The organism is Bifidobacterium sp. ESL0825, assembly GCF_052606465.1.
The window spans coordinates 2,016,003-2,073,673 of sequence record NZ_CP199589.1 but is presented as its reverse complement, the minus strand read 5'-3'; the positions used below and the strand labels follow the sequence as shown (position 1 = coordinate 2,073,673).

At 59.3% G+C, this 57,671-nt stretch carries 46 protein-coding genes and 2 tRNA genes (2 of these 48 cut by a window edge); 8 read left to right on the top strand and 40 right to left on the bottom strand.

Features of this window, described 5'->3' with window-relative positions; translation table 11 throughout:
• The 11 genes from ACUIAG_RS08745 to ACUIAG_RS08695 all read right to left on the bottom strand — a co-directional run.
• On the bottom strand, positions 1 to 163 hold the 5' end (the start) of the coding sequence (locus tag ACUIAG_RS08745; RefSeq protein WP_101431997.1) for a Crp/Fnr family transcriptional regulator. Its footprint begins 557 nt before the window's first position; 163 of the gene's 720 nt are visible here — the first part of the coding sequence; its start codon is at positions 161 to 163; its stop codon lies off the left edge, out of view.
• A 123-nt stretch (positions 164 to 286) separates the two neighbouring features.
• Positions 287 to 1,513 carry a lipoate--protein ligase family protein gene (locus ACUIAG_RS08740; protein WP_445339698.1) on the bottom strand — a complete coding sequence of 409 codons (1,227 nt, stop codon included), beginning with the start codon at positions 1,511 to 1,513 and terminating at the stop codon, positions 287 to 289.
• Complete coding sequence (locus ACUIAG_RS08735; RefSeq protein WP_445339697.1) at positions 1,495 to 2,469, bottom strand: NINE protein; 975 nt, start codon at positions 2,467 to 2,469, stop codon at positions 1,495 to 1,497. The genes ACUIAG_RS08740 and ACUIAG_RS08735 overlap by 19 nt, the downstream gene beginning before the upstream one ends.
• 30 nt (positions 2,470 to 2,499) lie before the next feature.
• On the bottom strand, positions 2,500 to 3,543 hold the full coding sequence (locus ACUIAG_RS08730) for a 3-isopropylmalate dehydrogenase (protein WP_045923997.1): 1,044 nt from the start codon (positions 3,541 to 3,543) through the stop codon (positions 2,500 to 2,502).
• A gap of 66 nt (positions 3,544 to 3,609) precedes the next feature.
• The gene (locus tag ACUIAG_RS08725; protein ID WP_445339696.1) at positions 3,610 to 6,033 is read right to left on the bottom strand and encodes a S9 family peptidase; all 2,424 of its coding nucleotides are present in this window, start codon (positions 6,031 to 6,033) and stop codon (positions 3,610 to 3,612) included.
• Positions 6,034 to 6,040: 7 nt separating this feature from the next.
• A complete protein-coding gene (locus ACUIAG_RS08720; protein WP_198189593.1) occupies positions 6,041 to 7,231 on the bottom strand; it encodes an App1 family protein in 1,191 nt (396 codons plus the stop codon).
• 10 nt (positions 7,232 to 7,241) lie between these two features.
• Entirely contained in the window at positions 7,242 to 7,655 is a 414-nt protein-coding gene (gene gcvH / locus ACUIAG_RS08715; RefSeq protein WP_024627451.1) for a glycine cleavage system protein GcvH, read from the bottom strand.
• A gap of 39 nt (positions 7,656 to 7,694) precedes the next feature.
• The gene (locus ACUIAG_RS08710; protein WP_445339695.1) at positions 7,695 to 9,293 is read right to left on the bottom strand and encodes a L,D-transpeptidase family protein; all 1,599 of its coding nucleotides are present in this window, start codon (positions 9,291 to 9,293) and stop codon (positions 7,695 to 7,697) included.
• Positions 9,294 to 9,380: 87 nt separating this feature from the next.
• Positions 9,381 to 10,418 carry an NAD(+) diphosphatase gene (nudC, locus tag ACUIAG_RS08705; RefSeq protein ID WP_445339694.1) on the bottom strand — a complete coding sequence of 346 codons (1,038 nt, stop codon included), beginning with the start codon at positions 10,416 to 10,418 and terminating at the stop codon, positions 9,381 to 9,383.
• Positions 10,415 to 11,272, bottom strand: a complete 858-nt coding sequence (locus tag ACUIAG_RS08700) for an alpha/beta fold hydrolase (RefSeq protein WP_445339693.1) — start codon at positions 11,270 to 11,272, stop codon at positions 10,415 to 10,417. Before ACUIAG_RS08700 ends, nudC begins: the two co-directional genes overlap by 4 nt.
• 23 nt (positions 11,273 to 11,295) lie before the next feature.
• A complete protein-coding gene (locus ACUIAG_RS08695) occupies positions 11,296 to 11,925 on the bottom strand; it encodes a DUF4916 domain-containing protein (protein WP_445340401.1) in 630 nt (209 codons plus the stop codon).
• A 171-nt stretch (positions 11,926 to 12,096) separates the two neighbouring features.
• Here ACUIAG_RS08695 and trxA point away from each other — a divergent pair, with 171 nt between their 5' ends.
• The 3 genes from trxA to ACUIAG_RS08680 all read left to right on the top strand — a co-directional run bounded on the left by trxA (position 12,097) and on the right by ACUIAG_RS08680 (position 17,708).
• Positions 12,097 to 12,441, top strand: a complete 345-nt coding sequence (gene trxA / locus ACUIAG_RS08690; protein WP_045923993.1) for a thioredoxin — start codon at positions 12,097 to 12,099, stop codon at positions 12,439 to 12,441.
• Between the two features lie 173 nt (positions 12,442 to 12,614).
• Positions 12,615 to 13,598 (top strand): G5 domain-containing protein, encoded by a 984-nt coding sequence (locus ACUIAG_RS08685; RefSeq protein ID WP_445339692.1) that lies wholly within the window; start codon positions 12,615 to 12,617, stop codon positions 13,596 to 13,598.
• A 267-nt stretch (positions 13,599 to 13,865) separates the two neighbouring features.
• Positions 13,866 to 17,708, top strand: a complete 3,843-nt coding sequence (locus ACUIAG_RS08680) for an RCC1 domain-containing protein (RefSeq protein ID WP_445339691.1) — start codon at positions 13,866 to 13,868, stop codon at positions 17,706 to 17,708.
• A 191-nt stretch (positions 17,709 to 17,899) separates the two neighbouring features.
• Here ACUIAG_RS08680 and ACUIAG_RS08675 read toward each other — a convergent pair whose 3' ends face one another.
• Positions 17,900 to 19,300, bottom strand: coding sequence for an NCS2 family permease (locus ACUIAG_RS08675; protein WP_445339690.1), 1,401 nt, complete (start codon positions 19,298 to 19,300; stop codon positions 17,900 to 17,902).
• 216 nt (positions 19,301 to 19,516) lie between these two features.
• On the opposite strand from ACUIAG_RS08675, the gene ACUIAG_RS08670 reads away from it, so the two are divergent.
• A complete protein-coding gene (locus ACUIAG_RS08670; protein ID WP_445339689.1) occupies positions 19,517 to 20,626 on the top strand; it encodes a HindVP family restriction endonuclease in 1,110 nt (369 codons plus the stop codon).
• Between the two features lies 1 nt (position 20,627).
• Here ACUIAG_RS08670 and ACUIAG_RS08665 read toward each other — a convergent pair whose 3' ends face one another.
• Entirely contained in the window at positions 20,628 to 21,812 is a 1,185-nt protein-coding gene (locus ACUIAG_RS08665) for a DNA cytosine methyltransferase (protein WP_445339688.1), read from the bottom strand.
• A gap of 309 nt (positions 21,813 to 22,121) precedes the next feature.
• On the opposite strand from ACUIAG_RS08665, the gene ACUIAG_RS08660 reads away from it, so the two are divergent.
• Complete coding sequence (locus tag ACUIAG_RS08660) at positions 22,122 to 22,343, top strand: hypothetical protein (RefSeq protein ID WP_445339687.1); 222 nt, start codon at positions 22,122 to 22,124, stop codon at positions 22,341 to 22,343.
• Here the strand turns inward: ACUIAG_RS08660 and ACUIAG_RS08655 are convergent.
• The 5 genes from ACUIAG_RS08655 to ACUIAG_RS08635 all read right to left on the bottom strand — a co-directional run bounded on the left by ACUIAG_RS08655 (position 22,340) and on the right by ACUIAG_RS08635 (position 27,281).
• Complete coding sequence (locus ACUIAG_RS08655; protein ID WP_445339686.1) at positions 22,340 to 23,326, bottom strand: AEC family transporter; 987 nt, start codon at positions 23,324 to 23,326, stop codon at positions 22,340 to 22,342. The genes ACUIAG_RS08660 and ACUIAG_RS08655 overlap by 4 nt on opposite strands.
• Positions 23,327 to 23,394: 68 nt before the next feature.
• Positions 23,395 to 24,174, bottom strand: coding sequence for a phosphate ABC transporter ATP-binding protein PstB (gene pstB / locus ACUIAG_RS08650; protein ID WP_045923987.1), 780 nt, complete (start codon positions 24,172 to 24,174; stop codon positions 23,395 to 23,397).
• Between the two features lie 31 nt (positions 24,175 to 24,205).
• The gene (gene pstA, locus ACUIAG_RS08645) at positions 24,206 to 25,186 is read right to left on the bottom strand and encodes a phosphate ABC transporter permease PstA (protein WP_313837469.1); all 981 of its coding nucleotides are present in this window, start codon (positions 25,184 to 25,186) and stop codon (positions 24,206 to 24,208) included.
• Entirely contained in the window at positions 25,183 to 26,136 is a 954-nt protein-coding gene (pstC, locus tag ACUIAG_RS08640; protein ID WP_445339685.1) for a phosphate ABC transporter permease subunit PstC, read from the bottom strand. The genes pstA and pstC overlap by 4 nt, the downstream gene beginning before the upstream one ends.
• Positions 26,133 to 27,281, bottom strand: coding sequence for a phosphate ABC transporter substrate-binding protein PstS (locus ACUIAG_RS08635; protein WP_306221770.1), 1,149 nt, complete (start codon positions 27,279 to 27,281; stop codon positions 26,133 to 26,135). Before ACUIAG_RS08635 ends, pstC begins: the two co-directional genes overlap by 4 nt.
• 330 nt (positions 27,282 to 27,611) lie before the next feature.
• On the opposite strand from ACUIAG_RS08635, the gene ACUIAG_RS08630 reads away from it, so the two are divergent.
• A complete protein-coding gene (locus ACUIAG_RS08630) occupies positions 27,612 to 29,183 on the top strand; it encodes an MDR family MFS transporter (RefSeq protein ID WP_445339684.1) in 1,572 nt (523 codons plus the stop codon).
• Here the strand turns inward: ACUIAG_RS08630 and ACUIAG_RS08625 are convergent, their stop codons facing one another.
• The 20 genes from ACUIAG_RS08625 to ACUIAG_RS08530 all read right to left on the bottom strand — a co-directional run bounded on the left by ACUIAG_RS08625 (position 29,184) and on the right by ACUIAG_RS08530 (position 55,235).
• Positions 29,184 to 30,242: a LacI family DNA-binding transcriptional regulator gene (locus tag ACUIAG_RS08625; RefSeq protein ID WP_045923982.1), complete on the bottom strand. Its 1,059-nt coding sequence runs from the start codon at positions 30,240 to 30,242 to the stop codon at positions 29,184 to 29,186.
• Between the two features lie 49 nt (positions 30,243 to 30,291).
• Positions 30,292 to 32,442: a beta-galactosidase gene (locus tag ACUIAG_RS08620; RefSeq protein WP_445339683.1), complete on the bottom strand. Its 2,151-nt coding sequence runs from the start codon at positions 32,440 to 32,442 to the stop codon at positions 30,292 to 30,294.
• Positions 32,443 to 32,467: 25 nt separating this feature from the next.
• Positions 32,468 to 33,436, bottom strand: coding sequence for a carbohydrate ABC transporter permease (locus ACUIAG_RS08615; RefSeq protein ID WP_445339682.1), 969 nt, complete (start codon positions 33,434 to 33,436; stop codon positions 32,468 to 32,470).
• Positions 33,433 to 34,395 carry a carbohydrate ABC transporter permease gene (locus ACUIAG_RS08610; RefSeq protein WP_445339681.1) on the bottom strand — a complete coding sequence of 321 codons (963 nt, stop codon included), beginning with the start codon at positions 34,393 to 34,395 and terminating at the stop codon, positions 33,433 to 33,435. Before ACUIAG_RS08610 ends, ACUIAG_RS08615 begins: the two co-directional genes overlap by 4 nt.
• A gap of 64 nt (positions 34,396 to 34,459) precedes the next feature.
• Positions 34,460 to 35,785: an ABC transporter substrate-binding protein gene (locus ACUIAG_RS08605; RefSeq protein WP_445339680.1), complete on the bottom strand. Its 1,326-nt coding sequence runs from the start codon at positions 35,783 to 35,785 to the stop codon at positions 34,460 to 34,462.
• A gap of 123 nt (positions 35,786 to 35,908) precedes the next feature.
• Positions 35,909 to 37,903, bottom strand: a complete 1,995-nt coding sequence (locus tag ACUIAG_RS08600) for a family 43 glycosylhydrolase (RefSeq protein WP_445339679.1) — start codon at positions 37,901 to 37,903, stop codon at positions 35,909 to 35,911.
• Positions 37,904 to 38,111: 208 nt separating this feature from the next.
• Entirely contained in the window at positions 38,112 to 38,909 is a 798-nt protein-coding gene (locus ACUIAG_RS08595; protein ID WP_445339678.1) for an HNH endonuclease family protein, read from the bottom strand.
• A 54-nt stretch (positions 38,910 to 38,963) separates the two neighbouring features.
• Positions 38,964 to 39,812 (bottom strand): aldo/keto reductase, encoded by an 849-nt coding sequence (locus tag ACUIAG_RS08590; protein WP_445339677.1) that lies wholly within the window; start codon positions 39,810 to 39,812, stop codon positions 38,964 to 38,966.
• Between the two features lie 128 nt (positions 39,813 to 39,940).
• Positions 39,941 to 41,443 carry a class C sortase gene (locus ACUIAG_RS08585; RefSeq protein ID WP_445339676.1) on the bottom strand — a complete coding sequence of 501 codons (1,503 nt, stop codon included), beginning with the start codon at positions 41,441 to 41,443 and terminating at the stop codon, positions 39,941 to 39,943.
• Positions 41,444 to 41,602: 159 nt separating this feature from the next.
• Complete coding sequence (locus ACUIAG_RS08580) at positions 41,603 to 42,430, bottom strand: hypothetical protein (protein WP_445339675.1); 828 nt, start codon at positions 42,428 to 42,430, stop codon at positions 41,603 to 41,605.
• Between the two features lie 190 nt (positions 42,431 to 42,620).
• Positions 42,621 to 44,633 carry a SpaH/EbpB family LPXTG-anchored major pilin gene (locus ACUIAG_RS08575; protein WP_445339674.1) on the bottom strand — a complete coding sequence of 671 codons (2,013 nt, stop codon included), beginning with the start codon at positions 44,631 to 44,633 and terminating at the stop codon, positions 42,621 to 42,623.
• A 243-nt stretch (positions 44,634 to 44,876) separates the two neighbouring features.
• Positions 44,877 to 46,391: an L-arabinose isomerase gene (gene araA / locus ACUIAG_RS08570; protein WP_445339673.1), complete on the bottom strand. Its 1,515-nt coding sequence runs from the start codon at positions 46,389 to 46,391 to the stop codon at positions 44,877 to 44,879.
• A gap of 28 nt (positions 46,392 to 46,419) precedes the next feature.
• The gene (locus ACUIAG_RS08565) at positions 46,420 to 47,112 is read right to left on the bottom strand and encodes an L-ribulose-5-phosphate 4-epimerase (protein WP_045923976.1); all 693 of its coding nucleotides are present in this window, start codon (positions 47,110 to 47,112) and stop codon (positions 46,420 to 46,422) included.
• Between the two features lie 65 nt (positions 47,113 to 47,177).
• Positions 47,178 to 48,791 (bottom strand): xylulokinase, encoded by a 1,614-nt coding sequence (locus ACUIAG_RS08560; RefSeq protein ID WP_445339672.1) that lies wholly within the window; start codon positions 48,789 to 48,791, stop codon positions 47,178 to 47,180.
• A gap of 102 nt (positions 48,792 to 48,893) precedes the next feature.
• Positions 48,894 to 50,015 (bottom strand): LacI family DNA-binding transcriptional regulator, encoded by a 1,122-nt coding sequence (locus ACUIAG_RS08555; RefSeq protein WP_445339671.1) that lies wholly within the window; start codon positions 50,013 to 50,015, stop codon positions 48,894 to 48,896.
• 49 nt (positions 50,016 to 50,064) lie between these two features.
• Entirely contained in the window at positions 50,065 to 50,772 is a 708-nt protein-coding gene (locus ACUIAG_RS08550; RefSeq protein WP_445339670.1) for a ribonuclease HII, read from the bottom strand.
• 7 nt (positions 50,773 to 50,779) lie between these two features.
• On the bottom strand, positions 50,780 to 51,544 hold the full coding sequence (gene lepB / locus ACUIAG_RS08545) for a signal peptidase I (protein ID WP_445339669.1): 765 nt from the start codon (positions 51,542 to 51,544) through the stop codon (positions 50,780 to 50,782).
• A 145-nt stretch (positions 51,545 to 51,689) separates the two neighbouring features.
• A complete protein-coding gene (gene rplS / locus ACUIAG_RS08540) occupies positions 51,690 to 52,061 on the bottom strand; it encodes a 50S ribosomal protein L19 (protein WP_024627419.1) in 372 nt (123 codons plus the stop codon).
• A gap of 222 nt (positions 52,062 to 52,283) precedes the next feature.
• Positions 52,284 to 53,981 carry a glucose-6-phosphate isomerase gene (gene pgi / locus ACUIAG_RS08535; RefSeq protein ID WP_445339668.1) on the bottom strand — a complete coding sequence of 566 codons (1,698 nt, stop codon included), beginning with the start codon at positions 53,979 to 53,981 and terminating at the stop codon, positions 52,284 to 52,286.
• A 129-nt stretch (positions 53,982 to 54,110) separates the two neighbouring features.
• Positions 54,111 to 55,235 (bottom strand): mannose-1-phosphate guanylyltransferase, encoded by a 1,125-nt coding sequence (locus tag ACUIAG_RS08530; RefSeq protein ID WP_445339667.1) that lies wholly within the window; start codon positions 55,233 to 55,235, stop codon positions 54,111 to 54,113.
• Between the two features lie 122 nt (positions 55,236 to 55,357).
• Here ACUIAG_RS08530 and ACUIAG_RS08525 point away from each other — a divergent pair.
• Both ACUIAG_RS08525 and ACUIAG_RS08520 read left to right on the top strand, forming a co-directional pair.
• A tRNA-Thr gene (locus tag ACUIAG_RS08525) sits at positions 55,358 to 55,430 on the top strand.
• A gap of 40 nt (positions 55,431 to 55,470) precedes the next feature.
• Positions 55,471 to 55,551 (top strand) — tRNA-Leu (locus ACUIAG_RS08520).
• A 52-nt stretch (positions 55,552 to 55,603) separates the two neighbouring features.
• Here the strand turns inward: ACUIAG_RS08520 and ACUIAG_RS08515 are convergent.
• Together ACUIAG_RS08515 and ACUIAG_RS08510 are read right to left on the bottom strand one after the other, a co-directional pair.
• Positions 55,604 to 56,500: a hypothetical protein gene (locus ACUIAG_RS08515; protein WP_445339666.1), complete on the bottom strand. Its 897-nt coding sequence runs from the start codon at positions 56,498 to 56,500 to the stop codon at positions 55,604 to 55,606.
• 306 nt (positions 56,501 to 56,806) lie between these two features.
• Positions 56,807 to 57,671, bottom strand: the 3' portion of a protein-coding gene (locus tag ACUIAG_RS08510) for a hypothetical protein (RefSeq protein WP_445339665.1). 470 nt of this gene lie beyond the right edge of the window; only the last 865 of its 1,335 coding nucleotides appear in the window; its start codon lies off the right edge, out of view; the stop codon is at positions 56,807 to 56,809.

Genomic DNA, 57,671 nt, shown 5'->3' with positions numbered 1-57,671 from the left:
CGGTGTCCCCCTGCCGGAAGACTGTGGACCCCTTGGCATAAGTGGACTCGTGCATGGTGTCCAAAAGCTGGTCGGCGTCCTGCCTGGGCACCTGTTTGAATAGGGCGGTCTGCCTGAGGGCGTTCCCGTCTTCGGGAATCTCGTTGGGCTTGTGAACCGCCATACTCCGCACTCCTTTTCGCCATGTCTGGCGGGTCTGCACCGACTCACGCATGGTTGATGACCTCACGCCGGGTTCGACGCGACTGAGCACGATTATACCCACACACATCAACCCCCTTGCCGGTCAGGCGATCTGGGCGGTCCACTCCCCACGGCCGTAGCGCTGCCGGGCCAGAGTGCGGGCCCGTTGCTCAACCCCGGGCGCAGGACTTGATATGCGTAGATCCGACACCAGGGAGGGCAGGGTGTCCAGAAGGGCATCGATCAAGGATCGACGGGACAGACTGGTCTGCCTGTCGATGGGGTCCACCCGGCTTCTGACCGAGGTCACGGCCTTGTCGTGGAATTTCGCCGGATCCACATTGAGCACCTGGGCCATCAGATCAGGATCCACTGAGTAGGAAAGCGTGGTGTGGTGGAGCAGTCCGCCCGGTCCGCGGGAGCCTGCTGGCAGCCTGCGCTGGGCGGCGCCCCCCATCTTGCCCCGCGGGGAGGCGATGTCATTCATGCCCTGCCATCCGGCCTGAATCCCCTGCATACGCAGACCGCGAACCAGCCAGTAGTCGCAGATCCGGTAGGAGTCAATCAGATCGGTCCCCTTGACGAAGTCCAGGGGCAGATAGAGCGAATAGGTGATGGCCCGGTCGGGCTGAATGACCATGGTGCCACCGCCGGTGCATCGGCGAACCAGGGTGAAGCCCAGACTCCGCGCCCGCTCCGCGTGGACCTCCTGGCTCAGGGACTGGAAGCGCCCCAGGATCACCGCCGGCGCCGACCAATCCCAAATGCGCAGGGTGGGCAGCAGCCGGCCTTGGGCTACGGCATCATTGAGAGCCTGATCCATGGCCATCTGCATGACCGGCTCCCGTGGGCGGTCCCTGATCAGATTCAGCTTCAGGCCGGACCAACGGCGGCGGCATTCGACCTCGTCCAGCTGCGACTGTTGAAAAGACGTCTGCTCGGGCTCCTCGTGCCTGTGGCTGACCAGGCCATCCGGCAGGGCGCGCTCCAGTGCGGTCACCAGCGTCCATGGGGACACGCCGACTATCCGTTGACCGTTCCCTTCTGCCATGACCTTGTCCAGCCTCTTCAGCGCCAGACCAGGATCCAAGGGCAGCGGGATACCACAAATTGCTGATTCCAGCCGGGATACCGGCCTATGATCCTCCTCGTCTTCACGGGAGGAGGTCGGGGCCGGCTCCGTAAAGAAGTCGCCGTCAATCTTGCAGGAAGTGATGACTGGACGGGAGTCTGTCCCCTGGCCCAAGGCCAGGGTTACGGCCGCAAGTTTACCGCCCATCTGCTTGCCGACGCCGCGCAGAAGGGCCGGATTCAATCCGTCAACTCCCACCCGCGAGCGTCACGATGCCAGAAGGAGTCGGTTGAGGATGACAGAATCAGGATACCTTCGATCAGCCCCCAGATTATGGCGATGGTCGGCCCGATGAAGAAGAAGAGGAACCCTATCAGGGTGAGCATGAGCTGAGCCACACCCCGGCCGGTTCTGCCCAGGTAGAAGTTGCCCACCCCGAAGCAGCCCAGAAAGATGCTGAGCAGTCCGGCTGCCAGCTTGCTGTGCGGAGTGGGTGATATTGGATAGGGACTCCTGCCGCTGGGCATAGCCCCGGGATACCCGCCCTGGGGCATGCCCGGGTAGGGCCAAGGCATAGGAGCCTGCGGCGGATACTGCCCGCCAGGATACTGATTGCCTGGATACTGTCCTGTTGGGTATCGATTGCCCGGGTACCCACTCGGTGGGTACTGGCCAGATGGGTACTGGCCGGGATAGCCCGGTCCCGGTTGATAGGGACTTGGAGGATTCTGGCCCCCAGGATACTGGCCACCGGAATACTGCCCAGCAGGATACTGCTGACCGGTCGGATACTGCTGACCAGCTGGATACCCGGCTGTCGGATACTGATTGGGCCGATAGGGCCCTGCCTGATACGCCCCAGGATATTGGTTGCCGTTCTGAGGGGCAAACGGGTATCCGGCATTGGCCCTCTGCCCTGTCGGATACCCGCCATAGGGATACTGACCGGTCTGATACGGACCGGTCTGATACGGATTCTGATTCCCTCCGCCAAAATCAGTGCCAGCGGGATAGCCCGAAGCCTGTTGCTGCCCGTCGACTGCATCTGGACCTGACTGGCCCGGCTGCGCTGATTTGGCAGCGGCATCTCCCCCGGCAGGCTCCTGTTGCTCGGGCGAAACCTGCGGGGACGGGGAGGGACCGAAGCCGGTATTCCCTGTCGGCATATCGCTGGACTGCCGGTCGTCCGGCTGGGGGGCATCATCCATAGTCATGCCCTCCAGTCTAGCCGCCATCCGGCCCGATCACAGACGGCTTAGGATATCCCTGCCGATCTGCTCCGTGCTCCGCTGGGTGGAGCCGGAGCGTTCGATGTCGTCCTCCACGGCCCGTTCGATGCTGGCCGCCTCATCCTCGAAGCCCAGATGATCCAGGAGCATCCCGGCCGAGAGGATGGCCGCCGTGGGGTTGGCGATCCCCTTGCCGGCGATGTCGGGGGCGGACCCGTGGATGGGCTCGAACATGGATGGGTAGGTGCCCGAGGCGTTGATGCAGCCGGAGGCCGAGTAGCCCACGCCTCCCACCACAGCCCCCGCTTCGTCCGTGAGGATGTCGCCGAAGAGGTTGTCGGTCACGATCACGTCGAAGCGGCTGGGTTCGGTCACCAGGAATATGGTGGAGGCGTCGATGTGCAGGTACTCGCGCTCCACATCGGGGTACTCCTGACCCACCTGGTCAACCAGCCGCTGCCACATGTCTCCCGCGTTGGTCAGCACGTTCTTCTTATGAACCAGAGTCAGGCGACGGCGACGCTTCATGGCCAGCTGGAAGGCGTAGCGGATGACCCGTTCCGCCCCGTAGGCCGTGTTGATGGAGACCTCGGTGGCCACCTCCTGAGGGGTGCCCCGGCGAATGGAGCCGCCGGCCCCGGCGTAGAGCCCCTCAGTGCCCTCACGCACGACCACGAAGTCGATGTCACCCGGATTGGCCAGGGGCGACACTACGCCCTTGTAGAGCTTGGATGGACGGAGGTTGACATACTGGTCCAGCTCGAAACGCATTTTGAGCAGCAGTCCCCGCTCCAGGATGCCGGCCTTGATCCGGGGGTCGCCGATGGCCCCTAGGAGGATGGCATCCTGCTGCTTGAGCCGATCCAGATCCTCGTCGGGCAGAACGGCTCCATCACGCAGGTAGCGCTCAGCGCCCAGGTCGAAGTCCTCATAGCGGATATCAGCTTTGCCTCGGGTCACCTTCTCCAGAACAGCCTGAGCCTGGGGAACGATCTCCTTGCCGATGCCGTCACCGGCAATGACCGCAATGTGATATGTTTTCTGCTTGCTATTTGTCATACCCCGAGCATAACGAGCCTGCCAAGGCCCTTTCCCGACCCCGACCGAATCCCGGACAGGTCAGGTTCAGCAGCTTTGAGGGACCATGATGGACAGACACCAGGCGTTCTCGAAGGCCAGCTCCTCCCACTGCCGGTAACGTCCGCTGATGCCTCCGTGGCCTGCCTGGACCTCGATCCTGATCAGCGCATCGGCCCCCACCTGCGGCTCCTGCAGCCTGGCCACCCACTTGAGCGGCTCCACGTAGAGCACCCGGGTGTCGTTCATGGATGTGGTCACCAGGATGGCAGGGAAGTGGTCGCTGCCGAAGAGCCGGCGCCGACAATCAGCATCGGGAACGTTCTCGTAGGGCGAGTAGGAGCGCATGTACCAGTAGACCTGCTGATCGTGCAGGGGGTCTCCCCACTCGTCCCATTCGGTCACGGTCAGCGGCAGGTCCGGGTCCAGAATGCTGGTCAGCGCGTCCACAAAGGGGACGTCCGCCTCGATGCCGGCATAGAGCTGAGGAGCCATGTTGGCCACGGCTCCCATCAACAGCCCGCCGGCCGACCCGCCGTTGGCCACCGTATGACGTGGATCCGCCCAGCCCTGGGCCTGCAGGGCGGCAGTCACGTCGATGAAGTCCAGGAAGGTGTTGACCTTGTGCAGCCGGCGGCCCTGCTCGTACCAAGCGCGGCCCATCTCCCCGCCGCCGCGCACATGGGGGACGGCGTAGAGCACGCCTCGGTCCAGCAGGCTGAGCCTGCCGGTGGAGAAGCCCGGGTCCTGGCTGATCTCGTAAGCTCCATATCCGGTGATGAACATGGGTGCAGACCTGTCCGGATCATGGTCCGGCCAGGGACGGCGCTCGGGATGGTCGGGGGCCTGGATGACCGTGTCATCGGGCCCGGTCCTTCCGCAGGCATCCAGCCCCGGATGCATCCCCCGCCGCCAGACCAGGGAGACCGGCACCAGAGCGCCATCCCTGACACGAATCAGAACCCGACGCTCGGCATAGCGCTCAGGCCGGAAACCACCCAGCACCCGGGCCCGCTTGAGCAATCGGTCCACACCCCGGACCGGATCCAGCTCCCGCAGCTCGGCCGGGGTCCCATAGCTGCCTCGGATGTAGCGCAGCCCTGGTGCCTGGTAGGAGGGATTGTCTGTGGGGCCGATGCTGTAGAGACGGTCAATGCCGTCCCTGGCCTGGTCGGGCAGGACCTCGCGGAAGCGCCAGGGCCGACCCGCCCGCAGATCTTCAAGTGCTTGGTCCTTGGCGATGACAGCCATATGAGGCAGGCTGTCGGCCCGGTAGGTCAGGACCACGAAGCTGCGGTGGATGCCCAACCCCTCGATGCCCAGCCCGCGAGCGCCTTGAAGAATGGCGGGATTGCCCGGGTCATGGTAGGGCTTTTCGGGCGGCTGGGAGGCCAGGTCTCCGGAGCGCTCGCAGCCGTAGGGGCTGCCCTGGGCCAGCCGCACCCCTTCTCCCAGGCGAAACGGCGGACGGTGGCTGCGCAGATCGATCAGATCCACCTCGAAGTTGGGGTTGTTGACATTGTGGTAGACCACAGCCATCGGCAGGTCCTCCCCTGCCGGACCGGCATCTTCGAACCGGGCCAGGCTGATGTCGTACTCGATCCCCTCCTTGCGGGGGATCAAGGGCACAAACTCTCCCTGCGGATCCTTCAGATCCAGCATGAGCACCTCGCTGGTGGTCTTGGACCCGGTGGCAATCAGCATGGCGGATTCGTCGTAGCTGAGGCCCAGGCCCACCCAGAAACGCTCGTCGCCCTCCTGGTAGACCAGGACATCCTGGTCGGCCGAAGTGCCCACCTTATGCCGCCAGACCGTGTCCGGACGCCAGGCCTTGTCCAGGCCGGTGTAGAAGACCCAGCGGCCGTCGGGGGTCAGCACTGCCCCGGAGGAGACCTGGTCGATCCGATCAGGCAGGTCTCGGCCGTCCGACAGATCCCGGATGCGCAGGTCGTATCGTTCGTTGCCCCTGGTGTCCAGTCCGTAGAGCATCCATCGACCGTCGGCGCTCAGATCCAGGCAACCTAAGGAGAAAAAGTCGTAGCCCTCCGCCTCGGCGTTGGCGTCGAAGATGACCTCCTCGCCCGGCATGGACCCGGGCGCCGATGAAGCCTGAACCGTTGGAGGATCCCAGTCATTCTGGCCGCGCACCGGCAGACGGCACTGCACCCCGTACTCCTGGCCCTTGAGCGTCCGTGAGAAGTACCAGTAGCCGTGCATCCGGGTTGGCACAGACATGTCGGTCTGCTGCATCCGGTCGGTGAACTCCTTGAGCAAGGTAGCCCGCAGGCCCTTCTGGCCGGCCAGCCGTTCCTGGCAGTAGCTGTTCTGGTCGCGCACATAGGCCTGGGTGGCAGGATCCTCCCGGTTGCGCATCCACTCATAGGGATCTTCGAAGTGATCCCCATGGAAGCACCGATCAGCGGGACGGCGTTGTGCATGAGGAGGCGCAGGATTGACGGCCGAAAAACTCATGGGGCGATTATATTCTGGCACGACGACGCAGATAGGGCAGCAGGGTTCGCATCAGGTTGGCGCCCGTGGTCCCGTAGAAGACCGGCACCTGCGTCACCGGCATCGGCTGGGTGGCAGTGCGCTTGAACAAGGATCCCAACCCGGTCTCCTGGGGGCTCAGCTGGCGGATGCCGATGGCCAGGACCCGGTCCGGATATTGGCGCACTACCTGGGCGAAGGTGGCGGGGTCGCTCTGCCCGTCATCGCCCATGAGGACGAAGCGCATCCGAGGGAAGTCGGCCATGAGCTGGTGGATGAACTCCATCTTGTGCTGCACGATGGAGGGCACGAAGGTCTTGGGCCTGGGATCCAGATCCCGCAGCAGCAGGGGGCCGGCCGGAAAGCCGTGGTCGCGAATGAAGCCGCGTATGGACCCCTCCACATTCCAGGGCGAGGCCGACAGGTAGAAAAAGGGCATCCGGGGATCCAGGTCGCGGATGCGGTTGTAGAGCACGGCCATGCCCGGCACCGAGGATCTGCGGTGCGGATTTGACAGGAGCAGGTTCCAAGCAGCCTTCCAATGATTGGGCACCTGGCTGATCATGATGGTGTCGTCCACGTCGGATATGACGCCAACCGGCGTTTGGCCTGGCACGATGTACAGCGGCGCGTCCACAGGCCTGCGGCCCCGCACCTGGTAGGAGACCCGGTGCACGCCTGGGGTCAGCCGATGCTCGGCCACAAGATCAAGGTAGCCCGATCGGTCGGAGAAGACCGCATCCGCGCTCAGGCTGCGGCTGGGATCGACGGCATCGTAGACCGAGGAATCGCCCACCTGGACCCTCCCGATGGCGGTGCTGTCGATGGCCAGCCTGACCCTGGTCCGGGGCGCGGGTACGGTCAGCAGACCGCGAATGCCTCGGATGGCCGGATCCTCGCGTCTGCGGCCGTCGGTCAGAATAGTGCGACAGATCAGCCGGGAGTATGACTCAGTGCCATAACCCACATAGGGTTGGACGTCGGCCGACCAGCCCATGCGGCCTGTCATATTGATGGACAGGCCCACCCAGAGGTCGAAGGCGCCCGTTACCAGATGCCTCAGCAGACGCACCGGAGCAGGTCTGCTCTGGATGTCCTCCCCGGGCGTAGCTGAATCGAAGGTGGTGCTGACCGATCGGACCCTCAGGGGCCCTCCGTCACGGCCGGATCGCCTGGTCATATCCGAACCGTCAGTTCAGGCTCTTCAGCAGCTGACCGTACTCCTCGGCGCTCATCAGATCGGGCTCGTCATCTTCCAGGTCGATCTTGGCTATCCAGCCCTCCCCATATGGGTCGGAATTGATGACCTCCGGATCGTCCGAGGCCGCTCTGTTGACGTAGGCGATGGTGCCCGCCACTGGGCAAACCACCGGCTCCACCGCTTTGGAGGACTCAAGCTCGATGACCTCGTCGCCAGCATCGACGTGGGTGCCGGTCTCGGGCAGATCCAAAAATACCAGGTCTCCCAACTGGTCCGCCGCATATTCGGTCACGCCCATAGGCGCAGGAGACTGACTGGGGTCGATCCAGACGTGATCCTGGGAATACCGCAGGTGGTCGGGCACGTCCAAACGGGAGGTTCCATCACTGTGTTCATCGCTCATGGTTCCAGCCTACTCGACCGTCTGCCGCGACAGGTGCATCTACCGGGCCGGACCCGGCGGAACCTGCCCCTCCACCTTGACCATGGTCCCGGCCGGGGCGTTGTCGTAGATCCACTTGGCATCCTGCTCGTACATATTGATGCAGCCGTGGGATCCGTAGTGGGTGGGGTCGCCCTTGGCGATGCCCCCGTAGTTCCAGTCGGCCGTGTGGAAGCCCTCGCTGCCGTTGTAGTAGGAGACCCATCTGACATTGGGCGAGACGTAGCCGGGGCCGCGCATGGTCTGGACTGTGTAGCGCACGTTGATGAAGAAGGTGCCGGTATCTGACCAGTCCCCGTCGTAGGGCCTGCCCGAGCAGATGGGGAAGGTCTTGACCTCGGTGGTGCCATGGTAGGCGGTGGCGGTCTGATCGCTCAGGTTGACCCGGATCCAGGTGTCGCCGTCAGGCACATCGTAGCGGGCCACACGTGTCTGCTCCTTATGCGGGGTGACATCGGCACGCGCCTGAACCGGGTTCGCGTCACCCTGGACCAGGGCTTTGACGACCAGATCAGCTGTGGCGGGTACATCCGAAACCCGGACCCCGTCCACACCCTTGGTGGTCTCGGCTACCACTTCACCCTTGGTGTTCTTGACGTTGACGGCGGTGACCATATCCCGATCCAGATGCCGGGCCAGCTCCTGGTCCAGGTACTGCTGGATGGCCTGCCGATCGAAGCCCAGTTCCATGGTCCCCTTGCCGAGGTCTGTCACCGGCTTGACCCAGGTGGCCACGGTGGCGGCCGGAACAGTCATGACATCGTCATCGGTCCCCTTGATGACCAGGTCCTTGGCCAGCCGTTGATTGGCTTGAGAAGCCACCTGATTGGCCGTATCCAGGCTGATGGGCATGCCCACGTCCTTGTAGACCAACCCTACGGCCAGCCGCCTGCCGGGCTTGTCTATCAGGGAGGAGACAGCATTTTGCACACGGCCCAGCTCGGGCCCCTTGCCGCCACGCCCCTCCTGGGCCCTGAAAGCGTGGGCGCCGGAATCAAAGACGATGGTAGAGGGGACGGAACGGTCCTGGCGGTCGATGAAGTGCTCGGTCAGATACTTATTCATGGCCAGTTGGTCCCGCTCGGCCACCAAGGGTACAGCTTCGCTATGGAAGGGGTTGAGCCGGGAGAGGCCTGCAGAGCCCTTGGCAGTCATGACCCGTGTGACCGTGGCATCCTGATCCACGCTCACACCCAAGTCCTTTAGCCCGGCCCGCGCGGAGGCCCCTTCGCCTTTGAGCTCCACCTGGGAGTCGCGCACCTGCTGATCGACGATCTGACGGACCTGGTCGCTGGTCCGTCCCATCATCATCTTTCCGCCCAAGGTGACGCCGGGGGCCACCCGATCGCGGAAGAAGGCACGGGCGCCGAACCAGCACCCTACCAGAATCAGCACAGCCAGAAGCAGCAGGGCCAGGATGGTACGCCCCCGATGACGGCCCGACGAGGCCTCGTGGGCGGGACCTGCGCCTAGTGCCCGATTCGCCTGCTTATCAGCGGACAGGTCCACAGGGTCGGGCCCGTCGCCGGCCGTCGGCGGCATGGTCACAGTTTCGGCCTGGTCGACGTCCGAGATACGAGGCTCTTCTTGCCCCTCCATGGCCATAGCACACCTTTCGCTGCTTACAGTTCCCTGTAATATCTTACGACAGGACCAGGTCCGAAAGCACGGGACTTCCCAAATGGGTCAGAGCTCGCTGCCATACCACTGCTCAATCATGTACCTGGCCACGCTGGCCGTCTGGGGTATGCGCAACCGGCCCGAGGCCAAGGCAGCGCCGAGTTCCTCCCGCGTGAACCAGTTGGCGTCATCGGTCTCCTGACCATCCACCCGGATGTCCGTATTCAGGGATCTGGCTCTGAAGGCCACCATCAGGGAGGATGGGAAGGGCCAGGGCTGGGAGCCCAGGTACCGCATCTCCCCCAGGTTCAGGCCCACCTCCTCCAGGGTCTCCCGCCGGACTGCATGCTCCAGATTCTCCCCAGCCTCGACGAATCCAGCGGTGACTGAACGAAAATCGGGAGCCCACTGCCGATTGTGCTGGAGCAGAAGCCGATCGCGGCTGTCCACCACGGCCATGATCACTGCGGGCTCGATGCGGGGAAAGAGCGTGTGCCTGTCTCCTGATGCACTCCCCTGGCAGATCTGAGCCCATCCGGCCTGGCTGGGATGGACCGGAGCGCCGCAGCGGGGGCAGAAGGCCTGGCGTCCATGCCACACGGACAGGGCAACCGCGCAGGTTGCCAGGCCCACCTGCCGCGGACGGCCATGAGGAGCGTACTCGCGCAGGGCGAGCCAATCGAAGCGCTGGTCCGCGGCCTGAGCCAGGTCACGAAGAGGGTCCTGGACAGCCCGACCAGAGCAGGCAAGATTCAGATCCAGGGCCAGCCAGGCCTGACGGTCGGCCGTCCCCAGGTAGTAACAGGGAGGCTCAGACTGGCCCGTCGAGCCTGCCAGAGGACCCCGCAAGTATGCGGCAGGCAGGGTAGCCAGACGGATGCTGGCCCCGGTGCGAGAGGCCAAGGCCCCCTTGCCCCTGGGCACGGCCACCTTCTCGCCCCGCACCAGGATGACCCCAGTGCCTTCCTGTTCCAGCAGATGGTCAAGCAGCCCGGGCTGTTGCCGCGATGCCGTGTCATAGTCCACGTCCCCCTGAGCCAGGGGCAGGAAGGGCAGGGGCCCGGTAAGGGCCAGCGGGGAGAAGACCGTTTCAGGATCGCTCATGCTTGCCTCCCTACGCGATGAACCAGGTCCAGCAGGGCAGCGGCCACCTGATCGGGATGCTCGACGGCGCTGAAGTGGCCGCAGTCGTCGATGGCGGTGAAAGTCACGTCGGTTCCAGCCTGGCGCATGGCCTGAGCCAGAGGCTCCATGGCGTGTGGAGGGCTAGAGGGATCGCAGCGGCCGCTGACCAGGGCCACGGGCACTCTGATGCTGCCGGCCAGGCCGCTCTGATCCGGTCGGCCTGCAGCCATCCGTTCCCGCCAGGCGATGCCCCGGGGGTCCTGGGACTGTATCCATTCGGTCATGGTCTGCACGAAGGCGGGCGAGCGCTTGACCGTGGAATCGCCCTCCTGGGGCCTGGCGAAGTGCATGACCGGATCCAGCGTCCCCTCCACCTCGCAGGTTCTGGCGATCTGCAGGCGGTTGGCCCTGGAGGCCGGACGGTCAGCCATCATGGTGGTGTCGCACAGGGCCAGCCCGGCCACCGTCTGCGGATAAAGCCTGGCCACGGCCTCGACCAGGTAGCCTCCCATGGAAAGCCCGACCCAGATGGCCTTCTGCGCCCCCGTGGCGGCGATCATGTCCACAAAGGCTTGAGCCATGGCATCCAGGGCGCCAGGCAGGGCGCCATCAGAGTCTGCCGGACCACAGGACGCTGGCCCAGGCAGGGGGCAATCGCCTGCCCCGGGCATATCCGGAGCATAGACGGGGAAGGGGGCCATACCCGCACGATCCGCTTGGGCGATCAGCGAGGCCGCACAGCGATCCCACATGCGGTGGTCCACGGGAAAAGCATGGACCAGCACCAGCGGCAATCCCTCCCCATGGCGATATACGGTATTGGCAATGGTCATGCTCGCCTCCAAGGATTCGCGATTCACAGCGCACCGGCCCAGGTCAGGGCGCTCATCAGCACCTTGCCGTGCCCGCCGGGCATCTGGCTTATGAAGGACTCCAGCATGTCGCCCTTGGGATCGATCCATTCCACATCCAGGGTCTCATCCTGGGGTTTGCAGTCCCCGGCCACCGGCACCAGATAGCACAGAGCAATGGCATGCTGGCGCGGATCGTAATACTCCGAGACTCCTGGCGTGGGGAAGAACTCAGCCACGGTGAAGGGCTGGGGGCTGGCAGGCAGTACAGGCAGGGCCAACTGACCCAGATCCTTGGCGATGTTCCTGGCCAGAGCCTCCCTGATGGTCTCATGGTAGAGGATCCGTCCGGTGATCAGGGTGCGCTCGATGTTGCCCTGATCATCCACGCGCAGAAGGGTGCCCACCTGGGTGACGGCGCTCATCTCACCCACGCGAACCGGCACTACCTCTACATAGGGCATGGGCAGACAGCGCCGCGCACGGTCGATGGCGTCACGGTCCAGCCATCCGGGGGGATTCGAACCCGAAAAGCCTCGGTTGAAGTCCTCTGGGGTGATGTGGGAGAAGGCGCCACGGTCGCGATCGGCATCGAAGTCGTCATCATCGGGAATCTCGTCGTTCAGCACTGGCATGGTTCCATTATCCGTACCAGGCTTGACCGCCCGCAGGACCCCGTCGGACATCTCCACCCAGAGCATATTCGGGCGCTTTCTCCAGCCGTAATGGAATGCTGATGATTGAAAGCGGTTGCTAAGCACGGGAGCTTCCCGCGCGACAGTCAAACTACTTCAAGGAGCGTTATTATGGCCACCACGACTATTACCTCGGACAACTTCGAGCAGACCATCAAGGACAACGATCTGGTGCTGATTGACTTCTGGGCCACCTGGTGCGGACCCTGCAAGGCCTTTGGCCCCATCTTCGAGAAGGCTTCGCAGGCCAACACCGACATCGTCTTCGGCAAGGTGGACATCGACCAGAACCAGGATCTGGCCGCGGCCGCCGACATCCAGGCGGTGCCCACGCTGATGATCACCAAGCAGGGGCAGATCATCTTCAAGCAGGCCGGCGCGCTCAGGTCTTCTGACCTGGACGACCTGATCGACCAGGCACGCAAGGCCGATTTGTCAACCCCGGCACAGGTCTGAGCCGGTCGAGTTGGTTCCAGGGCAGGTTTGCACTAAAGTAGAGCTGTGTTTGTCCAGTGACCCTTTCGGCACTGCCGGAAGCGTGCGGTCGATAGGAACCGACCAGTCGACTGATCACTGAGGATCTGTCGGTCCAACAGAGGAGAGTAATGGCGAACCACCGTAGAGGACGGATGAGTGCGGTCAAGGCTCTGACCAAGCGTCAGTGGCTGCGGCTAGCCGCCGGCGTCACCGTTCTCGGCATGGTTATTGGCGCGGGCTTCGTCTCGCGCGACTTTTACACATCCAACGAGAGTTCCGCCAAGGCAGGGGTGGCATCGTATTCAGCCACCCAGGGCCTTGGTACGGTATCCCGTGGGAGCACCAGACAGGCCATCCGCAATGGTGCGGGCGGCGCCAACTCCGATACCTCATATGTGAATGTGCAGATCAACGGGAAGAACAAGGTGGTGCTGGGCAACGGCTTCACCAATGTCAAATCGGTCTTGGAGGCCGGAGACATCACCTTGCAGCCGGGCGACCAAATCACCCCCTCGCTGACCAGCCGGGTCAGCGAGAAGACCGTCATCCGCATCGACCGGGCCAACGCCCAGGTCAAGACGGACGAATCGCCCATCCCCTTCAACACCATCGAGGAGAAGACCGACTCCCTGCCTGCAGGCACCACCAAGGTCAAGACCGAGGGACAGAACGGCGTCATGGAAACCACCAGCCTGGTCACCGCAGCCGGCAGCAAGCACCTGACCAGCAACATCTTCGCATCCTTCGTCAAGACCGTCCCCGTGGACAAGGTGATCCTGGTGGGCACTGGCGGCGGCACCCCTGCGCAGTCCGGCTCGACCACCTCCACAACCCCTGTAGGCGAAGCCCAGAGCATCGCCCATGATCTGGTCACCTCCCGCGGCTGGGGCGAAGACCAATTCACTTGCCTGGTGCAGCTGTGGAACAAGGAGTCCGGTTGGCGGACCAATGCTGCAAACCCCTCAGGTGCCTATGGCATTCCCCAGGCATTGCCCGGCAGCAAGATGGCCTCGGCCGGCCCCAACTGGCAGACTGACGCCCACACCCAGATCGTCTGGGGACTGGGCTACATCCAGGGCCGCTATGGGACTCCCTGTGGTGCATGGTCTCATTCCCAGTCATCCAACTGGTACTGATCCCTTTTCACAAAACTCAATCAGGAACTTCCGGCAGGCTGGTTCGGCTTGCCGGAAGTTCTTTTTGTATCTACGAAACAACCAATCCCAATTTCCTGCCGACTATCCGAACGTAAGGCAAAAGAGGAGCATCAACGAGAACTTGGTATTCCAGAGCCATATGATATAAGCTGAATTTGATTGAAACGTCATGCACGCTGGCCATGGGGATTGAGCTGGGGATGCAGATGCCACGTTGCATGCGCCGTTGCTTTCAAAGGGGACTGTATGCAATCGTCATATAGGAATCGTGCATGCTGCGTAGCTTCTCTTGCAGCCATTATCGCCTCAGTGTTGGTATTGGGAAATCTCTCGGGGATTGACCTAGCGCAGGCGGATGCAACCGCATCCCCGACAGCATCGCAAAGCATGGAAAATGAAGCCGAGGGGGTGACCCCAGATATACCTAGCTCAACCCAAGCTCCCCCTAATGCTCCAACGCCAACAGTCACTCAAAAGCTGGAATCCCCTATCCAAACAACACCTTCTCCTGCCTTTCCATCCCCCACTTCACTAGGCTCAGCAAGCCCTGATTCTTCCACCCGGTCGACAAGCCCCTGTCTAAATAATCAATGTTCGGTCACTTTTGACACGGCACAAGCTGATACAACGACCCCTAACACTCAGACCGTCCCTTCGGAAGGACAGGCGAAACGGCCGACCGATCCCACCAGGCACGGGTACCTCTTTGACGGCTGGTTCATTGGCCAGGTAGCCTATGACTTCAACCAGCCCGTCACCAGCAACCTGAAGCTGACCGCAAAATGGACAACAGGCGATGGCCATTGGTCCCTGGCACCTGCACATGGAGCTATATCAGGGGGCACCACCGTGACGGTGACTCCCCCAGCAACACGGGGGATCAAATTCTCACAGATCACGTCAGGATCCACCCAATCACTGGCTTTAGGATCGGACGGCAACATCTATTCCTGGGGCAAAAATGCTTATGGTCAACAGGGCGACGGCACAAACATCGATCACCAAGCCCCAATAAAAGTAGCCAAACCAGCAAATGTACCAGCAGGATTCATTTTCACGAAGGTAGACGCTGGTGATCATTCAGCCCTTGCCATGGGTTCGGATGGCAACCTCTACACTTGGGGATTCAATGCTTCTGGACAGCTGGGCGATGGAACTACAGAAAACCGCAACAGACCTGCTCCGGTGAAAAAGCCGGATGGGGCCGCGCCTGGATTTACCTGGAAGCAGGCAAACACCAGGTGGGACCATACTGTGGCCTTGGGATCAGACGGCAATCTTTATGCATGGGGACTGAACTCATATGGACAACTCGGCAATACCAGCGTTCCGAGAGGTCCTAACAATCCAGCTGCATATAGCACTAAACCCGTCCCCGTCAGCAAGCCGGCGGGAATCACTCTTACCCGGGCGACCACGGGACGATACAGCTGCTTGGCCATGGGATCCGACGGAAAACTGTATGCCTGGGGATGGAACAGTTATGGGCGCCTAGGAGACGGCACCACAACAGATCGTTTGACGCCCACCCAAGTCCTTCAGCCCAATGGGGTCACCTTCTCGCAATTCAGCGTAGGAGCCGACTACAGTTTCGCCATCACTACGAATGGGGATCTTTACGGTTGGGGATGGAATGACAGCGGGCGCCTGGGAGACGGCACCACCACAGACAGGCATGTACCTACGCTTATACCTCGCCCAGCTGGGACACCTGCAGGATTCACCTGGAAGCAGGTCATGGGCAGGGACTACCACAGCATGGGCATCGGTTCAGATGGCAATCTTTATATTTGGGGCGTCAACCGGTACGGCGAGCTGGGCTTTCCGGACGTCCCCACCGGCGAGACCAGCACCGTCATCAGACCCCGGCCTGTGCAAAAGCCGAAACCATCAGTGGCCGGGGAGGAAACCAGCTGGGTTCAGCTCTACGCTGGCTGGGAGCAATCCTTAGCCCTGGGGTCAGACGGAAACCTGTATACCTGGGGATGGAACTGCGGGGGCCAACTAGGTGATCCGACCATTCCCACAGGTTACGACAACAGCAAAGCCAAGAGGCTGACACCGGGTCTGGCGGCATTCCCGCTTACACCGGAGCTTACTGCGGTCAAATTCGACCAAACACTGGGCAGCAATCTCAAAAAAGCAGGTACAAACTGGCAGGTGGTGACACCAGCTCATAGGAAGGGGCGAGTGGATACGGCCATCACCTGGAATCTCTATGGTCCGCAACCCGATGACATCCTGGATTACATTTATGACCCGCCCACCTATGTCGTCACTTTCGACAAGGCCGACGGCAGCCAGCCCACCAGTCAGTCTGTCATCGAAGACCAAATGGCTTCCAGACCGGATCAAGACCCGACCCGTCCCGGCTTCCTATTTGATGGCTGGTTCAACGGCGATGCGGCCTACGACTTTTCTTCCCCCGTCAAGGGTTCCACGAAACTGACAGCCCACTGGACGGCAGGCAGCGGGCAATGGAACACCTCTCCCAAGCAGGGTCCCGACAGTGGTCAGACCAAGGTGACCCTGGTTCCACCTGCAGCGCGAGGCATTAGGTTCAGCCAGGTCAGTGCCGGCGATGATCATTCATTGGCTCTCGGATCGGATGGGAACGTCTATTCCTGGGGTGCCAATAAATACGGACAGCTTGGCGATGGGACCACAACGGACCGCTTGACCCCGGTTCAGATTCCCAAGCCGACAGGCGTGAACCGATTCAAACAGGTCAGTGCAGGAAAAGCCTTCTCATTGGCCTTGGATGACCAGGGCCACGTCTGGGCATGGGGTCTTAACAGCTCCGGACAGCTGGGCAACAATACCATTGCTACCAATGGCTCATCTGCATACAGCTCAAGCCCGATTCGCGTGCAAGCCCCAAGCGGGATGACGGCAACAAGCTTCAGCCTCACCGGCATCAGTGCAGGAATCACTCATGTCCTCGCCGTAGACGGGCAGGGCAGAGCCTGGGGTTGGGGGTCCAATGAATTCGGTAAACTGGGTATTTCCTCTGGCACTGTGGCGATGACAGGAATCACCACCAGACCCGTCCAGGTCGCAACCCCGCAAGGTGAGACGACGGGATTCCGCTATGCACAGGTCAGTGCGGGCGGCTCACATTCTTTGGCGACCGACACCCAGGGCCGTGCCTGGGGCTGGGGATCAAACCAGAACGGTGACCTGGGCAATACGAGCGATGTGGCGCTTAATAGCTACACCTTCACACCTGTCCAGGCCAAGCCAGGCACCAACCCGACAGGCGGCTTCAAGCCTGTTCAGATCATTGCCGGCAACGGCCACTCCTCCGCCCTTGATGATCTGGGACGTCTATGGACCTGGGGCGGGAACAGCAATGGAGAGCTCGGCCTGGGCGACACCACCACAAGGACTGCCCCATCTCTGGTAGCCATGCCTGCAAACGTCAGCACGTTCACGCAGTTGACTGGCAGCAGAGTTAGCGGCAATTCGCTGGCTCTGGACCAGAATGGAAGCATCTGGGGCTGGGGTCAAAACTCAACAGGCATGTTGGGGACTGGAGGCACAGGCAGCCTAAACAAACCAACCAGGATGAGCAATCCATCAGGCATTGACCACTTCGTCAAGGTCAGCGCCGGCACTGGCCACACCCTGGCCATCGCCTCCAACGGCAGCACATTGGGGTGGGGAAACAACAGCCAAGGAAGGCTGGGAAACAACGCGACACAAACAACTTATTCTCCTGTCAACGTGCTCTTCCCCTTCAGACTCGGCACCCCGTCCGCAGTACAATTCGGAGGCACCTCAGGAACCAGCCTAAGCTCCACGGGGCAGAAGGACGGCGCCTGGACTGTGCTGACACCGAACCACCAGGCCGGCGACACGACTGTCAGCATCGCTTGGACGCTCAATGGGACTCCACAACCCAACGATGAGACCAATGCCTTCCGTTTCATCCACTATGACATCCTTCCCCTGACCGGAGAGGCAGGCATCCTAGTGACCATCCTAACCGGCTTGCTGGCCGCAGTCGCTGGCCTGGCCGCCAACCGGCAACGCCTTGAAGCACAAAGCGCACAAGGCGGAAAAGCAGCCGCTCGGCACAAGCACTGACATGCACGAACGAGCAGGGCCCCGCCACTAAAAGGTGTCGGGGCCCTGCTGCGGTCTCTGTGCCTGATTTGCTCTCTGCGCACCCTCAAACAGTCAGGTCAACCTGACAACAGCATGACGACGAACCGCACTGCTGAACAATGGTTCTGAAGAATGCTGCTTGTGGATGGCTTGTGTTCGGGAAACCGGACTCAGAGGACAGCCTGGAGGACGAAGTCCAGGATGAAGAGGGCCGAGACCGTCCAGATGATGGGGTGGACCTCCTTGCCCTTGCGCTTGCAGACCATGGTCAGGCAGTAGGTGATGAAGCCGGCGGCCACACCATAGGAGATGGAGTAGGCAAAGCCCATGAAGATGGCCGTGAAGAAGGCAGGAATGGCCTCAGACAGCTCGCCCCACTCAATCTCGGCGAAGGAGCTCATCATCATGCAGCCCACAATGACCAGGACGGGCGCAGTGGCCGCCGAAGGCACAGCGGAGATCAAGGGAGCGAAAACGGCGCTGAGCGCGAAGCAGGCAGCGATGACCACTGAGGTCAGTCCGGTCCGGCCACCAGCTGCGATGCCCGCTGCGGACTCCACGTAAGTGGTAGTGTTGGAGGTGCCGAAGAGAGCGCCGATGGAGGTTGCCGTGGCATCGGCGAACAGGGCCTTATCCATCTTGGAGCTGAAGCCTCGGCCGTTTTCCAGAGCCTGCTCGTCCTCGGCTGAGAAGATGCCTGAGCGCCGGCCGGTGCCCACAAAGGTGCCGATGGTGTCGAAGGTGTCCGACAGGGAGAAGGCGAAGATGGTCACCAGAACCACTGGCAGCTTGGCCGGGTCGGAGAAGAGGGCTGGGAATCCTTCCTGACTGAAAATGGCCAGGAAGGTCTGCGGCAGCTGTGACCAGGCCTGGCCCAGATCGACCGACTTGGCCATGCTGGTGACCCCCATGGGAATGCCCAGGAGCGTGACCACGATGATGGCGATGACAAAGGCGCCCTTGTTGATGAAGGCCAGGTGCCCCTTGAATTTGAAGATCAGCAGGAAGACGGTCAGCAGCAAGCCGATGACGAAGAGAATGACCCCAGGGGTGTTGAAGGTGGTCAGCCCAGGGTTGGCGCCGGCCGCCGAGGTCTTGTCAGGGGTGAACTTGATGATGCCCACATTGAGCAGACCCACATAGGCGATGAAGACGCCGATGCCGCCACCGATGGCGTGCTGAAGCAGGGGCGGAATAGCCTGGATGATCATCTTGCGGAGCTTGGTGGCCGTGACCAGGATGTTGATCAGGCCGCACAGGAAGACCATGCACATGGTCTGCTGCCAGGTGAAGCCCAGCCCCTTGACCACGGTGAAGGTGAAGAAGGCATCCAACCCGACTCCTGGCGCCACGCCGTAGGGCACATTGGCCACCAGCCCCATGATCAGGGTGCCGATGATGGCAGCGATCAGAGTGGCGAGAAAGACGGCACCCCAAGGCATGCCCGCTGTAGAAAGCACCGAGGGATTCACCACGATGATGTAAGCCATGGCGAAGAAGGTGGTGATGCCTGCTACCACTTCTGTAGAGACTGTGGTATTATTATCCGAAAGCCGAAATAGCTTATGCATATTCGATTCCTTATTGTCTTATTTGGCGATGAGACAAGGAAAGAATATCACGAGCACTCGGCTTTTTCTGTTACAGGCTATTGATAAGTATTTATCAATATCATGGAATGTTGATATCCTTTTTTCCTGCTACCTATTAAGCCTTGTTGATCTCATGGTATAGACCATTCTTTGTGCCATTGCTGACAATGAATAAAAGGCAGTATAGTTGTTTTCATGACTGGGACAGATATACCGACACCTTTTGGTATGCAAAACACCAACCGCACTTCATTGGCTGACTTAATGTCAAAGAATAACTTCACCACTGAAGCGCCGCTCATATTCGCCATGTACATGGACCAGGTACTACATCGGGGACCTTTATTGATCACAGCTACTGCCTCTAATCAGCAGCAACTCACCACTAAACAGGTTGAAGTTCCCTTAATCGACATATTTGGAACCGATCCAAAAAATGTTTGTTTCGAATTTGAACAAATATATGAGCATTATGACCGATTCGTATATCACGGCCAAAGACACGTTAGGCACGCCAATAGGTCCGATGTAGTTGTCGTCAACAGTGATACAAATCAGCAGGTCTCCGCTTTTGAAGTCAAATTATGCGTCATTCCCAATTCAGGGACAGCCAATAGACCGCACGATGAGCAGAGCTTGGAAATAGTAGTCAGACCGCCTACTATTGAGCAACTGGCATTTTCAATCGCCGATACTTATGGCAACGAGGGGAGAAAACAACTTGGTGATTTAATTGTAGAAAATCTAGATGGCAATGTCCAGGGATACCGATGGTCAGACAAAAACTTCATGCTGGCTCATATGCACAATATTAGAAGTGCAGTAGAAGCAATATCTCTAGCAAAACTTGCTGAACAGAAACCATTCTGCTTGACTGGAATATGGCGAACTAATGGGCAATCGGAGCTTCTGGACGATCACTGCTTTGATACTTTCGCATGGACGAACCTCGCATTCTTGCAACTACTGAGTAGCAGACTAAACGATACTGCAATTTCGCGTGCGGACCGTTCCTTAGTCTGGCTCATTAAAGCTTTGTTTGATTATACAGCCCAAGGTCATGTTGATTTTAACCAAGCTCACTCTCAGATAACGTTTGATGCTCAAACAGACAAGGCAGGGTCTTTTGCGGGTAAAATAACATACGACTTTATGAGTGGTCAGCGCTTCAACAGTCCGTTAATTCCAAAAACAGCTATCTATCGGCTTATCCCCCAAGAATGCATGGATGAGCTAAAGCCAGAACGGCGTCTAGATGCTGCTCTTAAGACAAATGATACTCTGATCAACATTAACAATCAGTGATTCACCTTTCCCTTTCTTCCTTCCGCTTCTTTATATCCCGCAAAAAGCAGTTAATCGCTTCCCCAACATAAGCGGCGAGATTGACGGGGACCGCGTTACCAATCAGTTGCTCTTGATCAGTTTTGCTGCCCTGAAAGTCATAATTTTCAAACGTCTGAATGCGGGCTCTTTCCCCAGTTGTCAAAGGTCTTGCTTTGTCTATAGGACCTGCATCGTTTGCGTGGGCTTTATACCCTCTTGGGATGGGTCGGTTAACCCCTCGGATGGTAGGAGATGGCTCATCAATTGAAAAAATACCCCTTCGAGCATACGACCGGGGATGACGATAGTAAAATTCCGTGTCTATTGAATCACCAAAATAATCTCGAACTGTCATTGGTTTTTCTGAGAGATTCCTTGTAAGATACCTCTCGAATTCATTATTCACGTTATCTTTATAAAATCCAACAGTGAATAGCCTTTTTCTTGACTGTGGAACATTGCATCTATCTGCGTTAAGAACCAACTTTGTGACTCCGTACCCACATTCCTGTAGCATAGTTACGGCACGTTTAAACACATCAGCATTTTTTGCACGAGCAACATTTTCCATTAGAAAGAACCTCGGTTTGAAAAATGTCACAATCTCAGCATATCTTTCCGTTAGGTCAGCCCGCATCCCTTCTTTGCGTTTACCTGCACTTGAGAAATCCTGACACGGTGGTCCACCAATGATGCCATCGAACTGAAGATCGGCTTTCTTAATTGTATCTTCGACCAGCTTCACATCAGACAAATCAAGCTTTGTTGCTTTACTAGGCAAATTGTGGTTGTAATTACGTATAGCGGGATCCCAGTTATCGTACCCAGCAAGTACTTTGAAACCCGCCTGAATAAAACCCAGAGAGAGCCCCCCACAACCAGCGAATAGATCAATTACAGCACTTTGGTTACTATTGTTATCGATTTTTTCATTCTCTTTGTCTGAAGCAGGAATGTCATACTCGTGCCAGATCGTCTTTGCATCCCACACAGCACCTCCATTGATATCATCCGACAATGATGGAGGAAGCTGGTGACGCTGTCTTAAGGTCCTGACGGTGGCTGGTTTTATATCAAACAACTCGGCAAGGCGCTTAACATCATAAAGACCTGTACCTGGATCAGGCCTGACATTCGGATTCTTAGCATACCGCACTTCATGCATATGTGCCATACTACACTTCGGTGCCTCGGATTGGCGCCCATTCGTGTCAGCGAAAAGAGGTATTGCTATGTAGTGATTTTTCATAAACAAAATCTATCAAGATAAACTCAGGGAAAGATACCTAATCAGTATGATGTTGATGCTTGCTCAGTTATGCACAATAGTTAATCTATTTACGCTCTTCCCCTATTGAGCTCCAATACCGCCACAGCACTGTCCGCTCACCTATAATCGGCATACCGGCAGGACCCTGAAACCTTCCTTACCTGGGGATGAGTTGAAGGGCACGGCACTTTTTAGGAGGGGCATATGGCCAGGAACAATCACTGGGACCAGGACGATCAGAAGCAGTATCAGCACGTGCATGACAGCGAAGTCGATCGTGGACAGGATGAACGCGCCGCTGAGCGGATCGCAGCCGCCACAGTCAACAAACAGCGCACCCGCGAGGGCCGCACCCTGCGCCAGGAGCAGGAGCGCCGCGACCAGGGCACAGACCAAGAAGGACAAGAAGAAGGGCTGAATCTTTAGATGGCGCCCATCAGCAGATGCGTCAAAACCATGAGCACCGCGCCGATCACCGCAGTCAGGGCCAGGGTGAATCCGGCCAGACGGGCGTTGCCCAAGACCTTGTCGGTGAACATGGTGGCGAAAACCGCCGTCGGAGCCAGGCAGCACAGGGCCACCGCCTGACGAATCAAGGGTTCGAAGGGCAGCAGATACCATGCGGCCGTTGCGAACAGGATGCCGAAGGGCAGTCGCCAGGCCAGGATCTGCAATACGGACTTGACATCATCCCGTCCGCCAGGCAAGTCCATGAGCATGCCCACCATAAGCATGGAGCAGAAGGCGTTGGCCGCCGATAATGGGCGGGTGATCTGGGCCGACCAGTCTGGCAGCGAGATTCCGGCCAGCGTAAAGCCCACCATAACCATGTAAGTGTCGAAGGAGGGCGAGCTCAAGAAGCCTTTGAATATGGAGATGGCTGCGGCCTTGCGATGGAGTTTGCGAGCATCCGGATCATCCAGCTTGACCGGCTCCCCCGCATCGGGATCCAGGGACTGGCCCGGTCGAATGTGCAGAAGCCCCTGGGTCATGACGTTGGTTCCAGCGGATACCATTACTGAGTTGCCGATGTCGAACATGGCGGCGGGCACCAGAGCCGCCGTGCCAAGCAGCGACTGAAGCATGGGAAAGCAGAAGCATCCTATGTTGAAACCCGATCCGTTGAGCATCAGAAAAGCCCGCTGAGCCGTAGGCCGATGCCTGCTGGTCAGGAAGATGGCCAGGGGCGGAATCAGCGCGGCCACGAAGGCGAAGGCCGAGACCAGAAGCAGGCTAGGATCGTGAGGGTTGGTAGCGAAGGAGTAGATGATGGCCCCGGGCAGGACCAGGTCGAACACCACGGTCTGCAGCACCCGGTAGTCCAGCGGGCGAAAGAGCCCAAACCGCTTGAACAGGTAGCCCACCAGGATGATGCCCAAGAGGGTGGCCGGTTCCAGCAGTACTCCCATGCCCTCGCTCCTTCCGTGGATGCCGGAACCATGATACCTGACGGGCGGAGGCGCAGACCGATTCTGTCTCAGCCGAAGCGACCGGAGATGTAGCGCTCGGTGTCCGGCTCGTGCGGGTTGGAGAAGATGGTGGTGGTGTCGTCCATCTCCACCAGATGGCCGGGCTGACCCACGGCCTTGAGATTGAAGAAGGCTGTATAGTCCGAGACCCTGGCGGCCTGCTGCATGTTATGGGTGACGATGACGATGGTGTAGTCCCGCTTGAGCTCGTTGATCAGGTCCTCCACAGCCAGGGTGGAGATGGGGTCCAGGGCCGAGCAGGGCTCGTCCATGAGCAGGACCTGGGGGTGCACGGCCACGGCACGGGCGATGCAGAGCCGCTGCTGCTGACCGCCCGAGAGCCCTATGCCCGGCTTGTCCAGACGATCCTTGACCTCATTCCAAAGGTTGGCCCCACGCAGGGCCCACTCCACCAGATCGTCGGCGTCCGACTTGGCGATGTGCTTCTTGTTGAGCCGAATACCAGCCAGGACGTTCTCCCGGATGGACATGGTCGGGAAGGGGTTGGCCCTCTGGAAGACCATGCCCACATCCCGCCGCACCTCGACCGGGTCCACATCCGGTCCATAGAGGTCGCGACCCTCCAGCAGCACCTGCCCGCTCACATGCGCCCCCGGAGTGATCTCGTGCATGCGGTCCAGGGTGCGCAGAACCGTGGACTTGCCACAGCCGGAGGGACCGATGAAGGCGGTGACCTTGTTGGCCTGGATGCGCATGTTCACGTCCTCAACGGCCAGGAAGTCGCCGTAGTAGACGTTGAGATGGCTGATGTCTATGCGTTGGCCCATATTCCGGCCTCCGTTTCTCTCATGGCGGCGCTCAACGGGTCCGCCCAACAGCAAAGATGCGCGAGACCAGCCGCCCCAGCAGGTTGAGCAGCAGGACGATAAGGATCAGCACCAGGGCCGCAGCCCAAGCCCGCTGCATGTGGATGTCGGTCAGGCATCCCGGGTCGGCACCTGGCCCGCAGACGGCCAGCCCCTGGGAATACTCGTTGTATACGAAGACCGGCAGGGTGGTCATCCTCCCGGAGAAGAGGTTGGGGTTGGTGGTGGCGATGAAGCCCGAAGCTATCAGCAAGGGCGCCGTCTCACCGATGACCCGTGCCACAGCCAGGATGGTGCCCGAGACGATGCCGGGCAGGGCCGTGCGCAGAACAATGCTGGTGATGGTACGCTGCTTGGTCACCCCCAGGGCATAAGCGGCCTCGCGCAGGTCGTTGGGCACCACAGCCAGCATATCCTCGGAGGTCTTGACCACCGTGGGCAGCATAAGCAGCGAGAGGGCCACCGAGCCGGCAAGTCCGTTGACGGTACCTGGTCCGACCACCATGGCGAACATGGAGAAGGCAAAGAGGCCGGCCACGATGGAGGGGATTCCGCTCATCACGTCCACCATGAGACTGATGGCCTTGGCCAGGCGACCTCCGTGGGCGTACTCGACCAGGTAGACCGCGCACATGACGCCCACTGGAATGGATATGACCATGGAGCCAAAGGTGATCTCCAGGGTCCCGATTACCGCGTGCAGGATGCCGCCATAGCCTCCGGTCGGCGTGGGGTTGCCCCCTACCACACCGCTCATGTTGTGGGTAAGAAAGTCCGGTGTCAGCCGTCGCACCCCCTTGGACAGGCTGACCCAGAGCACCGAAACCAGCGGAATCAGGGCCACCAGGAAGGAGAGCCCGATCAGGACGGTCATCAGCCGGTCCTTGCGCTTGCGCGCCCGGATGGAGGACCTGGTTGGCCTGAAGCGGTCAAAATCGATAACTGGACCGCGATCAGTTCGGCTTGCCATCATGCACCCGCCTTTGCTGTGATCCTGCGCGCCAGATAGTTGACGATGAAGGTGATGATGAAGAGGACCAGACCGGTGGCCACCAGGAGGGCCACGCCCTGGGAGTCCGCCTCCGGGAACTGGGCGGCTATGTTGGCGGCGATGGTCTGGCTTTTCGAAGCCTGCAGCAGCCGAAGGGAGTAGCTGAGGCCCGGGGAGAGGATCATCAGCACCGCCATGGTCTCGCCCAGGGCGCGGCCCAGCCCCAGCATGGAAGCAGAAATGATCCCCGAGCGACCGAAGGGCAGGACCGCGAGCCGGATCATCTCCCACTTGGTGGCGCCCAGAGCCAAGGCGGCCTCCTGCTGGAGTCGAGGGGCCTGGATCAGGATGTCGCGGGTGACCGAGGTGATGATGGGCAGAATCATGACCGCCAGCACCAGGGCTACGGTGGCCACGGACCGGGCCGGGGCTGCAACGGGTCCGGAAAAGAGCGGAATCCATCCCAAGTGAACGGACAGCCAACGCCAGAAGCCGGTGATGTTGGGAACCAGGACCAGAGCCCCCCAGAGCCCGTAGATCACTGAAGGCACGGCGGCCAGCAGGTCGATTACCGTGCTCAGCAACGTGGACAGGCGGGCGGGAGCGTAGTAGCCGATGAAGAGGGCGATGCCCAGGGAGACAGGGAAGGCCAAGAGCAGGGCCAGACCGGCAATCAGAATGGTTCCAAAAACCAGGGGGCCCACATAGCCCAGGAAACTGCTCGCCCGCCCCCCGCTCAGGGAGAGGATGGCCTGGGTGCGGGAATCCGGTTCCCCGGTGAAGGCCGGAAAGGCCCGCAGAATCAGAAAGAGGGTGACCGCAGCCAGGGCCAGCAGGATCAGAATGCCCGCCCCTGTGGCGCAGGCCTTGAAGATCCGGTCCACCCGTCTGGCCTGGTGCAGGGTTGCGGTCTCGTCCGGTTTCTCGCTCATGCCTTCCCTCCGATGGTCTCCACCGAGGCCATGGCCTGACTGCGCAGCCCCTGCCCCAGCTCGGCACTGCCCGCATTGGCCGCTGCCATGCGCTGACCCTGCTCGCTCAGCAGATAGGTCAGCCAGGCCTTGGCGAACCGAGCCTTGGATCCGTCCGGATCATGTCGGTAGGCGGTGCAGACCACATCGTAAGAGACCAGGACGATGGGATAGGTATGCTCCCGGCTGGTGCGATGGTCCACAGCCAGGACCACCCGTCCGGGCTGGCTGGCCTGGGGATCCCGCTGGGCCAGATCAAGCAAGTTGGCTGTGGTCTTTGCTGTAGGCGGCTGCCAGGTCTTCCCCACCTGGACGGCCACAGTGCCCAGCCCGGTGGTCTGGGCTGCGTCCGCATAGCCGAAGGTGCCCTCTGCCTGGTTCATGGTCATGACCACTCCGGCAGTGCCCTTGGCGCCCTGCCCCAGGTCGTTGGGCCAATTCTCGCCCGCTGGATAAGGCCAGGCAGACCCGGCTGTGTCGTGCAGATAGGACAGGAAGCTTTTCGTAGTGCCGGACTTGTCCGAACGATGGATCACGGTGATGTCCAAGTCAGGCAGATTGGCTCGCGGATTGAGGGCTGCGATGCGTGGATCCCGCCAGTTGGTGACCTTTCCGGAGAAGATCATGGCGATCAGAGCCGGGTCCATCCGCAGATGGCCGCCTGAGCCCTTGGGCCACAGGTCAGGAAGATTGTAGGCCACGGCGATCGGAGTGGCGTAAACGGGCAGGTCAATGGCCGTGCCGGAACCGCAGACCTGACGCGAGCGCTCAAGCTGCTCTGTTGTCAGCGGTGCATCGGAACCGGCCCAGATGGTCGAGCCTGACAGGAAAGCCGTGACTCCAGCACCTGAACCTGCCGGATCATAGGAGATGCGCGCCCCAGGATGCTGCTTGCGGAAACCGGCTATCCAGGCCTCGTCGGCGCTCTGCTGTGAGGATGCGCCAGATCCGGCGAATTCGCCCTGGAAGAGTGCTTGATCTGCAGTATTGCCTGTTCCGCTGCTTGCAGCAGGGACATTGTCACCGCAGGCCGCCAAGGGAATCATCATTGCCAGGGACATGAGGAGGGCCGGGAATCTACCACGACCACGACCATGTACGTGCATGCTACCTACCTTGACCGCCGTTGCATTTCAAACGTCCGTCCTCATCAGTCCGTGTTGGATCCTCACGTATTCACATTACCGAAGCTCGCCTCACACAGCATACTGGAAACGCTGACTGCCGGACAAGGTCGCCACATCCGCGTCAGCCATGTGGAAAAACCCCATCACAATCCACAACTGGGTATATTATAAGGTCATTGTCAGACGCTTAGCTCTCTTGTTCTTTTCTTAGTGTCACCGGTATCGGTATGCCCTGATTTGCTTTCTAGGACGGCACCGCAGGGAGCGGTATGCGCAGTGAAAACCGAACCCAAAGGAAGTGGTGGTTGCATGAGGAAGCAGGAGCTCGCCAAGCAAGGGCGGACCCTCAGCAAGGATGGAGCCTTCGTCAACGGAAAGCTCACCCATGAGGCCTTCCTGTCGCTGGCCATCCTGACCGTCATCACCTTCCTGGGCAACTTCACCCAGCTGCAGCTGGCCTCCGCCCTGCCCACCATTGTGGACGAGTTCCACATCACCCTGACCACCGGCCAGTGGCTGACCTCGGTATTCCAGCTGGTCATGGGCGTCATGGTGCCGTTGACCGGTTTTCTGACCAAACGCTTCTCCACCAGGCAGATCGTCATCACCTCCATGGCCGTCTTCACCCTGGGGTCCCTGCTGAGCTGGCAGTCGCAGACCTTCGCTCTGGTCCTGCTGGGCCGCATCCTGGAAGCCATAGGCACGGGAACCATGTGGCCCGTACTGCAGATCACCGTCTTCTCCATCTATCCGTTGGCCAAGCGCGGCATGGCCATGGGCACTGTAGGCCTGGCAATGAGCGTAGCCCCGGCCATCGGCCCTACCCTGGGCGGATGGCAGACCGATGCCAACGGCTGGCGCTCCATCTTCCTGACCCTGAGCATCTGCGGAACCGTGGCGCTGCTCCTGTCCATCTTCGGCCTGCGCAACTTCGGCCAGCGCGACACCAGCGTCAAGGCGGACTTCTTCTCGGTGGCCCTGTCCATCTTCGGATTCGGCGGCCTTATGTTCGGCTTCACCAACATCGAGAACTTCCCCATCACCTCCTTCATGACCTGGCCCTTCATGCTGGTCGGCCTGATTGGAATCATCTGGTTCGTTCTGCGCCAGCTCCACCACGACAAGCCCCTGCTGGACCTGCATGTGCTGCGGATCAAGAACTTCACTGTGGGCACCATCATCGCCTCCATGTCCTTCTTCGCCTTCAGCTCGGTCACCGTCATCCTGCCCATGTACATCCAGACGGATCGTGGCTTCTCAGCTACCATGAGCGGCCTGGTCATGCTGCCTGGAGCCATCGGCACCGCTATCGCCCAGTTCTTCGGCGGCCGGCTGCTGGACCGCTGGGGCGCACGGCCCGTGGCTATGACGGGCTGCTCGGTCCTGCTGCTAGGCACCATCGCCATGAGCCTGATCGGCGCCAATACCTGGATCGGCCTGGTCTCCATCTGCCAGTTCATCCGCCAGATCGGCATGGGCTTCACCCTGATGCCCTTGACCACCTGGTCCCTGAACAACCTGGCTCCCAAGGATGTTTCAGCCGGTTCGGCCGTCACCAACACGGCCCGTCAGATTGCCGGCGCTGTCGGCGCACCCATCCTGGTCATCCTCATGGAGACCATCACCACCCTGCGTCACAACGCCATGGGCGGTGGTCACTCCACCCAGATCGCAGCCAACATCTTCGGCGTGCAGTGGGCCCTGCGCATCTCGGCACTGATCTGCCTGGGCATGGTCCTGCTGGTCTACTTCGGCGTTCGCGGAAACGGCGCCGGCTCCGGACGCCAGATGACCCGTATGCTTCTGCGCCACATGCACATCATCCACACCGACGCCCCTGCCATCACCGCCTCCACCGCCGACTCCAAAACCCAGGACTGATCACCTGGTGGTTTTGCGGGCTATGACTTGCGATCCGACAACAAGATCCTGGGGCGCCGTAGCTCTGCCTCCGATACGTCCCAGGACGCGGTCGACGCAGGTTCGTGAGATCCACCCCAAACAGGAATCCATGGTAGTAAGCGGAGTCTGCAGATAAGCTGACTCCTCGATGTTGTCAAACCCGATGATCTGGACCTGGTCAGGTACGGCTCTGCCGTAAGCAGTCAGTGCTGACAATGCACCGATAGCCAGCTGATCATTGAGCGCGACCACCCCATCGAAGGGCACGCCCGCCTCTAATATCCGTTGCATGGTCAGGTACCCGCTGCCCAAGGTCCAGTCATAACCGGTTACACCCAGAAGCCGGTCATCCAGTTGCAGTCCTCTTGCGTGAACCGCCTTAAGCACGCCTTTCATCCTTAACTCGGCATTGCCCTCGATTGCAGCCTCCAATTGATTCTGGTCAAGCGGCGCATGCAGACCGATGACCGCCAGTGAACGCACCGACCGATCAAATAGATACTCTGCGGCCATCCGAGCTGCCTCGGCATCATCGACCATGACATGATCCGCCACCCCATGGGTAGTCCGCGCGCCTACGCAAACCAGGGGGTAGCGCACATCCAGATCCTCCACGGCGAACCGCTCAAGCTCCGACATGGACAGGATTATGCCGTCGCTGATAGTGCTGTTAAAGGAGGCCAGAATCTCATGCGCTCCCTTGGCAGACCCCTCGGCATATGTGCTGACATACACTGCATAGTCCCGCAGGCGAGCGCTGTCGATGACCCTATTAGCCAATTCGGCCAGATAGGGAGGTGTCAGCGAAGGCACAGCCAGCGTAATGATACCGGTTTTGTTCCGATGCAAATTACGGGCCGCAGCATTGACCTTGTATCCCGATTCGTCGATCACCTGCTGCACTCGCGCACGGGTCGCATTGGACATACGGCCATTGCCGTTGATCACATTGGATGCGGTCTTCAGCGAGACACCCGCCTTGCTGGCCACCTCGCGCAGGGTGATCCGTTTACCTGGACGACCTTCATCCGTAGCCATAGACACCCCCTAGAATGCGACAACCTCCAAGGCACTATGGCGATCACATCTACTGACGGGTGACCACCACACCATGCACTCCTATAGTGTACCGATTGCCGGATAAACCACCCCCACTGCACCGGGCTGCTCGTTGAACCACTAAAGCCTCACCCATGGTGGACACATCTCTGACAACTGTCGACCCCCGGTTGAAATAGAAATGATAACGGCCCTGTGGCCCGGATCTGATCAGGTGCACCAACCGCGGGTCGCCGTCACGTCCGTTGTGCAACCCTGCCCCTGCTGCGCCAGTGAGGAAATCAGGAGGAACAATCCGATTGATCACCGAGACCAGCGATTCCTTGGTGAAGCCCGTCCCCAGATAGAGAACGCTGCCCTGACCGTAACCATGGATGGTCACCGCAGGCTTCCCAGCCATGTCGAGATCAAAGGAACGACGTCCTTGGTAACGAGCCAGCACCCTTACCGAATCCTCTATGCTCAAGGGCTCGTTGACCCATATATTGCCCTCAATGCCCTCTGATACCAGGATGGATCCACCGCCTTGGTCACTCGTGCCCAAGGCGATCATCTCCTGGGAAGCGATACCTGTCAAATCACGCAAAACCGCAGGATATCCGCCCAAGCCGACATGCATATGGTCGTCCATAATGCCACTGGCGAAGTCCACCACCAGCCGGCCACCCCTGCTCACATAATCGTGCAGACGGCCGGCTTGCTCCTGATCCAGCAGAATCAGAGCCGGCAACACCACCACGTCATAGCGCGCCCATTGCCCTCTCAGCGGCATTACGTCCGCCCTGTATCCGGCATCAAGCAGAGCCTGATACCAGGTATAAACCTGCTGCCAATGATCTACAGAACAATCGGGCAGAGTCGAATCAGCCATAGACCACTGGCAGTCGGCATCAAAAAGCAGGGCAATGGACGAGGGTTCCAATTGGGTCCCGGCCAGTCCGCTCCGGGAAAGTCCGCGCAAAATGCCTCCCAAATCGGCAACCTGTGCATAAATCGCCGAATCCGGCCCTGCATGGGGGATCATGGCCGAGTGGAAGGCCTCCGCACCGAAGGCGGACTGCCGCCATTGGAAGAAGTTGATTGCATCCGCCCCCATAGCTACGTGGGCCAGAGCGTCCCGGATCAGTTCGCCTTGACGCTTGGAGGCGTTGAAATTGCGCCAGTTGACGGCTGATGTGGAATGCTCCATCAGGCACCAAGGATGACCTTGGGCATAGGCATCCACCAGTGAATCCGAGCAGAGCAGCTCATCCAGGTGTCCAGGTCCATGGGCGAAATAGTGGTCGTTTGCCACGAAATCGACCTGGTGGGACCAACGCTCATAATCAAGGACGCATTGGTCTGTCGAGACCATGAAGTTGGTAGTCAGCGGTTTATCAGGGGTGAGCTCCTGCAATTGATCACGTTCGGCACAGAAAAAATCCATCAGCGCGTCTGAGCAGAATCTACGAAAATCCAGACGCAGTGCCGGATTGATAAAGGCATCACGTACGCCAGCATGTTCAGGCAGGGGAACCTGATCGAAGTTCTGCAGACGTTGGGACCAGAAATCGTTGCCCCAGGCCCGGTTCAGCTCCTCGATGCTGCCATAGCGCCGGCGACACCAGCCTTGGAAGGCCTTCAAAGCATCCTGCGAGTAGTCGGCTGCGTTGTTCCATCCATATTCATTGCCTACATGCCAGGCAACCACAGTCGGATTGTCGCGGAAGTGCTCTCCCATGACCCTGCAAAGGCGAAGGGCATAGCGTCGAAAAACAGGCGAGGTGGGCCTCCAGGATTGTCGAGCTCCCGGATGAACGAGCGTTCCATCCGCCTCCACGGGCAACACCTCAGGATGCGCTTGATAGAGCCAGTATGGGGCCGTAGCTGTAGCCGAAGCCATGTCCACGGCGATACCGGCTTCACCGAGCAATGCCACCACCCGATCCAGCCATCCGAAATCCCAGACTCCATCGCTGGGCTCCAGACGTGCCCATGAGAAAATGCCCAGTGTCACCATGGTGACGCCGGCCCGCTTCATCAGTGCAACGTCTTCGACCCATACCTGCTCTGGCCATTGGTCCGGGTTGTAATCCCCGCCGAACCAAATTCCTCCCGAATGACCGTCGGGCTTCTTTGGCCATCGATAGGGTCTGTATGGTTGGGGCTGTCGACGGTCATGATGGTCCGTTTTGCTCATGCTGAATCCCGTCTGCGTATTCCTGCTATTCCTTGACAGCACCGGCAGCCAAACCGGACTGCCAGTATTTCTGCAGCAGCAGGAAGGCAACGACGATGGGAATGATGGTGACCAGGCTGCCCGTCACCACTAGGTTCTGAATGGCATGGGCACCAGCTGTCGATGCCTGATCCTTCCAATTGTTGAGCCCGATTGTCAACGGGTACCAATTGGAATCCTTGAGCATGATCAAGGGCAGGAAGTAGTTGTTCCAGGTAGCCACAATAGTGAAAAGCGCCGTGGTTACGATGCCGGGGGCCAGCAGAGGCAGGCTGACCTGCCAGAAAGTACGGAACTCCCCGGCCCCATCGACTCGGGCAGCCTCCAGCAGCTCAGTAGGCACTGCCTGGTCGGAAAAGATCCACATCAGGTATAGCCCAAAGGGCGAGATCAGACTGGGGATGATCATGGCCCAAGGCGTATCGGTCAGTCCGATCTTGGCAAAGAGCAGGAACTGGGGCACAGCCAGAGCGATACCTGGCACGCTGATGGCTCCGATGACAACTGCAAAGACGAGGCGACGGCCAGGAAAGCGGAACTTGGCCAGGGCATATCCACCCAGCACAGCCAGTAGGGTGGCGCCACCGGCTCCCACAACCACGTAGAGCAGTGTGTTGAGTAACCAGCGCCCGAAAATTCCACCCTCATAGGTGAACACTTCACGCAGATTGTCCCAAAGGGCGAACTTATGCCCAAAGGCCAGGCCGAAGGTGCCGATGAAGTCCGACTGGGTTTTAGTGGCATTGATGACCAGCCAGATCAGGGGAAACAGGCAGTAGAGTGCGAAGATTCCCGCAACGAAGGTCAACAGCCAGCTGCGCCGCGGATTGTCCGGATTGAAAAATCCCGTTCGAGCTGCCCTTCGACGTTCCGCACGCTCATCACGTGCGACGCGTCGAGCACGCATACGCTCAGCCTTGGCCCCGTCGATAGTCCTCGAATCAACCATGCTCATTGCATCTGCTCCTTCATGCCCCTGAGCTGGACAGCGTAGGCAGCGACCATGGTAATGATGGCCATGACGATGGCCAAGGCCGCCGCGTAATTGCTTTGACCGCCCATAAAGCTCAGGTTGTAGGCATACATGTTGGGGGTGTAATAGGTGGTGATCGCATTTCCTGGAACCATGGTCTGCAACACCGAAGGCTCATTGAAGAGCTGGAAACTGCCGATGATGCTGAAGATGACTGTGATGACCAGGGAGCTCTTGAGCTCAGGAACCTTGATGCTGCGCACGATCTGCCACTCCGAGGCCCCGTCAATGGCCGCAGCCTCATAGAGCGAGTGCGGCACAGTCGACAGCGAGGAATAGAAAATCAGCATGTTGTAGCCCGTGAACTCCCAGGTATTGATGTTGCCGATGGCGGCCAAAAGCACGCTGGGCTGCAGAACATCGATATGCGTGCCCAGCCATTGATTCAAGGAACCTACCATTCCGTACTTGGTGCCATAGATGAACCCCCACATCAGAGCAGCCACCACAGCTGGGACTGCATAGGGCAGGAAGGTGGTGATTCTGAAGAAGCGCGTGCCGTGCAGCTTGAGCGAGTCCAGGGCCAGCGCCATCAATGCCGCCAGAAAGAGCATGATGGGCACCTGGACCACGGTGAAGAGCGCCACACGGCCAACTGAAGACCAGAACTGCTTGTCCTTGATCAGTCTGGCGTAATTGGCCAGTCCCACAAAGACGTTCCCTCCGATCATGCGCTTCTCGTACAGACTCAGGTAGATGGCATAGAGCACCGGCAGGACGAAAACGAACACGAAGACCAGGACAAAGGGTCCCATGAACTTCCATCCGCGCCAGTCGGGCCTGTGAGGCCGCTCCCCAGGGCGACTCTCGCCGGTTCCGCCAGGGCCTTGAGCCCGTGCGGGCGCCGGAACCCGCACAGTCGAACCTTCGACTTCACTCATGATGCCTCTCCTTCTTTCCTGTCGCTGCCCGGAGACGGCCATGGTCAGCCGCCTCCGCCATCACTCACTTATTGACCTGGTACCCCTGCTGATTGCCGTGATCCACCAGCTTCTGCTGATAGTCCTCAAAAGCCTTCTCCAGCGTGGTCTGCTTCATGTAGGCCTTGCCGATGGAATCTCCGTATGTTGACTGGGCGAAGGGGTTGTAGGGCAGATACTGGAACTTGGAGACCTTGAGGTTGGCTGCATCGGTCAGCACCTTGTTGACTTCCTGACCTCCGAAGTACTCGTTCTTCTTGCTGGTGAATTCAGTCGAGCTTAGGATGCTTTTCAGCGAGGGGAAGCTGCCCTGGTCAGCCATGACCTGAGCTCCCTTGCCGTGCGTCAGGTACTCTGCGAACTTCCAGGCGGCAGCCTTGTTCTTGGCTTTCTTGGGCACGACAAGAGCCGAACCGCCGTCCTCTGCGGACACACTGTCCCCCTCTTCCCACTGGGGCAGAGGCGCGACCCTCCAGTTGCCCTTCTGATCGGGTGCGCCGGACTCCAGATTGGTGGGCATCCAAGCACCGATGGTCAACGAGGCCACCGACCCATCATTAAGCGCCCTGTTCCAGTCATCGGACCAGTTAGCGGTCTTAGTATCGAGCAGATCTTCGTCGATCAGCTTCTGCTGAAAATCGATATACCGCTTCATGCCGGCATCCTTGGTCATGTTGATGGTGATCTTGTCGCCATCGACCTTCCATGGGTGGGCCCCAGCCTGCCAGGCCTGTGCGGTGAATGGCTGATAGGCGTTCTTGTCGCCGGCGTTGTTGGTGATGTAGGAGCCCACAGCTCGGATCTTCTTGGCATCCTGATAGTACTCATCCCAAGTCTTGGGGGGCTCGGAAATACCGGCCTTGTCGAAGACTGCCTTGTTGTAGAAGAAAACCTCGGGACCAGCATCAATGGGCAGAGCATAGGGCTTGCCGTCATACTGGACCTTGTTCCAAGGCCCCGAGGCGAAGTCGTCAGCAAATTTATCGGCCCCATACGCTGACAGGTCTTCCAAGTTGTCTTCAATGGCAAACTGCTGGACGGTAGGATCCTCCAGCATGGTGACATCGGGAATGCCCTTGCCTGCAGCGACTGCGTTGGACAAGGCCACCTGGGTGTCACCGGCAGTGCCCGTGTTGTTGTACTTCACAGTGATGCCGGGGTTGGCCTTTTCAAAAGCAGCAATAGTTTCCTTGATGCCATTGCCCCAGCCCCAAAAGATTATGCGCCCAGAGGCCTTGCTGGTGTCCGCTGGCTTCGATGTTGATCCAGACCCGCTGTTTCCACAGGCAGCGAACGAGGCCAGAGCGACCATAGTGACGCCCATGGTCAGGATTTTCCGTGCAGAATTCATGATGAACCTTTCGATGTTTGTAAAAACCACGTCCTTGATAAGGTTTTGACGCCCTACTCCTTCCAATCGTTGGTACAACTGTGTACCAACGTGTTACTCAGTATAACCCATAGCCTTGGATTGTCAATTCTGCTCAATGAGACGCCGTCGGCAGTACACGGCCACGGCCATGGACAGAATGCCCGCCGCCAGGCAGCTCGCCACGAAAACCGGAGCGCTGCCGATATCGATGCCTGTTGCAGCCAGAGTGGCGGATAGACCGCCGCTGCCAACCGCAGGACGGACGGGCAGGGATTTGTCCGAATCCACAGAACCTGACGAAGACCCTCCAGGGCCCGTCGGTGTACCATTTCCGTCATGATCGGCCACATCATTGTTCTCATTCCCCTTTTCAGGCACACCGGTCAGGGACACGTCATCCACATGCAGGGTCTGGCCCGGACTGCCAGAGGCTTCAATAGTGATCCTGGTCTGACCACCAGGCAGGTCGACCGGCAAGGAGGCCTGCTTCCAGTCTGTGCCGGTAGAGGCAGCCAGGTTAATCTCCGAGGTCTTCCCGCCGGATTCAATCGCGATCCTGGCCTGATCCATGCCTTTGGGGTTCGCATAGGAGAGTTTCAGCAGGAAACGGCCGGCGTGCAGGGGAACATGCCCCGGTTCATCGAAATCCTGGACAATAGAGGCACTGCGGGATCGTCCGGGCGCGAATCGCAGATCATAGTCGCCCACTCGCCCATAGGCATCGGCTACGTTGTTCACGGCATCTGGATTTACCCGCTGCCATCCGGCGATATCGGCAATCACGTTACCGTCCTTATCCCGATACCCCTGTTCACCCACCGAAACCCTGTCCGCTTCGAAGGAACCATTGAGTACGTAGTCATTGGCATCGTCAACCGACCAAAGGCCGGTATCCGCATCCAGCTTCCACCGACTCATGGAATTGAAGCGGGGCCTGCCGGAATCATCAAAACTCAGCGGATTCCACTGGTTGTATCCAAGCCCATTACCCGCAAAGTCAGCCCATCGATCGCCGCAGTGAATGACGGTCTCTGCTTGGCTGCCGTGCAAGGTGTAGTAAAAACCGGTCTGAGTGGTGTGACCAAAATCTGCTCGGCTGCCATCCATGATCACCGTCTGATTGACGGGTTGATATGGGCCAAACAGATGATCTGCTACCTGAAAATGAATTCTGGAAGCATCCCACCCGAACAGATCGGAACCAGCCAGATAATACCGGCCAGCGTGCTTGAAAAGCGCATTGCCTTCACGTCCGAAACCCTGGTAGAGCTTAGTAGGTTCAAGTAAATCCACCTGGCCTCCCTTGGCACCTATTCTGGCTGCCCAGACACTGCCACGGCCACTGCCATAGGAATAAATCAGATAACCAGTGCCATCTTCGTCCTGGAAGACACTCTGGTCACCGGTATTGCTGGTGCCCAGCCCGTAATCGCGCATGTCGATACGCCTCTGGGCTATGAATGGTCCAGCAGGCGAATTAGATGTAGCGATCATCACCTTTTTGTCGAAATTGCGACCCATGGCATCCGTAGGCATCTCATGCTGGATAAGCATGGCATAGGTGTGCAACTCGGGAACATAAGCAACTCCCATTCTGCACACCCAACCCGCACGGCGACCGCCAAAGTCACTGGCGAATGCATCAGCCTGCGCCCTGTCCAACGCCGCGCCTTGATATCTCCAATCGGACAGATTCGTGGATTTATAGACATCCACCGAGATGAAATCATTGCCAGTGAGCGCATGGGTTGGGTCCTGGCGATAAGCTTCGGCCTGGGAAAAGTGAACACCATACCAAAAATGAGAAACCTTCCCCGTAGCAGGATCTGGGAAATCAAAAATCCCTCCTCCCTGCATATACATTGGGTTACCGTCAGCGTCATTCCAAAAACGGTCATTGACAATCAGCCCATTCCCGCCTACGGAATCGGACTTTTGCCCTGCTTCCTGAGCAGCAACCACCTTTGGCGCCCCGAATGACAAGCCCAATATCATTGCTAGGGCGACTAACGGAATGGCCAATTTGTGCCTTACCAGCGTATGATTCCATACGCGGTTTCCATTTTTGCGTACATGCGGGCCGACATTCTCATTCATAGCCAACCTCCTTGTTGTTGTGATGGTTACGGTCATAGACCCGAAAAATTCGGAATCCATGCAGTTGGTACAACTGTGTATCAAACTGCAATAATACTATCACACTTTAAAAGGTCCAAATCAGTGCAGAAAGTCAGGCTATAAAGCTTCTATGCGAATAAAACCCTACAGAGCAACCGATTGTTGCCTATTGGCTGAAGGCCAGCAATCAGCGATCCTGCGGAAGGGGCTGACCTGGGCAGGTATGCAGAACTGCCAGCATGGCCTGCTTTTCTGAGCTGGTGACACTCAAAGAATACTTGTCTTTGACTGCAATCTGACGTGCTACATAGGAGCACTGATAGTCCTTGTTCTCGGGCAGCCAGTAGTCAGCCGAGGCACTCCCCTTAGCCTGGTTGGCCGGGCCGTCCACAGCAAGGAGATTGTAGGGGTCGTTGCCAAAACGGTAACGGCGGGCCGTATCCCACATGCTGGCTCCTGACCGCCAGGCATTCTCCAGGGCGACCACATGGTCGATCTGCACGGCTGAGCTGGTCTTGGGGCCTCTGACAAACTCGATGGTTCGTCCGGTATAGGGATCCTGCAGGCGACCGCTAACCACCTTGCACCCGCCGGGAGTAGTGGTACGCAGGTCAGTCAAGTCGCGGGTCAGCACATCCTCGCGTACATTGCAACCGTTGCCGTCCTCGTCAGTCTCCTTGAAACCGAAGGCCTCACGCCGGTACTGGCGCCCGGGGCGGGTATGATCATCCACCGTCAAACTCTGCAGGGTCTGAGCCGCATCGCCAGTTGCCGTATATCGGCCGGTCAGCCGTCCGACTCCACCGTTGACCCTTGGCAATATCAGGCCGATGGTGATGCCTAGGACCACAGCCACCACCAGAAGAATCAGCACCCGTTCCGTGAGCGATTCGCGACGAAAGCGGGCTGGGGCGGGATTCCTCAATATCGAACCGTACCGGTTGCGCCCTCGATACCGATATCTTCTGCGTCTCGGGCCGGTCATCTACCGCCTATACCTCCTATGTCGACTGCTTGCATGAATCATCCATCATAGCGGTCAGGCATAGGCGTAGGTCATCGGGTCGTGTCCTGCACGCACCGGGGAGTCCATGGCATTGATGGCGGCATGCTCTTCAGCGGTCAGGCTGAAGCCGAAGAGGTCCAAGTTCTCCGCCTGCCTTTCCCGGTGGACAGACTTAGGGATGATGATGGTACCGTTCTCGATGTGCCAGCGCAGTACCACCTGAGCCGACGTTACCCTGTGGGTCCGGGCGATTTGCTCCAGCCTTCCGCCACCGGCTGTCAGATCTGCGCCGCGCGCCAATGGCGAGTAGGCCTCGATGGCGATGCCATGCTCCTTGCAGAAGGCGGTCACCGTGCGTTGCTGCCAGCTGGGGTGCAGCTCGATCTGATCCACGGCAGGGTACTCCCCCGTCTCCCGGTGCAGCCGCTCCAGATGCTCGGGTAGGAAGTTGCAGACCCCCAGGGTCCGCACCCGCCCCTCATCACGCAACCGATGGAAAGCGCGCCAAACCTGGTCGGCCCGCCAATCAAACGGCGTGGGCCAATGGATCATATACATATCGACATAGTCGGTGCCCAGCAGTGCCAGCTGGCGGTCGAGGGCGCGCAGAGCGCTGTCATAGCCCTGTTCAGAGTCACGCAGCTTGGTGGTCAGCCACAGTTTTGCACGCTCAGGTCCGCTCTGGCAGCCGAAGGCCTTAAGTCCACGGCCGACGCCTTCTTCGTTGCGGTAGCCCGCTGCTGTATCGATGTGGCGATAGCCCAGTTCCAAGGCAGATCGCACTACTCCAGCGGTTTGATTATCGTCGATCCTGAGCACACCTAGGCCCACCTGCGGAATACAATTGCCATCAGACAAAAGGATGTCAGGAGCTGCTGTCATAGTCCACACCTTCCCAGGATGCAGCCCAGCAGTCTGCCAGGCCATGCTCGCTCCATTCTAGAGCCAGGCAAAAGCCCGGTATAACAGAATAGGCACATGTGGTCAAACCAGCCCGCTCATGCACCGGCTTATAATTTGCTGATGCTGAAGAAGTACAGCACGTGGGTATCGAACCAGTGGTAGCCAAGGTCGAATACGGGCAGCAGGCTGATCTTCATCATCATGCCGACCGTGCCCCAGGCGAAGAACAGGCCGAGCACAGCCAACAGCCACATGAGGGCGCTGCAGATTCGTCGGGTTTTGAGCAGACGGCGACGACGTGTGGCTTCTGATCTGGTCTCCTGCTCATGGCTGACCATGATCGTGGCCAGCGGCTCACCCATGGTCCCCGGTCCTGTCGCTCGAGATTCCAGATGCTCCATCTGCTCCAACTCATGACGGCAGTTGCGCCGGCGACGTGAGAGCAGGTACCAACCCACTAGGCAGGCCAGAAACAGGGCTAGAAGCACCCAAATCATGTAAATCGGCGCACCTTCAGGTTGAGTCGGTGGCACATCATCGCCGATATAGTGACCACGCACGATCAATCGGTGAGAGTTGATGCCATAAGGATAGCAGGTCAGCAGAGTAACATAGTTGGCATTGTGGACTGGCTGCAGTGCACTGACATCGGTGGGTTCAATGATCTTAATCTGATCTACCTTGTAGCTCATATGCCGTTTGAGCACGCGTACTTGAAAGACATCTCCCTTGCGCAACTGAGTCAGGTTGTCAAAAAGCATGTAGCCGACTTCGCCGGTATGCCCGGTGATGACGGAGTGTATGGTTCGGTTGTCCGTAGGCACGTGGGTTGTGGCGATGTGCCCCGTACCGTCCTTGAGCACAGCATCGCTGGTGCCGTGCCGCACGGGCAGTTTGACGTTGATCTTTGGAATCTCCACATAGGCCATCATGCCTTTGCCGTCTACATTGAGGATTTTGTAGTAGCGACCCAGTGGTTCCTTGACTTCCTTGTACTTGAAGGGGTCCCTCAGAGTGGGCTTGCCTAATTCCTCGTCGTACTTCTTGGCATCGCGCCACATGGCTCTGCGCTGTGCTGGCGAAAGTGCATCCACAATCTGATCGTAGTTGTCTACAGCGGAGGAGTCCTTGGAGTAGTTTACATAAGCTGCCAACAGCGGATAGAGAAAGATTGCCAGACCGATCAGGAAGGCCAAGGTCTCCAGGAGGCCGAATCCTCGCCCTGACTTGCTAGCTTTGCCACCGTTCTTAGCCTGTTTGGATGCAGTGGCAGCTCCCTGACCAGCTTTGCCTTGTTGACCTACGTCCCGAGCATGATTTCCAGAAACAACAATTATAGGAGCCGACGTTTTAGCCTGGCCTGGAACAGACACTGGAGCTGCTATTGCATCTGACTTATCCGATTCTAAAGCACCGCGATCCTTAGATGTTGCCGAAGGCGGATAGGAAGGTGGCACATCGGAACGCGGATCATAGGCAGGCGGCATTTCCGCTTGCTCAGTAGGCTTGTCCGACGACGATGACTCGGTGGGCACGGACGCAACCGCAACATCACCATTGCCGGCGGCTTGAGATGGTGTCTTAGTAGACGAGTCAGTGTACTGGTCCATCCATAGCCTTCCTTGTGCTCCACTTCAAATAGCCCAGTTGATAGCCCCTTGACTTATAAAGGCCGGCGGCACCTGTATGATGCCGCCGGTCTATATACACCCTCACAGGTGCCTTTAATGCCTGTTGATGGCAACACACCGACACGGTCATGAGTTGACCTAGTGCTCATCGCTGTTCCAAGATCTTGCGACTACTGCCAAGTAGAGGCCCATCAGGGCCAGAATCATAAGCAGAATACCAGGGGCTACCATGGATACACCAGTAGCAGCTAGCTTGCCTGGCCCGGATCGCACGATTGGTACGATCTGAGGCACGTCCACAAGCTTGGGGCTTATAGTCACATCATAAAGCGGATGGACTTCACCCTGCTCGCGGTAGAGCGGCAACTGTACAACTACAGGATCGGCTTTTACCTTTGCATTCTTAGGAGTGGCTACCAGAGTGACCAACCAATAGGAAGCATGGAAGTAGTCGCCATCAAAAACAGCAGGACTGCCTCCAGACAAACTGGGTGCATCTAAATCGAGATTGGCTCCTGTAAGCCAAACACCTTGTGATTTTGCTTCTGATGCATTGGTTATAGTGCCTTCTTGATCAGAGACACCGTAGTATTCAGCGGGCTTTGTCTTATCCTTGAAAGCATCTGGATTGGCTGCCACCTCCTTGCTGATGGCCTCTTGTGCCTTATCAGCGCTAGCATTGTGGTCTAGTGCCTCCACCCGGCTCTTCATGGTACCCACATCTAATCTTAGGGCACGAAAGACGTACCCAGCTCCGGCCGATATAGGAGCACTCGGCAGGATGTCTTTTTGATCTCCTTGACCTGAATGCCCCTTCTTGAGTTGAACCGTCAGGGTCGGGTTGACCGTCTCCGCCTCTGCCGTCGGCGTCATATCGAAAGCAGTGAGACCTAAACAGGCCAAGGCCACGATCAGACAGGGCAGGACCCGGTGGGTGAGGCACCTCGGCAAGGCAATTCCCTTCATAAACCTTCCCTTCCAAAGCCGCCTTTCGACGACGTGGTTGCGTCAGTTCTGCTGGTCCAAAAAACTAGACCAGCGTTCTGACATTTGCGGACCGTAGGAATCAACGATCCATATTAAAATGGCGGACGATTCACGGAGGAACCGTCCGCCATCGGGTCACCTCACATGATTCTTGCTGTGACCGTGATCATCAGGCCCGGGCGGTGTTATTGCGCCGATTACGGGCGTAAAGTGCGCCACCCATGATCAGTGCACCGACAGCCAGCAGCAATAGGATGCCACGACCACCAGTCAAAGGCAGTGCCAATGGCGAATCACCATCAGTAGTCTTATAGTGGGCCAAATACCTGGAAATCAACTGATTGTTGAACTTCATCTGAATATCACCTGGTACTCCACTTGCGGGTGCTTCAAATTTGCCAAAGTTCAGCTTTGTGTAATCAGGCTGCAAAGTAGCATCACGTCCATACTTTTGAACGATTTGTTCCTCAGTCAAGCCTACATCCCCAAAGGTTATTGTTCCGAAGGGGATGCCAGGGTTACGCCATCCATCTGGGGTCTTAGTTTCAACCAACATCCAGCTTGTACTTTGGACTGTCTTATTAGTTGCTTTTCCTGGGCCAGTTCCGAAGATAGGCAAGCCAGCAAAGACGACCAATCCTTTGTCGTTCGCAGTAGCCTTGTAAATCTGAACACCGGAAGGAACTTCATCATTCGAACCATAGAATTTACCATCCGAACCCAGGTATTTATCTATCGAATCGGCATTCTCAACCAGACGATATTCCGTATCGGGCAAAGCACCATACTGCGGATTCTGATTCTTGCTCTGCACAGAACCAAAAGCCACCGCAGCATTGGTAACGTTTGTATGAGATGGCATAGGAGCCTTGTTACCGGTAGAATCCTTGTTGTCAGAGAAGTCAGATGCTGCGTCATTAACAACACCACCGGTACCTGTGGAGTCCCCCTCGCCGGTGACCAATGCATCGTAGGTCACTTCAAGTTGCATCACAGAATTATTCTTGATATTTTGTACTTTTGAAACGCCGCTTGCGGTAAAGAAATTGAATACCCAGTAAGTCACATTTTTCGAAGGCGCATCTGCAAACATCTTCTTACTAGAGTCATTAAGACTGCTCGGGTTTTCCTTTGTAGTGAGATTCACAGTGTAGTCAGTATTCAACTCTAATTTTTGCAGTTCGGTACCGCTACTATCTCGGATAACAGCCTTTATTGTGCCATCCTTACCTTGCAGCGAACTTGACATGCGATCTGCAAACTTGATGTCGGTGCTACCTGTGGTAGAAAGTTCCGAAACATCAAGCTTGCCGTCCTGCGTCTTATGGTCTGGCTCATTGTAGATTTTTTGTGACAGCACATAAGTTACTGTATCACCGGCAGTCGCAGTCATTTGAGTCTTGGCAATACCGTCAGAGCCCTTGACACTTTGCACCGTCTTGGCAAAAGACTGTTTACTGACATTCTTTGGATACAGGTGCAGGTGATAGATATAACCACGAGTCTTGTTTTGATCCGTCCCATTAGTTGCATAAGGTAGACCAAAGAAAGAATTTGTCGCAGTCTTGTAGTTAGCCTTGTCAAGCTTGTTTGGGTTGTCATCAGAGAAAGCCGGAGAATGATCCCGGTCCTCAGACAGAATATAGTAATGATTTGCTCCTGCGGGGAAATTCACTGGGGTACCAGTAAACTTCCCGGTCGTCTTATCTATATTTAAAGACCCGTCAGAATTAGCTGCGTACCATGTATCAATAACACCTTGACCGTTAGTCACACCAGCAAATACTGTACTACCACTCTTAACATCATAAGTTTGATCGCTATTTGCATCGATATCAGCTAAACTGTTGCCAGCTTTTGGCACGACTTCCATAACTTTAAACACGACGCCTTGAGCAGGAGTCAGATCGTGATTTGAGTTCAGCTGAACAGCATCATTGGCTGAACCGGTAGGTGCAGAGCCGTTATCCAGTGACAGATACTTGGTGACGGTTAACTTAGGCACCTTGGTGGTATTCAGATCGCCTGCTACGAAGTCATCTGCAGCAGCAAATCCAAGGTCATCGGCCGAAGCCTGGGTCGCAGGCAAAACGACCATTCCCGCCAGGAGCGTCGCTCCGGCAACCACCAAGCCTAAAAGCTTAGGGAGCCTTATCCCTTCATAATCTCGTTGCATGTGCATGCACGCATTCCCTTCTTTGTTAATAGGCACAGGATGGCCAGGCACATCTTCGCCTCCCCAACCGATCACTTCCCCGACTTAGGGGGGTGGGCAATATGTCAACATTGGGACATGCCACTGTTCCCATTGCCTAATCATCACTGTACCGACAAAATTGGGACAACGCAAACCGACAAGCCGAATATTAAAAGCCCCGCCACGAGTGCAGTGGCAGGGCTTTGCGATCTTTCCTGAAACAGGCAATCAGTGCCGGTTATCCAGCCGGTGGTAGAGCTCGGCTGCACGCAGATCGGCCTCAAAACGGCGCGGTTCGGTGTTCTCGTCGATGACGGCGAGCTCCACGCCGGCCATCCGGGCGAAGTCCTCCCAGGCCTCGCGACCCACGGTGGTGGTCATGCAGGTATGGTGGGCCGCGCCGGCGCGCAGCCAGCACTCAGCCGAGACCTTGAGGGAGGGCCGGGGCTTCCAGAGGGCACGTGCCACAGGCAGCTTGGCCAGGGACCCACCGGGCTCGACCACATCCACCATGTTCATGACCAGGCGGAAGCGTTCGCGTACATCCGCCAGGGAGATGACCACGGCATCAGTGTAGGGAGTAGCCGTGAAGACCAGACGCACAGGGTCTTCCCTGTCGCCGATGGACAGAGGGTGGATCTCGAGGCGGGGCCTCCCCTCAGTTAGCAGCGTGGGCGAGACCTCCAGCATGTGGGCGCCCATGATCTCCTCATGGCCAGGCACGAAGTTGTAGGAGTAGTCCTCCATGAGCGAGCAGCCGCCCTTGAGTCCGTAGCCCATGACGTTGCCGATCCGGATCAGAACGGAGGTCTTCCAGTCGCCCTCTGCCGAGAATCCGTACCCGTCGGCCATCAGCCGCTGGGCTCCCACGCCGGGCAGCTGACGAAGGCCGCCCAGATCCTGGAAGTTGTCCACGGCAGCGGTAGCGCCCACCTCTTCCATCATGGCCCGCATGCCGAGCTCCTCGCGGGCGGCCACCACCAGGGAGTCGTACCGGGAGTCCAGAAGTTCGGGAGCCACCTCGTAGCTGCGCTTGTAGTCCTCGACCAGATCCTTGACCTGGTCGTCGGTGACGGCGTTCACATGCTCCACCAGCTCGTTGACCGGCCAGGTGTTGACGGAGACGCCGAAGACCCTCTCGGCCTCGGTCTTGTCGCCCTCGGTGACGGCGACATCGCGCATGTTGTCGCCCCAGCGGCAGACCTTCATGTTGTTGGCGGCATCCCAGCCGGCGCAGGCACGCGCCCAGACGCCGATCTTGTCGGCAACCTCGGGGTCGGTGTAGTGGCCGACCACGATCTTGCGCGGGATTCCCAGCCTGGTCAGGATGTAGCCGAACTCACGGTCGCCATGGGCCGACTGGTTCAGGTTCATGAAGTCCATGTCGATGGTGTCCCAGGGGATCTCCACATGGTGCTGGGTATTCAGCTGCAGCAGCGGCTTGCGCAGCTTCTCCAGACCCCTGATCCACATCTTGGCAGGGCTGAAGGTGTGCATCCAGGCCACCACGCCGATGCAGGCCGAGTTCGACGAGGCATCGACCATGAAGTTCAGGATGGAATCCGAATCCTTCAGCGTGGGCTTCAAGACCAGCTTGACCGGGATCCGACCCGAGTCATTGAGGGACTTGGCGATGTCCGCCGCTTGGACGCCCACCTGGCGCAGGGTCTCCTCGCCGTAGAGGTCCTGCGAACCAACGGCGAACCAAAGCTCTTTGCCCTCGAAGGGATTTTTCATGCTCATACTTGCTCCTTTGCTTATGTTTTCCGGCTCAGTGCTGGCCGTAGACGTGCTGGTACCGGTCGTTGAGCTTGGCTATGTCGGCCGGGTCGATGGGCTTGGGTGTGCCGATCTGCTCGGCTGCCCAGACCGTGTGGGCCACCTCTTCGGTCATGGCCGCCGCCTTGACTGCAGCCTCCGCATCCGCTCCCACAGTAAAGGGCCCATGGTTGCGCATGAGCACGGCCGGGCAGCCCGGGTGATCCTTGAGGGTGTCAACCACGCCCTTACCGATGGCCTCCGAGCCGATCAGCTCAAAGGGACCCACCGGTACGGGGCCGCCGAACTCGTCGCCCATCATGGTCAGCACGCAGGGAATGTCCCTGCCGGTGGCCGCCCAGGCGGTGGCATAGGTGGAATGGGTGTGAACCACGCCGTAGACCTCGGGCATGTGCCGGTAGATATAGGCATGGGATAGCGTGTCCGAAGAGGGGGCCTCGGCGCCGTCCACCACATTGCCATCCAGATCGGTGACCACCATGGATCCCGGAGTCAGGTGCTCATAGCGCACCCCCGAGGGCTTGATGACCATCAGATCAGCAGAGCGCAACCGCTGCGAAACGTTGCCCGCCGTCCAGACCACCAGATTCCACCTGGTCAACTGCGCATGCAGGGTGGCCACCTGCTCACGCACCAGTTTCACCTCGTCGCGTACCTCGGGCGAATAATCAGCCAAGGACACCATCAGCAACTCCTTTTCCCGGCCCGATCCCGCTGATCCGGCCGCTTGACGTTTTTCGGCTCCAGGCCTCATCCCTGCAGAGGAATGGTCTTCACGGCCGCCTGCTCGATGGGCAGGCCCTTGGTGAAGCGGTCGAAGAAGGCTCTGAAGCCCTTCACATCGGCCGGATCCGGCTGTTCTGTTGTGGACTGGACACCCGCAAAGACATTGGCATCCAGGTAGTCGGCCAGGGTCTGGTCGGCATGGCCCAGATAGTCGGCCAGGACGGCCATGCCCCAGGCGCCCCCTTCCACAGCGGTGGACATGACCTTGATGGGGGCATTGAAGGCGGCGGCCAGGATCCGCTGGGCTACCTTGGGCGTGGCGAAAATGCCGCCATGCCCGACCATGGTGTCCACCTGGACATGCTCCTGACGGGTCATCACATCCATGCCGATAGTGACCGGCGAGAAAGCCGAGAAGAGCTGGGCCCGCATGAAGTTGGCCAGGGTCATTCGTCCCTCGGGGCCGCGGGCAAAGACGGGCCGGCCCTCCTCCAGGCCAGCCAGGAACTCCCCGGAATAGAAGCAGTAGTTGATCAGCCCGCCGGCGTCCTTATCTCCCTGGAGCGCCTGGTTGAACAGGGTGGCGTAAAGCGCATTCCCCTTCAGGTCCAGACCGGCGGCCTTGGCGAAGTCACCGAACAGCCCCACCCAGGCGTTCAGGTCCGAGGTGAAGTTGTTGGCATGGCTCATGCCGGCAGGATCCCCAGCCGGCGTGGTGACCGGATCCACCTCGGGGTGGAAGTCGCGCAGGGGATGCTCCAGGACCACCATGGCGAAGATGGATGTGCCCGCAGACACGTTGCCGGTGCGGGGACGAACCGCGTTGGTCGCCACCATGCCGGTTCCCGCGTCGCCCTCGGGCGGGGCCATGGGCACGCCGGGCTGCAGCTGGCCACTGGGATCCAGCAGGGCGGCGCCTTCTGCAGTCAGTGCGCCCGCATCGCTGCCGGCGGTCAACGGCTCAGGCAGCAGGTCGTGGATGTCCCAGGGCTGGGCCTGAACCTGCGGCAGTCGGTAGAAGATGCCCAGCAGGCCCTGGTCGAACTCCTTGCGGGAGGAGTCGATGGGGAACATGCCCGAAGCATCGCCGATGCCGATGACCTTGCGACCGGAGAGCCTCCAGTGCATGTAGCCGGCCAGCGTGGTGATGTAGGCCACCCTGGGCACATGCTCTTCACCGTTCAGAATGGCCTGGTAGAGGTGGGCGATGGACCAGCGCTCGGGAATATTGATCTTGAAGACCTGCGACAGCTCCTCATGGGCCTGGCGGGTGTTGGTGTTGCGCCAGGTGCGGAAGGGCACCAGCAGCTGACCATCCTTGTCGAAGGCCAGGTAGCCGTGCATCATGGCCGAGATCCCCATGGCGCCGATCTTGGTCAGCGTCACCCCGTACTGACGACGGACATCCTCGGCCATGGCCGCATAGGCCGCCTGCAGACCCTGATGAATCTGGTCCATGGAGTAGGTCCAGAGGCCGTCCTCCAGCCGGTTCTCCCACTCGACGTCCCCGGTGGCCAGCGTCCGGTAGTCATGGTCGATCAGCACAGCCTTGATACGGGTGGAGCCGAATTCGATGCCCAGACTGGTCGCGCCCTCCTTTAATTCACTCACGATGACGCCTTGTTCGCCAACAACCATGTCTGCTCCTTTGCCTGATATGTTAACGCTCACATAGTCTGGTTACGATTGTAACCGAGACCAGAGCATCAGGCAAGCCCGCGGGATGCGGGCCGACAGTGGTCAGATGCGCTTGATTGCATAGCCCAGGGACCGACGCTGGATCACATCCGCCTGGATCAGTCCAACACCGTGGTGGGTGACCGGGAAGTCCACCGGCTGCCCCTGGTGAAGCAGGGCCAGGACCTGCCGCATGGTGGCCACCCCCAGATCCTCAAAGCGGGGACGGACCGTGGCCAGCGGCGGAAACATGTTGTCTACCGTAGGTACGTCGTCGAAGCCCACCAGACTGATGTCACTGGGAATGCGGATGCCATGCTCCTGCAGGGACCGGGCCACGCCCACAGCCTGGTTGTCGTTGGCGGTGACCACGGCCGAGGGCAGGGAGGTGCCGCTCATGCCCCGCTGATCGATCAGGTGGTTCATCAGCGTGTAGGACTCCCCTGCCTCCCAGCTGCGGGCGTGGACCACGGCTGTTCGTATGCGGCAGCGAGCGCAGGCCACCTTCCAGGAGGCCAGCCGGGTGGCTGCATCCCGCCACTGCGCAGGTCCTGCCATGTAGAGCACCCGCCTATGGCCCCGGGAGACCAGCAGTCGGGCCAGCCGCTGAACGGCACCCCACTGGTCGATTCCGGTCAGGGCTATCCGCCCATCGCCCCGTCGGCGACTCAGGGCCTCTTCGACGCTGGTGATGCCATGCGTGGAGGTGACGATGACCCGGGGCTGGCTCACCTCAACCTGGCAGGCAGCCTGGAACATGGTGTCGGTCGGCGTCAGAAAGATGAAGGCATCCACATTCTGCTCCAGAAAGGTGCCGCAGAGCTCCTGGAATCCGGCAAGCGTGCAGGCGGACTCGTCCACCATCATGACCGACATGAACAAACCATGGGAACGGGCAACGGTCTCGATGGCCGTGATTGACGAAACAGGCCCAAAGAGACTGACACCGCCAGCCACCAGTCCGATGGTCCGGCTGCGGCTGGATGCCAGGGCCCGCGCAGAGTTGCTGGGACGGTAGCCCAGCTTCCTGATGGCCTGCTGGACCTTGGTCCGGGTGGCCGGAGAAACGTCCTTGGAATTGTTGATGACCCTGGACACAGTCTGGTGGGAGACCCCGGCCAGCCGGGCAACCTCGAACATGGAGGGGCGTTTGGACCGTGACCTGCCCCCGCTGCCTGCGGGCATGTGACCTTCTTCCGATAGCCGTACGATAGCCGTGTCGACCGTTCCGATATTAGCCCCTGCCGGAACCGGACGAGGGCAAATGCCAGCTGACCCGGTGCAGACGGCTGGGCCCCAGACGGCGAATGGCCTCCAGATGCGCAGGCGACCCATAGCCCTTGTTGTGCTCCCACTGGTATGGAGCCAAGACGGGATCGGAGGCGGCCAGGCGAACCATAAGCCGGTCACGGGTGACCTTGGCGATGACCGCCGCGCAGGCCACACTGGCACAGTGGGCATCACCCTTGACCTGGGTGGAAACCTTGGGCAGAACCGGGAGGTCGGGAGCGTCAAAGCTGTCGGCGGCCGGGGTGATGTAGTCATGGGGGCCGTCAAGGATGGCAGCCAGACGGCGGCCGGGCCCCAGGTCCATCCCATGCTCCAATTCGGCCAGCGCGCGCAGGGCGGCGATGCCCAGGGCGTGAACGATGCCCCACTGGTCGATCTCATGATTGGAACAGGCCCCCACCGCCCAGCCGGCAGCCCAGTTCTCCAAGTCACGGTACATGGCCAGTCGACGCGCAGGGGTCAGCATCTTGGAATCAGCCACCCCGTCAGGGACCTTCAGATGAGGCAGGTCGGCAGACCGGACCGCCACCACGCCGACCATGGCCGGACCCGCCAGGGCTCCACGGCCGACCTCATCCAGCCCCAGCACATACTCGGCTCCCTGGTCAGCCAAGGCAGCCTCGGTGGCCAGGGTCGGCAGGATCCGCCTCACAGCCGGTTCAGTCCTGGGTAGGCTCGGGCACAGAGTCGAAGACCTTGTGCTGGTTGTTGAGCAGCTTCCAGCTGCCCACCGGGTAATAGATCAGCAGCGCAGTGCCCTTGATGTTGTCCATGGGGACCAGGCCATTGTGTCCGTCGTCCTTGTGCAGACGGGAATCGGCGGAGTTGGAACGATTGTCGCCCATGACGAAGACGTACCCAGGGTCCACCTTGACCTTGAAGGCAAAGGAGCTGGGCTCCACTCCTGGGCGCAGGTAGGAGCTCTCATCCAAGGCGACACCGTTGACGGTGACTGGGGCGCCATGGCCCTTGCAGGCCACTGTGTCGCCGGGCATGCCGATCAGGCGCTTTACCAGGTGACTGCCGCGGAAGCTCGGAGTGGACTCTTCGCCCAGCCAGTTAGCAGGATCAGTGAAGACCACCACATCCCCACGGCGGGGGGCCACCATGGATCTGGTCAGCCTGTGAGTGGTCAGGATTCTGTCCCCGATGCCAAGGGTGTTCTCCATGGAGCCGGAGGGGATGACGTAGATGCTGAACAAAAATATGCGCAGGACGGCGACGACGGCCAAGAGGGCAACCAGCTCGAACAGAAACTCGGGCAGGAAACCGCGTTCGCCCAGCCGCGGGTGGCTGCCCTTGGTGGAGCCGCGTCCACCGGGGCGGTCAAAGGCATGGCGGGGCGGCACCGGGGCTGAGGTGGCCTGTCTGCCGTCCGGATACCAAAGTCCCGACGAGGACGCTTCCTCATCCCGAAAGGCCATATCCACTCCTTGTCATCCACCGGCACCCGCCCGAAAACAGATTCCGCATGACTCATAGCGTACACACCCAAGCATGGAAAAACCCGGGAGCATTACATCCCGGGTGTTAGCGGCCAGGCCTGGACTGGGTCGCCCTGGCTGAATCCTACTTGTTGGACTCGGCCTTGTTGTCGCGACGCTCGACAATGCGGGCGGCCTTGCCGTGCAGACCACGCAGGTAGTAGAGCTTGGCGCGGCGGACACGGCCGTGGCGCAGCACCTTGATGGAGTCAATCTGCGGGGAGTGCAGAGGGAAGCGACGCTCGACGCCCACGCCGAAGCTGACCTTGCGCACCAGGATGGTCTCGCGCACGCCGGAGCCCTGACGAGCGATCACCACACCCGTGAAAGCCTGGATACGAGAGTTGTTGCCCTCAGTGATGTTGACGTTGACCTCGACGGTATCGCCGGGGCGGAAGTCTGGGATCTGCTCCGCAGGCTTCATGTGGCTGGCGTCAAATTCCTGAATCGCGTTCATGCTGTTCCTCCATGGCCGCCGCACATCGACCCATGACATGGACCGCAACCATCAAAGGAAGCGATCCTGGACGGAACCCGGCGGTCTGCCGTCGGGGGTGCCGATCCGCCGGAGCATCCGGCTGGACCTGAAAGGAAGGGAGCCCATGCGGCAGCTACCCTTCCGGCAAACAACTGTCCAATAATATACCACCAACCGGACCCGCAGGGACCCGGCATGACATCAGCGGCGGTGGGCCCTGTAGAAGGCGATCAGGGACTTGGTGGACTGATCCTGCTCGGCCAGGGCCTGGTCGTCCCGGGAGATGGCCGGGGTGATCTCGCGGGCCAGCTTCTTGCCCAGCTCAACGCCCCACTGGTCGAAGGAGTCGATGCCCCAGACCGTGCCCTCGGTCAGCGTGATGTGCTCGTAGAGGGCGATCAGCTCGCCCAGGGCGGCCGGGGTCAGCGCATCGCCGAAGATGGAGGTGGTGGGCCTGTTGCCGGTGAAGACCCGGGCCGGGACGATGGCCTCGGGAGTGCCCTCAGCGCGGACCTCGTCGGCGGTCTTGCCGAAGGCCAATGCCTTGGTCTGGGCCAGGAAGTTGGCCAGGAAGAGCTCATGCACGTCCTGGTCGCCGTCCTTGGCCGGGTTGGGGGTGTTGGCGAAGGCGATGAAGTCGGCGGGGATCAGGCGGGTGCCCTGGTGGATCAGCTGGTAGAAGGCGTGCTGTCCGTTGGTGCCGGGCTCCCCCCAGAAGATTTCGCCGGTCAGGCTGGTCACCGGCGTGCCGTCCCAGCGCACGGACTTGCCGTTGGACTCCATGGTCAGCTGCTGCAGGTAGGCCGGGAAGCGGTGCAGATACTGGTCATAGGGCAGCACGGCGTGCGAGTGGGCGCCGAAGAAGTTGACATACCAGACGTTGAGCAGGCCCATCAGAGCAACTACGTTTCGATCCAGGGGGGTGGCGCGGAAGTAGCGGTCGACAGTGTTGAAGCCCTTGAGGAACTCCTCGAAACGCTCGGGGCCGATGGTGATGGCCAGGGAGGTGCCCACGGCGGAATCCACCGAGTACCGGCCGCCGACCCAGTTCCAGAAGCCGAAGACGTTGTCCGGATCGATGCCGAAGTCGCGCACCTTGTCCAGGGCAGTCGAAACGGCGATGAAGTGCCGACGGATGGCCTCGGCCGAGAGGTCCTCGCCGTCCTTGGACAGCAGGCCGCGCTCCCCCAGGCTCTTCAGGAGCCAGGCGCGGGCCTGGCGGGCGTTGGTCAGGGTCTCCAGGGTGGTGAAGGTCTTGGAGACGATGATGAAGAGCGTGGTCTCCGGATCAAGATCGCGTGTCTTCTCGGCCAGGTCATTGGGGTCGATGTTGGAGATGTAGCGGGCGCTGATGCCGGCATCTGCGTAGGGCTTCAGGGCCTCGTAGGCCATGACCGGACCAAGGTCGGAGCCGCCGATGCCGATGTTGACCACGGTGGTGATCCGCTTGCCGGTCAGACCGGTCCGGCTGCCCGAGCGGACCTGGTCGGCAAAGGCATAGATGCGCTTGAGGGTGTCACGAACGTCACTCACCACATCCTGGCCGTCCACGATCAGTCGGCCGCGGTCCTCCTCGGGGCGGCGCAGGGCTGTGTGCAGAACGGCCCTGTCCTCGGTGTTGTTGATGTGCTCGCCGTTGAACATGGCCTCGATCCGCTCCTCAAGGCCGACCTCGCGGCCCAGTTGGGCCAGCAGGGACAGGGTCTCGGGCTGAATCAGGTTCTTAGACAGATCAATATAGAGATCACCCAGCTCAAAGCTGAGCTTTTCTGTGCGCTTCGGGTCCTTGGCGAACCATGCGCGCAAATCGATCCCCTGGCGCTGCATGTCGTCGAAGTGCTGTTGCAAGGCCGCCCAGGCCTTGGTGCTGGTAGCGTCCACTGGAGGATTGATGGCCATGGTTGTTCGGGTCCTTTCATGAGGTGATGCCCGGTCTGACGAGCACCCGGTTCTATACCCCAAACTACTCACAAAAGCAGACAGAAGACAACAAAATCAGTCAATCTTCTTAACCGAGCCGAATTGCTGTCAGAGTATGTCGTCACAGCCGTACTGAGCTAACTTGGCTACCATGTCCTTGACTTCCTGACTGCGGGCCCGAGGGGCCACCAGGAGCGCGTCTGGGGTGTCCACAACAATCATGTCATCCACACCCAGAAGGGCGACCGTACGCTCAGAGCCGGGCACGACCATATCTCCAGCGGAATCCAGGTACATGACCCGGTCGGCATCACCCAGAATCTTGATGTTGCGCCTGTTGGAGGACGGAAGCAGACCAGCCACTGAATTGAAGTCGCCGATGTCGTCCCAATCGAAGCCCCCTGGAACAACCGCTACGCCGCCGGCCGCCGATAGGGGCTCGGCTACGGCATAGTCAAAGGCAATCTTCTCGATGCCTGGCCAGTGCTCCTCCATGGCCTGGCTGCGGGCCTGCCCGCCCTGGTCCCAGACCTTGGAGATGGCCATGACCGCGGCGTGTAGCTCAGGCTTGTAACGACGCAGGCAGTCCAGGAGCACCTGCGCTTGCATGACAAACATGCCGGCGTTCCATCGATACTCCCCTGTGGACAGGTAGGCCTGGGCCGTAGAGGCATCCGGCTTCTCGACGAACTCGCTGACCAGACGGGCATCCGGAGCCTCGGGAATGCGATCGGCCAGGGAGGGACCTTGATGAATGTAGCCGAAGGCAGTGGAGGGACGAGAGGCGGCGATGCCGATGGTGGTCACATAACCGGCTCGGGCGGCTGCCACCGCCTGCTCCACTGAGGCCGCGAATGCTTTGTCGTCTCGGATGACGTGATCGGCGGCGAAGGAGCCCACGATGATTTCCCCGCCGTGCCGCTGGGCCAGCACAGCAGTCGCCAGGGCTATGGCAGCCGTGGAATCGCGAGGAACCGGCTCGGCGAAGAGCGCGTTCTCAGCCAGATCCGGAAGCTGCTGACGCACCTGGTCCACATGCCTCTGACCGGTGGAGACGACCACATGGTCAGCCCCGCAGATGCCGGCCAGCCGGTCAAAGGTGCCTTGGATCATTGTTCTGCCTGACCCCAATAGATCGTAGAGGAACTTGGGCCGGTCCTGGCGGCTTAATGGCCAGAGCCGGGTACCCACACCACCGGCCGGAATGACGGCATAGAAATCATTGAGATCCATACCCTCCATTGTGTCAAGAAGCTTGTACACCCTCTGCCCGAAGCCCAAGGCGTTTTTATCGCGTGCATCCAGTATGATGTAGCATGTTGCCTTCTTCCGGCGGGTCCGGACGGGAGGCGAAGGCCACTTTAGCTCAGTTGGCAGAGCGTCTCACTCGTAATGAGAAGGTCGACAGTTCGATTCTGTCAAGTGGCTCTTCCACCAACTGCCCTTTCAACGGCAGGGCATGTCGTACGCGCGAGTGGCGTAATGGTAGCCGCGCAGGATTTAGGTTCCTGTGTCTTCGGACGTGTGGGTTCGAGTCCCATCTCGCGCACGGGTATTAAGACAGGGCCTGCAAGGACAGGCCCTGTCTTATGCTTCCGGGGTCAGTGGCGGCTTTTCTGCTTGTTCCTCAGGCAGGCCACGAAGCCCACCAGGCCAAGGGCTATCCGCAGCAGGATTTTGAGCACGGTAAGCGGCCCGCCACCAGTAAGAGGCAGGGAGGATGGAGAAGGCCGGAACTCCAGCACCTGCGACACCGAAGCCGATTGGTTCCCGCCCTGGAACCTGCCCTGAGCGTCAGGGCCCTCAGCATCATCGGAAAGCACCTGGACGGCGACATCCCCCCGCTTCATCCCCTCAGGAGGAACCGCCTGCCATATGCCCTGGTCCCCCACAGCCACATCCGTGCCAGTATTGTCAGGCCAGGTCACATGCACCATGGTCCCCTTGGTCTCGGGAATCTTCGTATCACCGTCCACATACTTGTAGGCCCTGCCGGCCACCTGGAAGACGTCATGGCGGTCAATGGTCAGCGTGGTGGGCGTCATGTCGATTTTCCGTTCGATGGAAGCCGGGCCCGAACGAATGTTCATCGGGTTGATCATCTCAACTTGGAAATCATACGTCTGTGTCTCGTCGCTGCCGTTGTAGCCGGTGAACTTGTCAGCGGGAATGTTCAGCGACCAGGACCAGGTGGTAGCTGCTGTCTTGGTGAGATTCAGCGTAAGGCCCGAGGTGGAATCCGTGGCGGAAGACACGGTGCTGACCGCCGCATCCCTCTGGAAGGTGTTTGCCGGAGTGGTCACCAGGCTGGTCCAGTCCGAGGCGGTCTTCTGCTTCATCGAAACAGCCATCTTGGAATCAGTCATCCCCAGCCCTCCCGAGGACCAGGCCGTGTACACAGGCGACGCATCACCCTTGAATGTGACCACCGAATCCGCCGGCAGGCTCCCGTTTACCGTATGAGGCACCGTGACCGAGAACTTGCTTGCATCCGGCACGTTCTCCCCCGAAACGATATACGCCGTCCCGATATTCGAGAAGAAGGAGGTCAGGCCGAACACGGAGATAGACTCAGTTACCCAGGCATGATAGCGCCTGTAGCCACTGTACTTGTTGCCAGGATCCGGCGACGGATACAGCTTGTTTGTGTCCTGTATGCGCTAGGACCCCCCCCCCTGCTTGCTGCTAGTGTCGACCTGGCAGGCAGCCTCGCCCAGCCTGAATCCCCACGTATCCGAGCTTTTCACTAGGTCATCGCCATTTGCGCCCTGCCCCTCCATAATAGGATTGCTGGGGTCCTCGCCCTAGAGAGTGACCTTGTTGGGACGCGCAGCATCCTTTGAAGGCGTGCACTCACCACTGATTACCGGATCAAGCTTGGTCGTATACACGCTACCAGAAGCATCCAAGCCAGCATCAGCATCATTCTCGATCTTCGTGATGGTCGGATCATCGGGACGAGGCACATCATACTTATAAAAGGCACTGTTGATTGTCCAACCCGCAGAGATATTCGTATCCCTCTGCACGGCGGACATGTTATCATCGATTCCCACAAGACCAGCGCTCTTGTGGTTGTACACTTCAGGACTGACGGTACAAACGCTGCCGTCCCGATTCGTGGCAACAGGCCAGGTGACCACCTTGAAATAGCCGTCAAGATCCTGCTTCTCCTTGGCCTTCTTGAAATCAATCCCGCCATCATCCTTCTGAGCAGGCATAGGATTGCCATCCTTATCAGTGGCAAAAAGCACGTTGGGGTTGTCAAGATACCTCGGGTCCTTTGGACTCACGTTGAAAGCAGAATACCTGCTGACTTGGGCTGCCTTGCTGGTCGTGGTAGTCGCCGAATTGGGAGACGGCTGCTGGCCTGTCACCAGGATCGGCTCAGGAGTCAACTCATCAACAGGCACCCACTCGCTATCCTTCAGAGCCACCCACTGGTAATAATACGAATTGGTCTCGGAACATATGCCATCAGGATTATCATTTGTACTGCCACGCGGATTCAACCAGTACACGAAGAATGACCGTGCCGGGGCTGTGCCCGGAGCAGTGGCATTGATTAGCCCAGTAGTGGAATTGTTTTTATATTCAGGAAAACCATAATCCGTCACCATGCCCCAGTTAGCCTGATTGTTTTGATAGAGATTTGGGTTGGTGTCCCAA

Excerpts from the sequence above, each read along its gene's own strand:
- ACUIAG_RS08735 (WP_445339697.1), bottom strand. The coding sequence starts at position 2,469 with ATGACTATGGATGATGCCCCCCAGCCGGACGACCGGCAGTCCAGCGAT.
- ACUIAG_RS08730 (WP_045923997.1), bottom strand. The coding sequence starts at position 3,543 with ATGACAAATAGCAAGCAGAAAACATATCACATTGCGGTCATTGCCGGT.
- ACUIAG_RS08725 (WP_445339696.1), bottom strand. The coding sequence starts at position 6,033 with ATGAGTTTTTCGGCCGTCAATCCTGCGCCTCCTCATGCACAACGCCGT.
- ACUIAG_RS08720 (WP_198189593.1), bottom strand. The coding sequence starts at position 7,231 with ATGACCAGGCGATCCGGCCGTGACGGAGGGCCCCTGAGGGTCCGATCG.
- gcvH (WP_024627451.1), bottom strand. The coding sequence starts at position 7,655 with ATGAGCGATGAACACAGTGATGGAACCTCCCGTTTGGACGTGCCCGAC.
- ACUIAG_RS08710 (WP_445339695.1), bottom strand. The coding sequence starts at position 9,293 with ATGGAGGGGCAAGAAGAGCCTCGTATCTCGGACGTCGACCAGGCCGAA.
- nudC (WP_445339694.1), bottom strand. The coding sequence starts at position 10,418 with ATGAGCGATCCTGAAACGGTCTTCTCCCCGCTGGCCCTTACCGGGCCC.
- ACUIAG_RS08700 (WP_445339693.1), bottom strand. The coding sequence starts at position 11,272 with ATGACCATTGCCAATACCGTATATCGCCATGGGGAGGGATTGCCGCTG.
- ACUIAG_RS08695 (WP_445340401.1), bottom strand. The coding sequence starts at position 11,925 with ATGCCAGTGCTGAACGACGAGATTCCCGATGATGACGACTTCGATGCC.
- trxA (WP_045923993.1), top strand. The coding sequence starts at position 12,097 with ATGGCCACCACGACTATTACCTCGGACAACTTCGAGCAGACCATCAAG.
- ACUIAG_RS08685 (WP_445339692.1), top strand. The coding sequence starts at position 12,615 with ATGAGTGCGGTCAAGGCTCTGACCAAGCGTCAGTGGCTGCGGCTAGCC.
- ACUIAG_RS08680 (WP_445339691.1), top strand. The coding sequence starts at position 13,866 with ATGCAATCGTCATATAGGAATCGTGCATGCTGCGTAGCTTCTCTTGCA.
- ACUIAG_RS08675 (WP_445339690.1), bottom strand. The coding sequence starts at position 19,300 with ATGCATAAGCTATTTCGGCTTTCGGATAATAATACCACAGTCTCTACA.
- ACUIAG_RS08670 (WP_445339689.1), top strand. The coding sequence starts at position 19,517 with ATGACTGGGACAGATATACCGACACCTTTTGGTATGCAAAACACCAAC.
- ACUIAG_RS08665 (WP_445339688.1), bottom strand. The coding sequence starts at position 21,812 with ATGCATGAAGTGCGGTATGCTAAGAATCCGAATGTCAGGCCTGATCCA.
- ACUIAG_RS08660 (WP_445339687.1), top strand. The coding sequence starts at position 22,122 with ATGGCCAGGAACAATCACTGGGACCAGGACGATCAGAAGCAGTATCAG.
- ACUIAG_RS08655 (WP_445339686.1), bottom strand. The coding sequence starts at position 23,326 with ATGGGAGTACTGCTGGAACCGGCCACCCTCTTGGGCATCATCCTGGTG.
- pstB (WP_045923987.1), bottom strand. The coding sequence starts at position 24,174 with ATGGGCCAACGCATAGACATCAGCCATCTCAACGTCTACTACGGCGAC.
- pstA (WP_313837469.1), bottom strand. The coding sequence starts at position 25,186 with ATGATGGCAAGCCGAACTGATCGCGGTCCAGTTATCGATTTTGACCGC.
- pstC (WP_445339685.1), bottom strand. The coding sequence starts at position 26,136 with ATGAGCGAGAAACCGGACGAGACCGCAACCCTGCACCAGGCCAGACGG.
- ACUIAG_RS08635 (WP_306221770.1), bottom strand. The coding sequence starts at position 27,281 with ATGCACGTACATGGTCGTGGTCGTGGTAGATTCCCGGCCCTCCTCATG.
- ACUIAG_RS08630 (WP_445339684.1), top strand. The coding sequence starts at position 27,612 with ATGAGGAAGCAGGAGCTCGCCAAGCAAGGGCGGACCCTCAGCAAGGAT.
- ACUIAG_RS08625 (WP_045923982.1), bottom strand. The coding sequence starts at position 30,242 with ATGGCTACGGATGAAGGTCGTCCAGGTAAACGGATCACCCTGCGCGAG.
- ACUIAG_RS08620 (WP_445339683.1), bottom strand. The coding sequence starts at position 32,442 with ATGAGCAAAACGGACCATCATGACCGTCGACAGCCCCAACCATACAGA.
- ACUIAG_RS08615 (WP_445339682.1), bottom strand. The coding sequence starts at position 33,436 with ATGAGCATGGTTGATTCGAGGACTATCGACGGGGCCAAGGCTGAGCGT.
- ACUIAG_RS08610 (WP_445339681.1), bottom strand. The coding sequence starts at position 34,395 with ATGAGTGAAGTCGAAGGTTCGACTGTGCGGGTTCCGGCGCCCGCACGG.
- ACUIAG_RS08605 (WP_445339680.1), bottom strand. The coding sequence starts at position 35,785 with ATGAATTCTGCACGGAAAATCCTGACCATGGGCGTCACTATGGTCGCT.
- ACUIAG_RS08600 (WP_445339679.1), bottom strand. The coding sequence starts at position 37,903 with ATGAATGAGAATGTCGGCCCGCATGTACGCAAAAATGGAAACCGCGTA.
- ACUIAG_RS08595 (WP_445339678.1), bottom strand. The coding sequence starts at position 38,909 with ATGACCGGCCCGAGACGCAGAAGATATCGGTATCGAGGGCGCAACCGG.
- ACUIAG_RS08590 (WP_445339677.1), bottom strand. The coding sequence starts at position 39,812 with ATGACAGCAGCTCCTGACATCCTTTTGTCTGATGGCAATTGTATTCCG.
- ACUIAG_RS08585 (WP_445339676.1), bottom strand. The coding sequence starts at position 41,443 with ATGGACCAGTACACTGACTCGTCTACTAAGACACCATCTCAAGCCGCC.
- ACUIAG_RS08580 (WP_445339675.1), bottom strand. The coding sequence starts at position 42,430 with ATGAAGGGAATTGCCTTGCCGAGGTGCCTCACCCACCGGGTCCTGCCC.
- ACUIAG_RS08575 (WP_445339674.1), bottom strand. The coding sequence starts at position 44,633 with ATGCACATGCAACGAGATTATGAAGGGATAAGGCTCCCTAAGCTTTTA.
- araA (WP_445339673.1), bottom strand. The coding sequence starts at position 46,391 with ATGAGCATGAAAAATCCCTTCGAGGGCAAAGAGCTTTGGTTCGCCGTT.
- ACUIAG_RS08565 (WP_045923976.1), bottom strand. The coding sequence starts at position 47,112 with ATGGTGTCCTTGGCTGATTATTCGCCCGAGGTACGCGACGAGGTGAAA.
- ACUIAG_RS08560 (WP_445339672.1), bottom strand. The coding sequence starts at position 48,791 with ATGGTTGTTGGCGAACAAGGCGTCATCGTGAGTGAATTAAAGGAGGGC.
- ACUIAG_RS08555 (WP_445339671.1), bottom strand. The coding sequence starts at position 50,015 with ATGCCCGCAGGCAGCGGGGGCAGGTCACGGTCCAAACGCCCCTCCATG.
- lepB (WP_445339669.1), bottom strand. The coding sequence starts at position 51,544 with ATGGCCTTTCGGGATGAGGAAGCGTCCTCGTCGGGACTTTGGTATCCG.
- rplS (WP_024627419.1), bottom strand. The coding sequence starts at position 52,061 with ATGAACGCGATTCAGGAATTTGACGCCAGCCACATGAAGCCTGCGGAG.
- pgi (WP_445339668.1), bottom strand. The coding sequence starts at position 53,981 with ATGGCCATCAATCCTCCAGTGGACGCTACCAGCACCAAGGCCTGGGCG.
- ACUIAG_RS08530 (WP_445339667.1), bottom strand. The coding sequence starts at position 55,235 with ATGGATCTCAATGATTTCTATGCCGTCATTCCGGCCGGTGGTGTGGGT.